The 42,803-nt window shown below is 71.7% G+C and carries 40 protein-coding genes and 1 pseudogene; 20 read left to right on the top strand and 21 right to left on the bottom strand.

Going from position 1 to position 42,803, the window contains the following annotated elements; translation table 11 throughout:
- Window positions 1–112: 112 nt before the first annotated feature.
- Together LNK82_RS28925 and LNK82_RS28930 are read right to left on the bottom strand one after the other, a co-directional pair.
- The gene (locus tag LNK82_RS28925; RefSeq protein ID WP_230567926.1) at window positions 113–1,723 is read right to left on the bottom strand and encodes an outer membrane protein assembly factor BamB family protein; all 1,611 of its coding nucleotides are present in this window, start codon (window positions 1,721–1,723) and stop codon (window positions 113–115) included.
- A gap of 580 nt (window positions 1,724–2,303) precedes the next feature.
- Window positions 2,304–2,873 carry a hypothetical protein gene (locus LNK82_RS28930; protein WP_230567925.1) on the bottom strand — a complete coding sequence of 190 codons (570 nt, stop codon included), beginning with the start codon at window positions 2,871–2,873 and terminating at the stop codon, window positions 2,304–2,306.
- Window positions 2,874–2,985: 112 nt separating this feature from the next.
- Between LNK82_RS28930 and LNK82_RS28935 the strand changes: the two genes are divergently transcribed.
- The 7 genes from LNK82_RS28935 (at window position 2,986) to LNK82_RS28965 (ending at window position 9,197) form a co-directional block, all read left to right on the top strand.
- On the top strand, window positions 2,986–3,420 hold the full coding sequence (locus LNK82_RS28935; RefSeq protein WP_230567924.1) for an Hsp20/alpha crystallin family protein: 435 nt from the start codon (window positions 2,986–2,988) through the stop codon (window positions 3,418–3,420).
- 213 nt (window positions 3,421–3,633) lie between these two features.
- Window positions 3,634–4,158, top strand: coding sequence for a DUF6886 family protein (locus LNK82_RS28940; RefSeq protein WP_230567923.1), 525 nt, complete (start codon window positions 3,634–3,636; stop codon window positions 4,156–4,158).
- A gap of 333 nt (window positions 4,159–4,491) precedes the next feature.
- Window positions 4,492–5,133 (top strand): HAD family hydrolase, encoded by a 642-nt coding sequence (locus LNK82_RS28945; protein WP_230567922.1) that lies wholly within the window; start codon window positions 4,492–4,494, stop codon window positions 5,131–5,133.
- The gene (locus tag LNK82_RS28950) at window positions 5,130–6,137 is read left to right on the top strand and encodes a phosphotransferase family protein (protein WP_230567921.1); all 1,008 of its coding nucleotides are present in this window, start codon (window positions 5,130–5,132) and stop codon (window positions 6,135–6,137) included. Before LNK82_RS28945 ends, LNK82_RS28950 begins: the two co-directional genes overlap by 4 nt.
- Window positions 6,137–7,348 (top strand): acyl-CoA dehydrogenase family protein, encoded by a 1,212-nt coding sequence (locus tag LNK82_RS28955; RefSeq protein WP_230567920.1) that lies wholly within the window; start codon window positions 6,137–6,139, stop codon window positions 7,346–7,348. Before LNK82_RS28950 ends, LNK82_RS28955 begins: the two co-directional genes overlap by 1 nt.
- A 3-nt stretch (window positions 7,349–7,351) precedes the next feature.
- On the top strand, window positions 7,352–7,762 hold the full coding sequence (locus tag LNK82_RS28960) for a winged helix-turn-helix transcriptional regulator (RefSeq protein WP_230567919.1): 411 nt from the start codon (window positions 7,352–7,354) through the stop codon (window positions 7,760–7,762).
- 613 nt (window positions 7,763–8,375) lie between these two features.
- A complete protein-coding gene (locus LNK82_RS28965; protein WP_230567918.1) occupies window positions 8,376–9,197 on the top strand; it encodes an SDR family NAD(P)-dependent oxidoreductase in 822 nt (273 codons plus the stop codon).
- On the opposite strand, the gene nikE is transcribed toward LNK82_RS28965, so the two are convergent.
- The 4 genes and pseudogenes from nikE to LNK82_RS28985 all read right to left on the bottom strand — a co-directional run bounded on the left by nikE (window position 9,152) and on the right by LNK82_RS28985 (window position 14,316).
- Window positions 9,152–10,741, bottom strand: coding sequence for a nickel ABC transporter ATP-binding protein NikE (gene nikE / locus LNK82_RS28970; RefSeq protein ID WP_230567917.1), 1,590 nt, complete (start codon window positions 10,739–10,741; stop codon window positions 9,152–9,154). The two genes, LNK82_RS28965 and nikE, sit on opposite strands and share 46 nt — an antisense overlap.
- The gene (locus LNK82_RS28975; RefSeq protein ID WP_230567916.1) at window positions 10,738–11,622 is read right to left on the bottom strand and encodes an ABC transporter permease; all 885 of its coding nucleotides are present in this window, start codon (window positions 11,620–11,622) and stop codon (window positions 10,738–10,740) included. Before LNK82_RS28975 ends, nikE begins: the two co-directional genes overlap by 4 nt.
- Window positions 11,619–12,619 (bottom strand): annotated as a pseudogene (locus LNK82_RS28980) (ABC transporter permease). Before LNK82_RS28980 ends, LNK82_RS28975 begins: the two are co-directional and overlap by 4 nt.
- Window positions 12,571–14,316 (bottom strand): ABC transporter substrate-binding protein, encoded by a 1,746-nt coding sequence (locus LNK82_RS28985; protein ID WP_230567915.1) that lies wholly within the window; start codon window positions 14,314–14,316, stop codon window positions 12,571–12,573. The pseudogene LNK82_RS28980 and the gene LNK82_RS28985 overlap by 49 nt, the downstream one beginning before the upstream one ends.
- 131 nt (window positions 14,317–14,447) lie before the next feature.
- Here LNK82_RS28985 and LNK82_RS28990 point away from each other — a divergent pair, with 131 nt between their 5' ends.
- The 3 genes from LNK82_RS28990 (at window position 14,448) to LNK82_RS29000 (ending at window position 17,118) form a co-directional block, all read left to right on the top strand.
- Complete coding sequence (locus LNK82_RS28990) at window positions 14,448–15,275, top strand: M55 family metallopeptidase (protein WP_230567914.1); 828 nt, start codon at window positions 14,448–14,450, stop codon at window positions 15,273–15,275.
- Entirely contained in the window at window positions 15,268–16,554 is a 1,287-nt protein-coding gene (locus LNK82_RS28995) for a M20/M25/M40 family metallo-hydrolase (RefSeq protein WP_230567913.1), read from the top strand. Before LNK82_RS28990 ends, LNK82_RS28995 begins: the two co-directional genes overlap by 8 nt.
- A gap of 237 nt (window positions 16,555–16,791) precedes the next feature.
- A complete protein-coding gene (locus LNK82_RS29000) occupies window positions 16,792–17,118 on the top strand; it encodes a hypothetical protein (RefSeq protein WP_230567912.1) in 327 nt (108 codons plus the stop codon).
- Window positions 17,119–17,849: 731 nt separating this feature from the next.
- Here LNK82_RS29000 and LNK82_RS29005 read toward each other — a convergent pair.
- The 4 genes from LNK82_RS29005 to LNK82_RS29020 form a co-directional block, all read right to left on the bottom strand.
- A complete protein-coding gene (locus LNK82_RS29005; protein ID WP_230567911.1) occupies window positions 17,850–18,290 on the bottom strand; it encodes a MarR family winged helix-turn-helix transcriptional regulator in 441 nt (146 codons plus the stop codon).
- 45 nt (window positions 18,291–18,335) lie between these two features.
- Window positions 18,336–19,328, bottom strand: coding sequence for a trypsin-like serine peptidase (locus LNK82_RS29010; RefSeq protein WP_230567910.1), 993 nt, complete (start codon window positions 19,326–19,328; stop codon window positions 18,336–18,338).
- Between the two features lie 153 nt (window positions 19,329–19,481).
- Complete coding sequence (locus LNK82_RS29015) at window positions 19,482–20,114, bottom strand: AAA family ATPase (RefSeq protein WP_230567909.1); 633 nt, start codon at window positions 20,112–20,114, stop codon at window positions 19,482–19,484.
- A gap of 10 nt (window positions 20,115–20,124) precedes the next feature.
- On the bottom strand, window positions 20,125–20,967 hold the full coding sequence (locus LNK82_RS29020) for a helix-turn-helix domain-containing protein (RefSeq protein ID WP_230567908.1): 843 nt from the start codon (window positions 20,965–20,967) through the stop codon (window positions 20,125–20,127).
- 75 nt (window positions 20,968–21,042) lie between these two features.
- Between LNK82_RS29020 and glyA the strand changes: the two genes are divergently transcribed.
- From glyA to LNK82_RS29045, 5 genes are read left to right on the top strand one after another with little or no spacing between them, the layout of a single operon-like run.
- On the top strand, window positions 21,043–22,359 hold the full coding sequence (glyA, locus tag LNK82_RS29025; protein WP_230567907.1) for a serine hydroxymethyltransferase: 1,317 nt from the start codon (window positions 21,043–21,045) through the stop codon (window positions 22,357–22,359).
- Window positions 22,356–22,601, top strand: coding sequence for a P-loop nucleotide/nucleoside kinase family protein (locus tag LNK82_RS29030; protein WP_230567906.1), 246 nt, complete (start codon window positions 22,356–22,358; stop codon window positions 22,599–22,601). Before glyA ends, LNK82_RS29030 begins: the two co-directional genes overlap by 4 nt.
- A gap of 29 nt (window positions 22,602–22,630) precedes the next feature.
- A complete protein-coding gene (locus tag LNK82_RS29035) occupies window positions 22,631–23,686 on the top strand; it encodes a winged helix DNA-binding domain-containing protein (protein WP_230567905.1) in 1,056 nt (351 codons plus the stop codon).
- Window positions 23,687–23,729: 43 nt separating this feature from the next.
- Window positions 23,730–24,251, top strand: coding sequence for a TetR/AcrR family transcriptional regulator (locus LNK82_RS29040; protein ID WP_230567904.1), 522 nt, complete (start codon window positions 23,730–23,732; stop codon window positions 24,249–24,251).
- Window positions 24,248–25,375: an FAD-dependent monooxygenase gene (locus tag LNK82_RS29045; protein ID WP_230567903.1), complete on the top strand. Its 1,128-nt coding sequence runs from the start codon at window positions 24,248–24,250 to the stop codon at window positions 25,373–25,375. The genes LNK82_RS29040 and LNK82_RS29045 overlap by 4 nt, the downstream gene beginning before the upstream one ends.
- A gap of 310 nt (window positions 25,376–25,685) precedes the next feature.
- Here the strand turns inward: LNK82_RS29045 and LNK82_RS29050 are convergent, their stop codons facing one another.
- The 4 genes from LNK82_RS29050 to LNK82_RS29065 all read right to left on the bottom strand — a co-directional run bounded on the left by LNK82_RS29050 (window position 25,686) and on the right by LNK82_RS29065 (window position 31,493).
- The gene (locus LNK82_RS29050) at window positions 25,686–26,864 is read right to left on the bottom strand and encodes a coiled-coil domain-containing protein (RefSeq protein ID WP_230567902.1); all 1,179 of its coding nucleotides are present in this window, start codon (window positions 26,862–26,864) and stop codon (window positions 25,686–25,688) included.
- Between the two features lie 139 nt (window positions 26,865–27,003).
- The gene (locus LNK82_RS29055) at window positions 27,004–28,383 is read right to left on the bottom strand and encodes an aminotransferase family protein (protein WP_230567901.1); all 1,380 of its coding nucleotides are present in this window, start codon (window positions 28,381–28,383) and stop codon (window positions 27,004–27,006) included.
- Between the two features lie 34 nt (window positions 28,384–28,417).
- Complete coding sequence (locus tag LNK82_RS29060) at window positions 28,418–29,995, bottom strand: GMC family oxidoreductase (RefSeq protein WP_230567900.1); 1,578 nt, start codon at window positions 29,993–29,995, stop codon at window positions 28,418–28,420.
- A 133-nt stretch (window positions 29,996–30,128) separates the two neighbouring features.
- A complete protein-coding gene (locus LNK82_RS29065) occupies window positions 30,129–31,493 on the bottom strand; it encodes an FAD-dependent oxidoreductase (RefSeq protein ID WP_230567899.1) in 1,365 nt (454 codons plus the stop codon).
- A gap of 219 nt (window positions 31,494–31,712) precedes the next feature.
- Here LNK82_RS29065 and LNK82_RS29070 point away from each other — a divergent pair, with 219 nt between their 5' ends.
- Window positions 31,713–32,894: an acyl-CoA dehydrogenase family protein gene (locus tag LNK82_RS29070; protein WP_372470505.1), complete on the top strand. Its 1,182-nt coding sequence runs from the start codon at window positions 31,713–31,715 to the stop codon at window positions 32,892–32,894.
- A 94-nt stretch (window positions 32,895–32,988) separates the two neighbouring features.
- On the top strand, window positions 32,989–33,444 hold the full coding sequence (locus tag LNK82_RS29075; RefSeq protein WP_230567898.1) for an SgcJ/EcaC family oxidoreductase: 456 nt from the start codon (window positions 32,989–32,991) through the stop codon (window positions 33,442–33,444).
- A gap of 295 nt (window positions 33,445–33,739) precedes the next feature.
- Here LNK82_RS29075 and LNK82_RS29080 read toward each other — a convergent pair whose 3' ends face one another.
- The 6 genes from LNK82_RS29080 to LNK82_RS29105 all read right to left on the bottom strand — a co-directional run bounded on the left by LNK82_RS29080 (window position 33,740) and on the right by LNK82_RS29105 (window position 38,545).
- Window positions 33,740–34,204, bottom strand: coding sequence for a peroxiredoxin (locus tag LNK82_RS29080; RefSeq protein ID WP_230567897.1), 465 nt, complete (start codon window positions 34,202–34,204; stop codon window positions 33,740–33,742).
- A gap of 25 nt (window positions 34,205–34,229) precedes the next feature.
- Window positions 34,230–34,712: an SgcJ/EcaC family oxidoreductase gene (locus tag LNK82_RS29085; RefSeq protein ID WP_230567896.1), complete on the bottom strand. Its 483-nt coding sequence runs from the start codon at window positions 34,710–34,712 to the stop codon at window positions 34,230–34,232.
- Between the two features lie 38 nt (window positions 34,713–34,750).
- The gene (locus LNK82_RS29090; RefSeq protein WP_230567895.1) at window positions 34,751–35,227 is read right to left on the bottom strand and encodes an SgcJ/EcaC family oxidoreductase; all 477 of its coding nucleotides are present in this window, start codon (window positions 35,225–35,227) and stop codon (window positions 34,751–34,753) included.
- A 186-nt stretch (window positions 35,228–35,413) separates the two neighbouring features.
- The gene (locus tag LNK82_RS29095; protein WP_230567894.1) at window positions 35,414–36,571 is read right to left on the bottom strand and encodes an epoxide hydrolase family protein; all 1,158 of its coding nucleotides are present in this window, start codon (window positions 36,569–36,571) and stop codon (window positions 35,414–35,416) included.
- A gap of 35 nt (window positions 36,572–36,606) precedes the next feature.
- Complete coding sequence (locus LNK82_RS29100; RefSeq protein ID WP_230567893.1) at window positions 36,607–37,785, bottom strand: acyl-CoA dehydrogenase family protein; 1,179 nt, start codon at window positions 37,783–37,785, stop codon at window positions 36,607–36,609.
- Between the two features lie 97 nt (window positions 37,786–37,882).
- Window positions 37,883–38,545: a winged helix-turn-helix transcriptional regulator gene (locus tag LNK82_RS29105; protein ID WP_230567892.1), complete on the bottom strand. Its 663-nt coding sequence runs from the start codon at window positions 38,543–38,545 to the stop codon at window positions 37,883–37,885.
- Window positions 38,546–38,678: 133 nt separating this feature from the next.
- Between LNK82_RS29105 and LNK82_RS29110 the strand changes: the two genes are divergently transcribed.
- From LNK82_RS29110 to LNK82_RS29120, 3 genes are all read left to right on the top strand, one after another.
- On the top strand, window positions 38,679–39,338 hold the full coding sequence (locus LNK82_RS29110) for a DUF899 domain-containing protein (protein ID WP_230567891.1): 660 nt from the start codon (window positions 38,679–38,681) through the stop codon (window positions 39,336–39,338).
- Between the two features lie 67 nt (window positions 39,339–39,405).
- Window positions 39,406–40,848: a DHA2 family efflux MFS transporter permease subunit gene (locus tag LNK82_RS29115; RefSeq protein WP_230567890.1), complete on the top strand. Its 1,443-nt coding sequence runs from the start codon at window positions 39,406–39,408 to the stop codon at window positions 40,846–40,848.
- A 219-nt stretch (window positions 40,849–41,067) separates the two neighbouring features.
- A complete protein-coding gene (locus LNK82_RS29120) occupies window positions 41,068–42,504 on the top strand; it encodes an aldehyde dehydrogenase family protein (RefSeq protein ID WP_230567889.1) in 1,437 nt (478 codons plus the stop codon).
- 58 nt (window positions 42,505–42,562) lie between these two features.
- On the opposite strand, the gene LNK82_RS29125 is transcribed toward LNK82_RS29120, so the two are convergent.
- A partial coding sequence (locus LNK82_RS29125; RefSeq protein ID WP_230570136.1) for a hypothetical protein occupies window positions 42,563–42,803 on the bottom strand: 241 nt, incomplete at its 5' end.

The raw sequence follows: 42,803 nt of genomic DNA on the forward strand, positions 1-42,803 counted from the left end.
CCGCGTAGCCGGCGCGCGGGGGGGGGGGGGGGGGGGCCGCGGCGCCCGCGCCCCCCCCCCCCCCCCCCCCCCCCCCCCCGGCCGGCACCAGGTTTGTCGCAGGCTCCGACGGTCACAGGCCGAACGCGAGCAGCACGTCACCGCCGTCCGGGTTCGGGTACTCCGGCGAGTAGCCCGCCTGCACGTACACCATCCCGTCGGCCACGACCGCGCCACCGCCGCCGCCGGAGATCGTGCCGCCGCGACCCGGCAGGCCGTTCACCCCGGTGAAGTCCCGGATCGTGTCGTAGGTCCACAGCACCCGGCCGTCACGCGCCGAGTACGCCCGCAGCTTGCCGTCGTTGCCGCCCTCCCACACCAGACCTGGGCTGCTCGTCACCGCCGGGCCGTGGCCCAGCGAGCAGATCTCCGGGTGGGCCGCCGCGCCGCCGGTCGTGCAGCCGTCCGCCGGGTTGGGCGTCTCCCACAGCACGCGGCCCGTGGCCGGGTCCACCGCGAACACCTTGCCCGGGTCGGCGAAGTAGGTCGCGATGTAGAGCCGGTGCCCGTCGTAGCTCGTGCCCCACTGGATGCCCGAGATGCCGCCGCCGGGCAGCGGCACACCCAGCTGCCGACGCCACACCACCTCGCCGGTCGACGCGTCGAACACGTGGTACACGCCCACCTTCTGCCCCACCCCGACCAGGTGACGCCCGCCGACGGTGAACAGGTTCGGAGTCGCGCCGATGTCGTAGTCCAACGCCGATCCGTCCTTCAGACCGGGGCAGTAGCCCTCCGGGTCGGGGCTGTTGCACAACCCGCGCCACGTGTCGGCCTTCGTGACCTGGTTGCGCCACTTCACCACGCCCGTGCGGTGGTCCAGCGCCAGCAACGTGTCGAAGTCGCCCGCGCTGCCCGTGTAGTTCTGGCCAGTGCCGACGTACACCGTGCCGCTGCGCGGGTCGACCACCGGCGAGCTCCACACCCCGGCGCCCGACGGCTCGTACCTGGTCGCGCCACTGGGCCACGTCCCGACCGCCTGCGGTTCCGGCACGGTGTAGTGCCGCCACACCAGCTCTCCCGTGCGCGCGTCCAAGGCGTCGATGTGGCCGCGGAACGTGCAGCACGGGTAGTTCGGATCGTCGGTCCCGTCCGGGCCGGTGGCCGCGTTCTCACCGCTCGACGTACCGACGTACACCTTCCCGTCGTGCACCATCGGTGAACTGGTCACCGTCGCCGCCGGGTGCGCGTCCACCTGCTCGGCCCACACCACCCGACCCGTGGCCTGGTCCAGCGAGTAGACGAAGCCCCGGATGTCGCCGAAGTACACCCGCCCGCCCGACACCGACGGGCTGTCCCACGGGATCGCCGGACGCGCCCCCGGAGCGATGCCGGAGAGGTCCGTCGTCCACACCTCCGCGCCGGTCTCGGCGTCCCGCGCGTAGAACTTCCCGTCCGGGCCGCCGAAGAACGCCACCCCGCCGACCACGGCGGGCTGGCTCCGCACCGGAGCCGTCGATTTCGGGAACGCGAACGCCCACTTCACCTTCAGCTTCGACACGGTGCGAGGCGTGATCCGCCACTCCGCCGCCGCGTACCGCGACCCGGCCGCGTCCTTCGACCACGTGGCCCAGTCACCCGACCGGTCCGGCCGCCCCGGCGAGGCCGACGTGACCCCCGCCCCGACCAACGCCACCGCCGAAGCCGCCGCCACCAACGCCACTGCCCGTTCAGAGATCGGCATCCCATCCCCCTGCCATTGTGGAAAGCCTTTCCACCGTGACAGCGGAAACCGACGACCACGAGCCACGAAAGGACCGGATCCCATCGGGAGAAGGTCCACCCCGACCGAGCCGATCGGTTGATCCCGACCCACCCCGCGAAGGACTACCCTCCTCCGGCGTCATCACGGCCGACACCGGCACCGTGCGCACCGCGCCCGCCTGCCGAAGCACGGCCCCGCACCCCCACCGCCCCACGACCTGATCCCCGACCGGACCGACAGCTCCGACCGCCGTTGCAGCTGACCTGGCCGCTCACCCCGACGGTCGACCAGGTCGCTCGGCGAGTGCGACCCGCGAGGTTCCCGGTGCACCTGACGGGGTCGTCCGAGCGGCCACTGCAACGGGCCTGTCAGGAGGTCGGCCGCCTGCCGTGGCGTGAGCGGACCCGTCACGTCGTCGAGCGGGCGGCACGGGCGCTACAGGTGGCGGCAGGTCGTCAGCGGACGTCAGGATCGTCCGCCGGCATCAGGTGATGGCCGGTGGTTGCCACGTGGTGGTCAGTTGCGGTGAGGTGGTTGCGACCTGGCGGCCAGGTCGTGGTCAGGGGTTGTCGCGGAGCATCTGGTTGTCCCGCAATGTTTGGGTGTCGCGTCGCACCTCCTCCGCTCGGTCGCCGACGGCCTGGATCTCCTCGGCCAGCTCCGGGTGGCTGGCCCGCATCCTGCCCAGCGCCGCCATCAACGGCTCCAGCAGCGCCACGGCGTCGTCCGCCGCCAGCGCCTCGCGCACCACGACGTCCATCCGGCCGACCTGACCGGCCAGGCTGCGCAGCGACGCGGCGTTGTCGCGCGCCCACTGCGACACCGCGCGGTCGGCCGCCCGTCTGTCCCGTTCGGCACGCACCCGGCCCTCGGCCGTCGCACCCAGGTTCGACGGGCGCAGCCGCAGGTACCGGCGCTCCGCCGCCTGTCTGCTGGCCACCCCCAGCGCGGGCGCGAGCTCGGCCCAGCTCGTGCCCAACCCGCGCGCTGCGGCGATCAGCTGTGGTTCCCATCCGGCCAGCTCGTCGCGCAAGTGCCGCAGGAGGACCAGTGCGGACAGCACCTGCCCCGCACTGAGGTCTTCCCCGGTCGCCGCCGCTCGGACGGTCTCGTAATCCCCGATCGCCATGACGTCAACTTACCGACGACATTCGGTCTTGTCAACCACATGACGACATGGTAGAACTGAATCGCAGCGCAATCACCAGCGCATTGACCACGTAGACCAGGAGGTGTTCCCGATGTTGATGCGCACGGACCCGTTCCGGGAGCTGGACCGGCTGGCGCAGCAGTTCTTCAGCGGACCGGGCACTTGGTCGCGGCCCACACCCATGCCGATGGACGCCTACCGCGCCGGGGACCAGTTCGTCGTGGAGTTCGACCTGCCGGGTGTCACGCCGGACGCCATCGATCTCGATGTCGAGCGCAACGTGCTCACCGTCAAGGCCGAGCGTCGCCCCAACCGCACCGACGACGTCGAGATGCAGCTGTCGGAGCGACCGCTGGGCGTGTTCTCGCGCCAGTTGTTCCTCGGTGACTCGCTCGACGTCGAGCGGATCAAGGCCGACTACGACTCCGGCGTGCTGACGCTGCGCATCCCGATCGCGGAGAAGGCGAAGCCGCGCAAGATCGCCATCGGCCACACCGACGACGCCCCGAAGGAGATCAACGCCTGACACATCGACGCCGTCGGATACCGGATGTGCACCGGGTCTACGGCAGGTAGGCCCGGTGCACATCGTCCACCGACCACGACTGCGCCGCCGCAGCTCCGCTACGCCGACCACGGTTCCATCGACGCGGTGCCGTCGCGACGCGGTCGGTCACCGGCGTGGCAGGAGCGGAAATCGGTGGATCGCGCCGGCCGGCATCCGACAGGATCGCCGACCATGCGACCGGCGCAGGGGGAAGTCCTGCACTTCTCCGAAGACCCCACGATCACCCGGTTCGAGCCGCACGTCGCCGCCACCGCCCGGCAACCCGAGGCGTACGTGTGGGCCGTGGACTACGCACGGTCGCCCGACTACTGGTTCCCGCGCCAGTGCCCCCGCGCGCTGACGTGGGTCGAACCCACCACCAGCGCCGAGGACCGGGCGTGGCTGGGTGTCGAACGGGTTCACGCGATCGAGTTCGGCTGGTTGCGCCGGATGCAGACCGCGCGCCTGTACGCCTACCGGTTCGACGCGCGGGCGTTCCGGCCGTTCGGCGAACCGACCAACGCCCACGTGGCCACCGAACCGGTCGAACCCCTCGGCGCACCTGAAGCTGTCGGCGACCTGCTGGCGTTGCACGAGGACGCGGGCATCGAGCTGCGGCTGATGGCCAACCTGTGGCCGTTCTGGCGACGGGTGGTCGCGAGCACGCTCGGGTTCAGCGGGATCCGGCTGCGCAACGCCCTGCCCGACCCGGCCTGACAAACCCACAGCCGTCCACTCCCGCGTGTTGGCCGTGAACTCGCCCGGGAACAGGTACGTCCACTCCATCCCGGACGACCCGATCGCCCAGTGGTACACCCGCAGCCGCGACTCCAGTGGATCGTCGTCGGACCGGCTCGGGCGTTGCGCCCGGGATGCGTCACCCGCCGCACCCCGGCGCCCACCTCGGTCCGACGGCGCCGGTCGCACCGGTGACCGGAATCGGCATCGCTTCCTCCAAGGCGGACAAGAAAGCACGACTCATCGACCCTGGTGAGGAAGGGGCGAACGACCGGGGTTGCCGACATACCGACCGGTCGGTACCCTCGCGACGTGGACGAACGGCGCATCGACGCGGTGGTGTTGGACTGGGGCGGCGTGCTCACGGTCTCCGTGCCCGCCTTCATCGAGGACTGGCTGACTTCGGAGAACATCGACCGGGACCACTACGGCCGGACCATGCGGACCTGGATGGGCCGTGACGCGGTCCCCGGCAACCCGGTGGCCCGCCTGGAGACCGGCGAACTCGGAACCGCCGAGTTCGAAGCGCTTCTGGCCGCCGAACTGGTCACCCTCGACGGACGCGAGGTGGCGTCGAAGGGCCTGCTGCGCCGCATGTTCGGCAGCGCCCATCCCGACCCGAGGATGGTCGACCTGGTCCGCGAACTGCGCGCCGACGGCCTGCGGACCGCGCTGCTGTCCAACAGCTGGGGCGAGGGCTACCCCGAAGAGCTGCTGCTCGAGCTGTTCGACACGATCGTGATCAGCGGACGGATCGGACTGCGCAAGCCCGACCCGCGCATCTTCCAGCACACCCTCGACCAGATCGGCCTGCCCGCCCACCGGTGCGTGTTCTTCGACGACGCGCCGGTCAACGTCGAAGCGGCGCAGGCTGTCGGCCTGCACGCCCACCGGCACACCGACGCCGACACGACCCGCGCGGTGATCGCCCAGCTCAGGGGAGTCGCCGCATGACCGAACTACCCGGCCTGGACCTCGACCGGCTCGCCGCGCACCTCGGCGCCGGCCCGTTGACCGGCGAACTGATCCCCGGCGGACGGTCCAACCTGACCTACCGCGTCACCGACGGCGAACACCGCTGGGTGCTGCGCCGACCGCCGCTGGGCCACGTGCTGGCCACCGCGCACGACATGTCCCGCGAGCACCGCGTGATCAAGGCCCTGGCGGACACCGCCGTGCCGGTGCCGCGGGTCGAGCTGCTGTGCGAGGACACCGACGTCATCGGCGCGCCGTTCTACCTGATGGAAGAGGTGCCGGGCGTGGCGCTGCGGCACCGCGACCAGTGCCCGTGGCTCACCCCGGACAAGGCACGCGCCCTGTCCGAACGGCTGGTCGACGTGCTCGCCGACCTGCACGCCGTCGACCCGGAGGAGGTCGGCCTGACCGACTTCGGCCGACCGGACGGCTTCCTCAAGCGCCAGGTCGCCCGCTGGGGCAAGCAGCTCGACGCCTCCCGCAGCCGTGAGCTGCCCGGTATCGACGAGCTGCGCGACCGGCTCGCCGACAGCGTCCCCGACTCCGCCCGTGCCACGATCGTGCACGGCGACTACCGGCTGGACAACGTCCTGGTCACCGAGGACCCGCTGGACATCAGCGCGGTGCTGGACTGGGAGATGGCCACGCTGGGCGATCCGCTCGCCGACGTCGGCCTGCTGTGCGTGTACTGGAACGGCATCGGCGCGCGCGACGACGATCCGATCACCGGCACCGTGCCGACACTGCCCGGGTTCGCGGGCACCGACGAGCTGGTGCGCCGCTACGCCGAGCGCAGCGGCGCCGACACCGGCGGCCTGGCCTGGTACACGGCGTTCGCCTACTTCAAGCTCGCCGTGATCCTCGAAGGCATCCACTTCCGCTTCACCCGCGGCCAGACCGTGGGAGCGGGGTTCGACCAGATCGGCCAACTCACCCTGCCGCTGGTGCGACAGGGACTCGCCGCGAGCTCAGGGGAGCACTGATGGACTTCGCCTACGACGCCAAGACCGAGGACCTGCGCGACCGGCTGCTGCGGTTCATGGACGAGTTCGTCTACCCGGCCGAGTCGGTCGCCGAACAGCAGCTGGCCGACGCCGAGGACCCGTGGGCGCGCCCGGCGGTGCTGCAGGAGCTGAAGGCCGAGGCGCGCCGGCAGGGTCTGTGGAACCTGTTCCTGCCCGACCCCGAGCACGGCGGTGGCCTGACGAACCTGCAGTACGCGCCGCTGGCCGAGATCACCGGCCGCAGCCCGCACCTGGCGCCCGAGGCGCTCAACTGCGCCGCGCCGGACACCGGGAACATGGAGGTGCTGGCGATGTTCGGCACCGAGCAGCAGAAGAAGCAGTGGCTGCGGCCCCTGCTGGACGGCGAGATCCGGTCGGCGTTCTGCATGACCGAGCCGGACGTGGCGTCCTCCGACGCCACCAACATCGCCACCAGCATCACCCGCGACGGCGACGAGTACGTCGTCAACGGCCGCAAGTGGTGGTCGTCGGGCGCGATGAACCCCGACTGCGCGATCTTCATCGTGATGGGCAAGACCGACCCCGACGCCGAACGGCACCGCCAGCAGGCGATGATCCTGGTGCCGCGCGACACGCCGGGCGTGCACGTCAAGCGCGGCATGCACGTGTTCGGCTACACGGACGCCTCCCACGGCGGGCACGCCGAGATCGTCTTCGACAACGTCCGCGTGCCCGCCGACAACCTGATCGCCGGCGAGGGCGAGGGCTTCGCGATCGCCCAGGCCCGCCTCGGCCCCGGCCGCATCCACCACTGCATGCGGCTGATCGGCATCGCCGAACGCGCGCTGGAGCTGATGTGCCGCCGCGCGATCTCGCGCGTCGCGTTCGGGCAGCCGATCGCGCGCCAGGGTGTCGTGCAGGAGTGGATCGCCGAGTCGCGGGTGCGGATCGAGCAGGCCAGGCTGCTGGTGCTCAAGACGGCGTGGCTGATGGACACCGTCGGCAACAAGGGCGCGCACACCGAGATCCAGGCCATCAAGATCGGCACGCCGCTCATGGCCGAGTGGGTGCTGGACAAGGCGATCCAGGCGCACGGCGCGGGCGGCGTGAGCCAGGACTTCCCGCTGGCCGAGCTGTGGGCGGCGGCGCGGACCCTGCGCCTGGCCGACGGCCCCGACGAGGTGCACCGGATGTCGTTGGCGAAGCGGGAGCTCAAGCGGTATTTGTGACTGGTGAGCGACTTCGACGTGTTCCTCGCCGACTGCCCCGCCCGCACGACCCTGGAGGTCGTCGGGCACACCTGGTCGGTGGTGGTCGTCGTCGCCCTCGGCGACGGGCCGCTGCGGTACGGGGAGCTGCTGGACCGGATCGGCGGCATCAGCAACAAGATGCTCACCCAGACCCTGGCCCGGCTGCGGGGCAACGGCCTGCTGACGAGCGTGGACGGGTGGCACGAGTTGACCGACCTCGGCCGGTCGCTGCTCACGCCCGTCCGCGCGCTCGCCGCGTGGGCCGAGGAGCACACCGGCGAGCTGCTCGACGCCCGGCGGGACGCCGACGTGGACACCGACGTGCTCCACGCGGGACGTCAGGTCGAGCCTCGGGACGAACCGCTCGACATCCGGCGGCACGCGGTGGGATAGGCCGCGGGCGACGCGGCAGCACGTGACGACATGGCACGTGGGCGCGCTCGAGCGCTGCCGGTTAGGTCGGCCGCGGGCGGGCGGCGCGCGAAGCGGATCGATGGGCACGACGCGATCCGCGGCCACGTGCTGGACGGCGGGCGGCAGGATCGGCGGGGGCACGGTCGGCCGGGGTCGGCGGGTAGGGCGGCGGACGGCCCGACCGCCCGACGTCCCGGGCGGCGATCCGCGGGCAACCGCTCTGGTGCAACCGTCCCGGGGCGGAGGTGCTGAGGGTAGGTCCTGGCGCGGGGGTAGGTCCTGGCGCGGAGATCCTCGGGCGAGATCCCGGAGCGAGGTCGGGAGCCGAGATCCGGGGTCGGGATCTCGGGGTGGCGGTCCTCAGGGGATGTTCGCGGGGTGACTGTCCGGGGGCCTCCGGTGGGGTTCAGGGGCCACGGGTTGGTTGCCGGCCTCGTTGTTTCAACCGACGTTCGAGTTCAATGATAACGCCGTATTCTTTGAAAGCCGCCGGCAGGATCACCCGTTCGTGGACGCGCCCGGCGAGAAACCGCTGGTCAGGGCGTCGCCGGAGGAACCGATCGGTTCCTGGACCTGCGCGATCATGGCCGACATGACCCGCATCTCCGTCGTCACCGGCGCCAACCAGGGCCTGGGTTTCGCCCTCGCCGAAGGCCTCGCGCACCGCGCCGCACCGTCCGACGTCGTCTACCTCACCGGCCGCGACGCCGGTCGGGTCGCCGACGCCGCGGCCCGCATCGACCACGACGCCATCCGCACCCACGTGCTCGACGTCAGCGACGCGCACTCCGTCGCCTCCTTCGCCGACGACCTGCGCGAACGGCACGGCGGGGTGGACGTGGTGCTCTCCAACGCCGCCGCACGGCTCACCCCGGGCGCGCCGTGGAGCGACCAGGTCGGCCCCTTCGTCGCCACCAACAACCTCGGCACCACCCACGTGCTGCGCGCGTTCACCCCACTGCTGCGCCCCGGCGGCGCGCTGCTGGTCGTGGCCAGCTCCTTCGGCACCGTGCGCCAACTGCCCCACCACCTGCACGAGCGCTTCGCCGCACGATCGCTGGACGACGTCGACGCCACGATGCTCGCCTGGCGCGACGCCGTGCTCGACGGCACCGCGACCGACCAGGGCTGGCCGGACTGGATCAACATCCCCTCCAAGGTCGGCCAGGTCGCCGCCGTGCGCGCGGTCGCCGCCGAACGCCGTGACGCCGACGCCGCCACCGGCACGCTGATCGCCGCCGTCTGCCCCGGCCTGGTCGACACCGACGCCTCCCGCCCGTGGTTCTCCGACATGAGCGGCGCGGCCAGTCCGGCCGAGGCGGCGAAGCCGGTGCTCGACCTGGCGCTCGGGGCGCGCCGCCCGGAGCACTACGGCGAGCTGGTCCAGTTCGGCCGGGTGTTGCGCTGGTCGTGAGGCACGGCCGCGAGCAGGGTGCGCGTGTAGTCGTGCCGCGGTGACAGCAGCACCTGCTCCACCGTGCCCTGCTCCACCAGCTCCCCCTGGTACATCACCGCGACCCGGTCGGCGATCGTCCACGCCAGACCGAGGTCGTGGGTGATCACCAGCGCCGCCAGGCCCAGCTCACGGCGCAGCCGCAGCAGCAGCGCCAGGATCTCCCCTCGCACGGAGGCGTCCAGCGACGCGACCGGCTCGTCGGCGACCAGCAGCCGCGGACCCAGTGCCAACGCGCCCGCGATCACCACGCGTTGGCGCTGGCCGCCGGACAGCTCGTGCGGCAACGACGGGAAGAACAGCTCCGGCGGACGCAGCTCTGCCTGCGACAACGCCTCGGCGACCCGCGCGGACTCGTCGCCGGGCACCCGGTGGATCCGCAGACCCTCCGCGACCGCCTCGTACACCGAGTGCCGCGGGTTGAGCGCGCTCGTCGGGTCCTGCAGCACCAGTTGCACCTGCCGCCGGTACGCGCGCAGGCCCGCCGCCGACCGGGGGAGTTCGACGTCCTCGAACAGCACCCGGCCCGCGGTCGGCTTCTGCAGTCCCAGCACCGTGCGGGCCAACGTGGTCTTGCCCGAGCCGGACTGGCCGACCAGCGCGACGATCTCCCCGGCCCGCACCTCCAGGTCCACCCCGGCGACGGCCTCCGTCGCGCCGAACGACACCCGCACGCCCTCCGCCCGCAGCAGCACCGGCCCGCCCGGCGCGACCTCGGACGGCGTCACGTGCCGCGACGCCGGATCGCCCACGGTCGGGAACGCCGCCGCCAACGCCTGCGTGTGCGGGTGGGTCGGCGACGCGATCACCTCCCGCGCCGGCCCTTCCTCCACCACCTGCCCGTGCCGCATCACGGCCAGCCGGTCGCACGTGGAGGCCAGCACGGACAGGTCGTGGCTGATCATCACCAGCCCGATCCCGCGCTCGGCCACCAGCCGCTTGAGCACGTCGAGCACCTGCGCCTGCACCACCACGTCCAGCGCCGTGGTCGGCTCGTCCGCGATCACCAGGCGCGGCTCGCACGCCAACGCCATCGCGATCATCACCCGCTGCTTCTGCCCACCCGACAGCTCGTGCGGATAGGCCCGCGCCGCCCGCGCCGGCAGCTCCACCTGGTCCAGCAGCGCCGACACCGACCCGGTCACGCCGTGCAGCCGCATCGGCTCGGCGATCTGCTCGCCGACCCGGTGCACCGGGTTCAACGCGTGCATCGCGCCCTGGAACACCACCGACGCCGCCGCCCACCGCACCGCCCGCAGCCGGCCCCACGACATGCCCTGCACGTCCTCGCCGTCGAGCAGCACCTGGCCCTCGACGCGGGCGTTGCGCGGCAGCAACCGCAGCACCGACATCGCCACGGTCGACTTCCCGCACCCCGACTCCCCCGCCAACCCCAGCGTCCGCCCCGCCTCCAACGCCAGCGACACCGACCGCACCGCGGTCGCCTCGCCACGCGCGGTCCGGTAGTGCACGCTCAGGTCGCGCAACTCCAGCAGGCTGCTCACCGCTCCCCCTTCAGCCGCGGGTTGAGCACCGTCTCCAGGGCCCGCCCGCACAGCGTGAACGCCAGCACCACGCACACCACGCCCAGCCCCGGCGGCACCAGGAACCACCACGCCCGCTGCGACACGGCGCCGTGCATGTTCGCCGCGTGCAGCAGCGACCCCCACGACACCCGCGTCGGGTCGCCCAACCCCAGGAACGACAGGGTCGACTCCGCCACGATCGCGCTCGCCACCGTCAACGTCGTGTTCACGAACACCAGCGGCAGCACGGCGGGCAGCACGTGCCGCCCGATCACGTGCCCGTGCCCGCCGCCCAACGCGCGCGACCGCTCGATGAACGGACGCGCCTCCACCGCCAGCGTCTGCGCCCGCACCAGCCGCGCCGTCGCCGGCCACGACGTCACCCCGATCGCCAGCACGATCGTGCCCAGCCCGCGCGGCAGCACGGTCGACAGCGCGATCGCCAGCACCAGCGACGGCAGCACCAGGAAGAAGTCGGTGAACCGCATCAGCACCGCCGACACCCACCCGCCGAAGTGCGCCGCCGCGATCCCGACCACGGTACCGATCAGCACCGACAACACCGTGGCCGCGAGGCCCACGACCAGCGAGATCCGGGTGCCCCACCACGTCAGCAGCAGCACCGACCGCCCGTTGTGGTCCGTGCCGAGCCAGTGCGAAGCCGACGGCGGCTCCCACGGCCGCGCGGTCACCCGCGTCACGTCCAACCCCGACGCGTCGGTCACCACCGGCGCCAGCACCGCCAGCACCGCGATCACCGCCAACCCGATCAGCCCGACCAGGCCGCCGCGCTGGGAGGCGAACTCCCGCCACGTCGCCCGCGCCGCGGCCCGCCGCCGCTGCCACGCGATCGCCGTCACGACGCACGCACCCGCGGGTCCAGGACCCGGTACAGCAGGTCCGCGAACACGTTCATGGTGATCACCGCTCCCGCCAGCACCACGAACGTGCCCTGCAGCAGCGGCAGGTCCGGCCCGGTCAGCGCCTCGTAGGTCAACAGGCCCAGCCCGGGCCAGGAGAACACCGTCTCCACCGTGATCGCGCCCGACACCACCAGCCCCAGGTGCAGGAACACCAGCGTCACGGTGGGCAGCAGCGCGTTGGGCACCGCGTGCCGCCGGCGCACCAGGTCGTCGCGCAACCCCTTCGCCCGCGCCGTGGTCAGGTAGTCGGCGTGCATCTCCTCCAGCAACGACGACCGCATCACCAGCAGGTACTGCGCGTAGACCACGGCGATCATGGTCAGGCACGGCAGCACCATGTGGTGCGCCACGTCCACCGCCTGCGACAGGAAGTCCGGCGGCGTGTCCGGGTAGCGCATGCCGCCGCTGGGGAACAGGTCGCCGGTCGCCAGCGACAGCAGCATGCCCAGCCAGAACGTCGGCATCGCCCACTGCGCCAGCGCCAGCCCGGTGGAGATCCGGTCCGACCGCGACCCGCGCCGCCACGCGCCCCGGATCCCCAGCCACAGCCCGATCACCACGGCCAGCACCGTCGACGTGCCGGTCAGCAGCACGGTCGGCCACAGCCGTTCGCCGATCAGCTCCAGCACCGGCCTGCTGTAGACGTAGGACGTGCCGAAGTCACCGCGCAGCGCCGCGGTCAGGTAGTCGACGAACTGCTCGTCCAACGGCTTGTCCACGCCCAGCCGCGCGCGCAGCTCGGCGAGCTGGTCCCGGTCACCGGCCGGCCGCGGGTCATCGCGACCACCGGGTCGCCGGGGATCACCCGGAACAGCAGGAACCCCAGCGCCACCACGAACAGCAGGCTGACCAGCGCGCCGCCGACCTTGCCCGCCAGGTGCCGGATCACTCGCGGTCCTCCGCGCGCAGCCCGCGCCGCCGGCCGATCAGCCACGCGCCGCCGACCAGCACGATCAGCGCGCCGCCGACCACGCCGAGCACCAGACCGGTGTTCGAGCCCGTGTCCGCGCCCGCCGACGCGACCGGTGTCGCGCCGTAGTAGCCCCACACGCCGTTCTGGGCCATGATCACGCCGCCCGGGTCGGGCTGCACGGGGAACGAGGCGAACTTGTCGCTGCGGTAGGCCTCCAGCGCGTTGTCGTAGCCCAGGACCACGGCCGGCACCTGGTCGTAGAACCGCTGCTGCATCTTCAGCACCAGCTCGCGCCGCTTCGCCGGGTCGAACTCGGCGCGCTGCCGGGCGTAGAGGGCGTCGTACTCCGGGTCGCAGAAGAACGTGTCGGTGGTGCCGCCCTTGCCGTCGGCGTTGGGCCGCTGGCCGCACGTGTGCAGCGACAGGATGAAGTCCGGGTCCGGGTTGGTGCCCCACCCGGAGAACACCAGGTCGAACGTCCCGGCCGTGCTGGACTCGTTGAGCTGGTTGTCCGAGACGATCTGCACGTCGACCACGATGCCCAGGTCGGCCAGCGACCGCTTGACGAACTCGCCGGTCTGCTCGTCGTAGGCGCGGCTCGCGTGCCCCAGCAGCCGCAGCTCCAGCCGCCTGCCCTCCGGCGAGACGCGGATGCCGTCCGCGCCACGCGCGTAGCCCGCCCGGTCCAGGTCGGCGTTGGCCGCCGCCGGGTCGTAGGGGTGCGCCTGTTGCGGCGTGAAGTGGTAGTCGCCGAACACCGGCGGGATCGGGCCCGTGCCGCGCTGCGCGTAACCGCCGTTGACCTTGGCGATGATCCCGTCCAGATCCAGCGACTTGGCGATCGCCCGGCGCACCACGACGTCCTTCAGCGCCGGGTGGCCGTCGCCGATCGGCTCGCCGGTGCGCGTCGCCGCACCCGAGTTGATCACGATCTCGTTGAAGCGACGGCCCTGCGCCTGGTTGCGCGTGATCCCGTCCTTGTCCTTGAGCGAGTCGAACTGCGCCGGACCCATCCGGTTGACCAGGTCGACCTCGCCCTTGCCCAACGCCTGAACCGCGGCGTCCGAGGTCTTGTAGTAGGTGAACGTCAGCTCGTCGTACTTGGGCGCGCCGCGCCAGTAGTCCTTGTTCGCCTTGAACTTGATGAACTCGTTGGCCCGGTACTCGGTCAGGATGAACGGCCCGCTGCCCACCACCGGGGTCTGGTCGTTGCGGTACTCGCCGATGTCGGTGACCTTCGACCACACGTGCTCGGGCACGATCGGCACGTCCAGCGCCAGCATCGTCGCCTGCGGCTGCCTGGTCTTGATCACCAGCGTGCGGTCGTCGGTCGCGGTGACGGACTCGAAGTCGGCGGTGAAGCTGCCGTTGGCCGTGGCGGCGGTCTCGTCGCGCATCATCAGGTCGTAGGTGAACGCCGCGTCCCGCGCGGTGATCGGCTGCCCGTCGGACCACTTCTTGCCCTCGGGCACGTGGAACGTCCACGTCAGCCGGTCCTCCGAGGACTCCCACCGGTCGGCCAGGCCCTCCACCGGGCGCTGGTCCTTCACGTCGTAGGCGGTCAGGTAGTCGTACATCAGCCTGCCGACCTCGGTGCCCGCCTGGAAGACCGACAGGAACGGGTTGAGCGAATCCACCTGCTGGGTGATCGCCACCCTCAACGTCACCGCCTGTTGCGCCTGCGCCGGTGTCGGCGCCAGCACCGCCACCATCGTCATCGCCGCCGTGATCGCACCGAACCGTCGGATACCCACAGTGACCGCCTCCCGCCCGTGAGTGGAAGTCAAGAAGTAACCACTCCGTCGTGGCATGCGTCAAGAACCGACATCGGCTCGGTACGGTGAACGGCATGCGGATCTTGATCTCGGCCGACATGGAAGGGGCGACGGGGGTCACCTGGACCGCCGACGTCGTCCCGCAGACCGAGCAGTGGCAGCGGTTCCGCCGGCTGTTCACCGGCGACGTCAACGCCTGCGTCGCGGGCGTGCACGCGGGCGGCGCGACCGACGTGCTCGTCAACGAGGCCCACTCCTCTCAGCGCAACCTGCTGCTGGAGGACCTCGACACCCGGGCGCGGCTGCTCACCGGGCGGCACAAGCCGCTGTCGATGATGCAGGGCGTCGACTCCGGCGTGGACGGCGTGGTGTTCCTCGGCTACCACGCGGGCGCGGGCCAGGAGGGCGTCCTCGCGCACACCTACCTGGAGAACTCCATCACCGGCGTGTGGCTGGACGGCGTGCCCGCGAGCGAGGGCAGGCTCAACGCCGCGCTGGCCGCCGAGCACGGCGTCCCCGTGCTGCTCGTGACCGGTGACGACAAGGCGTGCGACGACGCCCGTGACTACGCGCCCGACGCCGAACTCGTCGCCGTCAAGGAGTGCGTCAGCCGCTACGCCGCCGTCTGCTCACCCCCGCAGGTGACCTCCGAGCTGATCACCGCGGCCGCCCGCACGGCCATGGGCCGCGCCGGGCGGGGGCCGGGCGCGGTCGCGCCGCACCGGGTCGAAGTGGAGTTCGACGCCACCCACCTGGCCGCCGCCGCGGCGGTGATCCCTACGGTGGAGCAGGTCGGAGCACGCCGGGTCGGGTTCGACGCGGCGTCCATGACCCTGGCGATGCAGGCGTTCAAGGTCGTCACCGCGATCGCCGCGGGGGCGGTGGAGGGAATCTATGGCTGAGGACGTCGTCGACCTGTGCGCCGCGCTGCTGCGCTTCGACACCACCAACCGCGGCGGCGGCGAGTCCGCCGGCGAACGGGAGGCCGCCGAGTTCGTCGCCGCCCACCTGGACGCCGTCGGCGTGCGGGCCACCGTGCTCGAACCCGCGCCACGCCGCGCCAACGTGCTGGCCCGCGTCCCCGGCGCCGAACCCGACCTGCCCGCGCTGCTCGTGCAGGCGCACCTGGACGTGGTGCCCGCCGACCCGGCCGAGTGGAGCGTGCCGCCGTTCGCCGGGATCCAGCGCGACGGCTACCTGTGGGGCCGCGGCGCGGTCGACATGAAGGACATGATCGCCATGGTGCTGGCCGTGCTGGGCGCCTGGTCCCGCGAAGGGCGACGGCCGCGTCGCGACATCGTGCTCGCGTTCGTCGCCGACGAGGAGGACCGCGGCGAGTTCGGCGCGCACTGGCTGGTCGACCACCACGCCGACTTCTTCGCCGGCTGCGCCACGGCGATCGGAGAGTCCGGCGGCTACGCCCACCCCGTCGGGCACCGGCGCGTCTACCCCATCGGGACGGCCGAGCGCGGCACCTCCCACCTGCGGCTCACCGCCACCGGGCGCGCCGGGCACGGCTCACGCCGCAACGACGACAACGCCGTGGCCACGCTCCTCGCCGCGCTCGCCCGCGTCGCCGCCATCCGGCACCCCGTGCGGCTCACACCCACCGTGCGGGCGTTCGTCGAACGGGTCGGCGCCGCGCTCGACGTGCCGGTGGACCTGTCCGACGTCGACGCCACCATCGCCCGGTTCGGCACCGCCGCGAAACTGGTCGAGAACACCGTCCGCAACAGCGTCACGCCCACCGTGCTGCGAGCCGGGTACAAGGTGAACGTCATCCCCGGCAGCGCCACCGCCGAACTGGACGTGCGCACCCTGCCCGGCGCCGTCGACGAGCTGCTGGCCTCGATCGACGTCGCCCTCGGCCCGGACGTGCGGCGCGAGTTCATCGCCGACGAACCGCCCGTGCAGGCGCCGATCGACTCCCCGTGGTTCGACGCGATGGCCGCGGCGCTGCGCGCGGAGGACCCCGAGGCCGTGGTCGTGCCCTACTGCATGGGCGGCGGCACGGACGCCAAGGCGTTCAGCCGGCTGGGCATCGACTGCTACGGCTTCGCCCCGCTGTCGCTGCCGGCCGGCTACGACTACCGCGCCATGCCGCACGGCGTGGACGAGCGCGTGCCCGTGGACGGGCTCCGCTTCGGCGCCCGCGTCCTCGACCGGTTCCTGTCCTCGTAACACCCCTTCACACGATCGGGTGCACAGGCCCGCGTATCCCCACCCTTCCCGTCAGCCTCCCAGCTCGCGGAGTGATGGTGGAGGAGGCCGGAACGTGTGGGCGCGAATCACCAGAGGAGCGGTGGCGGTGGCGGTCGTCGTGGGCGTCACCTCGTGCCAGAGCGGGGTGTTGTACCGGCCGCTGAAGTCCCAGCCTGCGCGGAGGCCCAGTCCACCCTGGACGGGCAGTGGAGCTCGATGACGAGCCCGCGCAACGTGCTGCTCTACCAAGCCGGGGTCCACCTGTGCCGCGGCGAGGGATCGGCCGGCCGCGGGATGTACGACCGCGCCTCCCGGTACGGCTGGGCGACGAACACCGGCGCCGACGGCAGCGGCGAGGTCGACTGCGCGACCTACCGGGCCGTGCGCAGCGTCCTGGAGCAGCAGGCGTCCGAGACCTTCGCGTGCGCCGAGGGCAGGCCGCCGACGTGGCCGACCGACACCGACCGCGACGACCCTCGCACCAACACCACCACCACCGCGATCACACGGACGGGCACCACCACCCTCACGACCACGTCATGACTTCGCCGGCCGACCGGGACGCGCCCGGCAAGGGCTCCGACCAGCCGGACGCGGTGCAACGCGTCGGCGAGGCGCTGGCCAACGTCACCGTCCTCACCGGCCTGCTGGTGTACTTCGGCTGGCGACGCAGCGACGTGCAAGCCCGGGAACTGGGCATCGACAGCTCCGTGCTGGGCATGACCACCACCGACTACGTGCTGCGCAGCGTCGGACCGGTGTTCCTGCTGCTGGCGGTCGTCGTGGGGATCGCCCTGCTCTGCCGGTGGCTGGAACCCCGCGTCCGCGCGGCGGGCGACCGACCGGGCAACCGCGCACGGGCGCTGTCGGCACTGCTGTCGCTGGCCTGGCTGATCCTGCCCGCCCTCACCGTGGCGCTCGGGCTGCTGTTCCCGGTCACCAGCTTCTACGCGTTCCCGCTCGCGGTCGGCGGCGGGATCCTGCTGTCGCTGTACGCGAGCCGCCTGCGCCGCCCCGACGCGCACCCCACGTGGACCAGGGTGCTGGTCTTCGCCGTCGTGTCGCTCTCGCTGTTCTGGTCGGCGGGCAACTACGCCGAGGTCCGGGGCGTCGACCTCGCCCGCGCCTACGCCGCCGACCTGCACGGGCAGACCGCCGTCGTCGTCTACGCCAGGGAACGCCTGCACATCACCGCGCCAGGCGCCTGCGAGGAACCCCTGCCCGTGTCGAACTGGGCCACGGCGAGCAGGCGCGCCCACCGGGCTGCCCGGCCGCTACAGGTCCGGGTCGGTGATCTCCCGCAACCTGGCCAGCGCGTCGAGCAGCGCCACCATCCGCGGCCGGCCCAGGTGCGCGGTCCACTCCCGCTGCACCTCGGCGATCGCGGCCAGGCAGACCGGGATCGCGGCGCGCCCGCGTTCGGCCACCCGGATCAGCCTGGCCCGCGCGTCGGTCGGATCCGGGCCGCGCTCCACGTAACCGGCGCGTTCGAGCTGGTCGACCAGGAAACCGGCGGTCTGCTTGGTGATCCGGGCAGCCTCCGCGAGCTCCGTCAGCCGCGACCCGTCCGGGGCGATCCGGTGGAACACCCGCGCCTGCGCGGGCGTCACGTCGTCGAACCCAGCCTCCGCCAGGGCGGCGAACACCCGGTTCTCGAGCTCGCGGTGCGGTAAGTACAGCAACAAGCCGAGGTCGGGCACGTCACTCCTTGACATCGGTCAGAGAAGTTGATCACCCTATCGTGTCGCGCCCCTCGGCGGTCACGGGAAGTCGGTGCGCGCCTTGCGGACGAGCCGGTTCAGGTCGGAGCCGCCCGAGCACCAGTTCTCGGTGCCGGACAGGAAGACCTGGCCCGTCGCGGAGATGACGGCGACGACCTGCGTCTGGTCTCCCCACGTGCCGAACATCGGCGAGCCCGACTGCCGCGGCATGGCATCGGCGGTGGTGGTCATCGCCCGTCCGGAGCCGAGGTCGAACTCGTCCTCGTCCAGCGCCACCCGCTGCTGGAACGTGGGGATCAGCCCCTGACCGGAGCCCTGCGGGAAGTCGCCCGCGTAGCCCATCGTGTTCCACAGGTGATCGTCGTCCCAGCCGCTGTCGTACTCCCTCGTGCCCAGGAAGCCGAACGCGTCGCCGATGCGCTGCTCGGTCACCAGCACCGCGTAGTCCTCGTCGAGCGTGGTCGCCCCCACGTCACCGATCTGGGTGAACGCCATCGCGAACGTCGCGTGGGTGCGGGCGCGGAAGCCGTTCCCGTGGCGGTGGACCTCGATGGTCTCGGCCTGGTCGGTGGACCACTCGACGACGTGGCTGGCGGTGAGGACGTGACGGGGACCGATGATCACGCCCGAACCCCGGGAACCGAACGCGGTCGTGATGAGGCAGACGCAGCCCCACGGGAAGGCGTGGTCGTTGTAGGTCTTGCGGTCGTCGGGGTGCCAGATGACGAGCGGCTCCAGCTCGGCCCCGCCCCGGTGGCGCACCCGCGGAGGCGGCGGCACCTTGGCCCGTCGCGGCTTGCCCGCCGCCTCGACCCAGTCCGGGCGGTAGGACTCCACCGGGTCCGTGCCGAGCCGGGCCCACGACTCCTGCGCCCGGTCGACGCGGCGGACCTCGCGGGTGTGCCGCGGCGAACCCTCGAACAGTTCGCGGAACTCATCCGGTGGCCGGGCGGTCGCCTGCCGGCGCGGTCGGCGGACCAGGTCCTCCCAGCGTTCCGGGTACTCGGGCGATCCTCGTTGCGGCTCGTTCATCACGGTGCTCCCCTCTCGTGTCATCGCGGATGTAGATGACGTCGTCGCCGTGACGGGAGGCGTGTCGGTGACGAGGGAAAATGACACGAACGAGTGACGCTGTCCTCGACTGAGCGAGCGGCGCGGCCACCGACCGCGACGTTCCGCACACCCCTAGTCGAAGCGGATGTGCTTCACCGAAGTCCACGTCCGCCGCACCCGGCCGCGCAGCCTGCCGTCGGTGTTCGGCGCCAACGTGAGCCCGGCCGACGCCGCGACGCGGTCCGCCACCTGCGCCACCGTGAGGTGATCGGTCCACACGTGCTCGGCGAACTCCGGCTCGCGGAGCCGTTCCAGGCAGCGGTCCAGCACCCGCATCGCGAAGCTCTCCCGCCGCAGCGGCGCGTCCTTGCCGAGCACCACCCGCGCCGCGTGCCCGAACCCGCGTTCCCACAGCCGCCGCACCACCGTCTCCCGCTCGGCCAGCAACGCGAAGTGCCGCACGTCGTGCCCCCGGTCGCGCAGCCCGCCGACGATCTCCCGGAAGTACGCGGGCTCCACCACCGTCATCGGCACCACGATCACCCCGTCGTGCCCGGTCGCCACCCGGTCCAGCACCTCGACCACGCCCCGCCGCCACGACACCAGGTCCTGGAAGTCGCCGCGCAGCGCCCGCGGCGTCATCCGGTGCAGGGCGAACCCGACGTGCTCGGGATCGCTGAGGAAGCTGCCCGGCAGCCGCCGCCGGATCTCGTGCGCGGTCTGGGTCTTGCCGCCGCCGAACGGGCCGTTGATCCACAGGAGCACGAGACCGACCCTACTGACGCCGCGCCAACCGGACGAGCTTGAGCGCCAGGTGCAGCTCCAGCCGGGCGCCGCCGTCGGCCAGGTCGCGGCCGGTCAGCTCGGCGATCCGACCCAGCCGGTAGTACAGGCTGGTGCGGTGCAGGTGCAGGCGTTCCGCCGCGGCACGCACCTCGCAACCGCAGTCCAGGTACACCTCCAACGTCCGCAGCAGCACGTCCGACAACCCCGCCACCACCTCGTCCGGCGACGCGCCCAGCAGCAGCCGGTACGCGCCGAGTTCGGACCACCGCACCCGATCCGGCAACGCGGGGTCCAGCCGCGCCAGCTCCGCCGCCGCCAACGCCTGCTGGTAGGCCGCGGCGGTCCGGTCGGGCGGGTGCGGGTCGCTCACCCCGACGTGCCCCGGCAGGTCCGGCAGCGCCTCGGCGGCCGGCACCGTGCGCACCACCCGCGGCTCCAACGCCACCACCACCCGCACCGGCGTCCGATCACCGACCGGCACCTGCGCCGCCAACGCCGCCAACCGCTCACCCAGGTCCAGCTCCGGCACGTCGCCGAGCACCCACAGGTAGCCGACCAGCACCCCGTTGTGCCGCAACGGGAAACCCACCCGCTGCCCGAACCCCAACGCCGCGTTCCCCGGCACCCGCACCGGCCCGGTCGCGGTCGCCAGGCCGTGCTGCTCCTGCCACGCCGCGACGTCCGCCGGCACCCGCCGGGCCAGGATCGCCCGCACCCGCGCCTGGTCCACGTCGTCGGTCTGGGCGCTGTGCGCGACCACCCGGCCCGCCACGTCGTCCACCGACACCCCGCGTCCCAGCACCCGGGACAGCTCGTCCAGCAGCTCCTGCATTCCGACAACTGTAGGAACAACTCCAGTCCCCGGACGGTCGCCCCACCCGACGCCCACGCCCTAGCGTGATCGACCGTGACGAACAGCAGGATCGCACCCTGGGCCTCCCCGCAGGCGCAACGCAGGCTCGCCGAGGTCGAGGCCGCCGTCTCCGCCGACCTGACCGCCGCCGGCGTCGCGGCCACCGTCCGCAAGGCCCTCGAAGCGCACGCCACCCAGGTCGACGACGACGGGATCGTGCTCTACGCGGGCACCAACGTGCTCAGCCCCACCGCCGCGGCGGCCGTGCGGGCCACCGTGTCCAGCAGGCCGAGCATGGGCTGGCCCGGCGAGAAGTACCAGGTCGGCCTCGACCACCTGGACACCCTCGAAGTCCTCGCGCCGATGCTCGTCGCGTCCCTCATGGAAGGCCGGTTCGCCGAGGTCCGGCTGCAGAGCGCCACCCTGGCCAACCTCGCCGTCTACACTGCGTTCGCCCGCGCCGGCGACAAGATCGCCGTGCTGCCCGAGTTCGCCGGCGGCCACGCCAGCCACCACGCGCAGGGCGTGCCGGCGATCCGCGGCCTCACCGTCGTCGACCTGCCCTACCTGCCCGACGAACTCGACCTCGACTACGGGACGCTGCCCGGGTTCCTCCGGGTGCACCGGCCGCGGATCGTGGTGATCGGCGCGAGCCTGATGCTGTTCCCGCACGACGTCGCCGCGGTCCGGGCGGCGGCCGACGAGGTCGGCGCGATCCTCGTCTACGACGCCTCCCACATGGCCGGGCTCGTCGCGGGCAAGGAGTTCCAGCGGCCACTGCACGAGGGCGCGCACCTGATGACGTTCTCCACCTACAAGTCGTTCGGCGGACCGTCCGGCGGCTGCGTCGTCACCCGCGACCCCGAGCTCGCCGAACGCGTCTCGAACGTCGCCTACCCCGGCATGCTCGCCAACTACGACGCCGGACGCCTCGGCGCCCTCGCCGTCACCGCCGCCGAACTGGCCGAACACGGCCCCGACTACGCGCGCGCGTGCATCGCCAACGCCCAGGCGCTCGGCGCGGCACTGGCCGACAACGGCTTCGACGTGGCCCGCCACGACGGCGTCCACACCCGCTCCCACCACCTCGCGATCGACGCCCTCACCCTCGGCGGCGGCGACGCGGCGGCCGTGCTGCTCGGCGAGGCCGGCGTCTACCTCAGCGGCATCAGCCTGCCGTGGCAGCGCATCGACGAAGGGCTGCGCGGCCTGCGCATCGGCACCCAGGAGATCACCCGCCGCGGCTTCACCCCCGAACACCAGCCCGGCATCGCCGCCCTGATGCGCCGCGCCCTGATCGACCGCGAGGCACCCGACCGGATCCGGGCGGACGCCATCGCGCTGCGCCGTGAGGTCAACGGGTCCCCATGACCGGCCGGCCCGGCTGCCTCGTCATCGTCTGCGGGCTTCCCGGCAGCGGCAAGACCACCCACGCGCGGCGACTGGCCGCGGAACGGCACGGCGTCCGGCTCTCACCCGACGAGTGGACGGCCGCGTTGGGCGTCGACAGCTGGGCGCGTCGGTGGAACTGGTGCACCTCGAGCCGCCGCCCGACGGGCTGTCCGGACGACGCGGAGATGCGCCTCTACGACCGCAGCTATCGAGGACCGTAATCGTCCGCGATAGCGCCTAGCCTGGTGTCGTGATCGAGAAGCTGACGACCCGGGCGTTGAACCGGGCGACCCTGCAGCGGCAGCTGCTGCTGGACCGGGTGGACCGGACCGCGTGCGACGTGGTGGAGCACCTGGTCGGCATGCAGGCGCAGGAGCCGTTCTCGCCCTACTACGGCCTGTGGTCGCGGATCCGGTCGTTCCAGGCCGACGAGCTGGGGTCGTTGCTGCTGGACCGGCGGGTCGTCCGGGCGTCGCTACAGCGTGGCACGATCCACCTGGTCACCGCCGCCGACCACGGCCGGTTCGAACCGCTGCTGCGGCCGTTCCTGCACCGACGGTTCGCGTCCTCGCCGTTCGGGTTCGTTATGGACGGGCTCGACGTCGAGGAGTTCGCCGAGGCCGTCACCCCGCTGCTCGAAGAGCCGCGCACCCGGCGCGAGATCGGCGACCTGCTCGCCCCGCGGTGGCCCGACCGCGACGCCAACGCGCTCGGTTACGCGGGCAGCTTCCTGGTGCCGACCGTGCAGGCGACGCCACGCGCGGTCTGGGGCAGGTCCGGGGCGGCGAAGTGGACGACCGCCGCCCGGTGGCTCGGCCCCGCCGGGCCGGCCGCGCCGATCGAGGAGTTCGTGCGCCGCTACCTCGCCGCGTTCGGCCCGGCCTCGGTCAAGGACGTGCAGACCTGGGCCGGCATGAGCCGCCTCAAGCCCGTGGTCGAGGCGATGGACCTGCGGGTCTTCACCGACGAACGCGGCCGGACGCTCTACGACGTGCCGGACGCGCCCCTGCCCGACCCCGACACGCCCGCGCCGGCGCGGTTCCTGCCCGAGTTCGACAACGTGCTGCTCGGCCACGACGACCGCACCCGCGTCATCTCCGACGAGGACTACCGGCGCGGGATCGTCATCGGCGGCAAGCCGACCCTGCTGGTGGACGGCTTCGTGCACGGCACCTGGAAGCAGGCCGCCGACGGGCTCGACATCGAGGTGTTCCGGCCGCTGACCCGTGCGCAGAAGGCCGACGTGCAGGCCGAAGGCGCCCGGCTGCTGGCGTTCGCGGGCGTGAGCGGCGACGTCCGACTCTAGATTTGGACGATCGTCCAGTACGATCGTCCAGTACGATCGTCCAATGACGGTTCGGGAACGGCTGCTGCGCGCGGCCGCGGAACTCATCGCCGAGAAGGGCTGGGGTGCGGTGAGCACCCGGGTGCTCGCCGAACGCGCCGGCGTCGGATCCGGCGTCGTGCACTACCACTTCGACTCCACGCAGGCCGTGCTGGTGCAGGCCGCCGTCGGCGCCCTGCGGTCCGCCGTGGACGGTCTCGCGTCGGTGCTGGAACGCGCTTCGACACCGTCGGACGCCTTGGCGCTGCTGCTGGGCGCGTTGGACGGACACGGCGGGCAGGAACTGTTCACCGAGACGTTCCTCGCCGCGACCCGCAACGACGAACTCCGCCACGCCGTCGGCGAGGTGCTGGTGGACTTCCGCCGCACGCTCGCCGCGTGGCTGGAATCGCGCGACGTGCCGACACCGGAGGCCACCGCCGCGGTGCTGGCGGCGGCCGTGGACGGCGTGCTGCTGCACCGCGCCCTGTCACCCGACCTGTCGGCGGACGTCGTCGTGCCCGTGCTGGGGAGGGTGCTGCGATGAAGGTCCTGATCAGCGGGGCCGGGATCGCCGGACTGGCGCTCGCGCACCGGTTGGGGACGCTCGGGCACGAGGTCGTCGTGCTGGAGCAGGCCGCCGGGCCCCGCACGTCCGGGTACATGATCGACTTCTTCGGGCCGGGCTACGACGCGGCCGAGCGGATGGGCGTGCTGCCGCGCCTGCTCGACCTCGGCTACCGGGTGCAGGAGGCCGCGTACGTCGACGCGCGGGGACGGCGGGTGGCGGGGCTGCGGTTCGACCGCATGGCACGGGCGGTGAACGGACGGCTGGTGAGCATCATGCGACCGGACGTCGAGCGCGCGTTCCGCGAAGACCTGCCCGCCGGCGTGACGCTGCGGTTCGGCGCCCGCGTCGTCGGCGTCGAGGACGGCCCGACCGGGGTGCACGTGCGGCTGGCCGACGGGTCCACGGCGTCCGGTGACCTGCTGGTCGGCGCGGACGGCGTGCACTCGGCGGTGCGGCGGCTCGTGTTCGGCGACGGGCACGTGCGGTACCTGGGGTTCCACACGGCGGCGTTCACGTTCGACGACCCGTCGGTGCACGAACTGGTCGCCGGGCGGTTCTGCGTCACCGACACCACGAGCCGCCAGGTCGGGTTCTACGGGTTGCGCGACGGACGGGTGGCGGCGTTCACCGTGCACCGCACGCCTGCACCCGACCTGCCCGCCGACCCGCGCGCCGAGGTCGTCCGGGTGTACGGGTCGCTGGGGTGGGTCGTGCCGCGGGCGTTGGACCGGTGCCCGGAGGACGTCTACTACGACCAGGTCGCCCAGGTGGAGCTGCCGAAGTGGTCGTCCGGGCGCGTGGTGCTGGTGGGTGACGCGTGCGGCGCGGTGTCGTTGCTGGCCGGGCAGGGCGCGTCGCTCGGGATCGGCGGGGCGTACGTACTGGCCGAGCACCTGCACGACCTCGCCGCGTACGAACGCGCGTGGCGGCCGGTCGTGGCGGCGAAGCAGCAGGTGGCACGGTCGGGCGCCCGCTGGTTCCTGCCCGCGTCGCCGTGGCGGCTGCGGGCCCGTCGGGTGGCGATGAGGCTGTCCGGCCTACCCGGCGTCGACCGGGTGGTGGCGACGACCCTGGTGGGCAAACCGGTCACCCTCGGCTGAGCCGAAAGGCCGGGACAACACCGCGACACCGCGCCTACGATCGCGACACGACGGACACCCCGGACCAGTCGCCGGTCGGGGACGGCCGCGAAGGTCGTCGGCGTGCTGTCCGCCCTGGCCATGGCCGGGCTCGTCGTCTACGGGGTCGTGGTGAGCGGCTCCTGGCGGCTGTCCGTGATCATCGCCGTGTGCGGCGCGGTGGCGGTTCTCGTCGTCGTGGGCATGGCCGTCTCGTCACGCCGAACGGGTCGAGCGGTCGGACGACGTGGACCCGGCCACCCGCGCCTGGGCCGTCGTCCACTGACCCGCCTCAGGGTCGTTGCGCTCGCAGCGCGTCCAGTTCGGCTTGCAGGCGGTCGAGTTGGGTTTCCGCGCGTTCGGCCCGGACGAGCGTCTGGGTGCGGGCTTCCTCCAGGGCGGCGAGGCGTTCGCGGGCGGCGCGTTCGGCCTGGTCGAGTTGGGCGCGGTGGGTTTCGCGCTGGTCGGTCAGCTCGGCTCGGGCGCGGTCCAGTTCGGCGCGGGCGTCGTGGGCGGACTGCTCGGCGCGTTCGGCCTTGATCCGCGCCTCGTTCGCGGCGTCGGCTTCGGCGCGTGCGGCGGCTCGGGCCTGCTCGACGCTCGTCCTGGCCTCGGCGACGGCTTGGTCGACGCGGCTCTGCGCGTCCGCTCGTGCTTGCTCGACCTGGGTCCGGGCTTCGGCGTGGACGCGGTCGACCTGGGCTTGCGCGTCGTGCCGGGCTTGGTCGACCTGGGCTTGGGCGTCCGCGCGGACCTGCTCGACTTCCCGCACCGCTTGCCGCCGTGCCTGTTCGGCGTGGGTGACCGCGTCGGCCTTCGCCTGGTCGACCTGGGTCTGGGCGTCGCGTCGGATCTCGTCCACGGCTGCCGCGGCTTCCACGCGGATGGTGGCGATCTCGTCCTCGGCCCGTTGCACGGCGGCGTCGGCTTCGGCGCGTGCGGCGTCACGTTGGGCGTAGGCGGCTTCGGCGTCCTGTTCGGCTTGTTCGGCGGCGCGCACCGCGTCCTCGGTGGTGGCTTCGGCGGCCTGTCGGGCCTGTTCGGCGTCGCGCCGCCGCCGTTCCGCCTTCGCGACGGCGGCCTCCGCCTCGGCGACCCGCCGTGCGGCCTCGGCCTCGACCGCCTGCACCTGGCTTTCGGCCACGCTCGGGTCGGCGATCGCGGACAGCTCCGCCACGGCCCCGGTCAACGTCGTCGACAGCTGCTCGGTCAACACCCGGAACCGCTCCAGCAGTTCCTCGGCCCTGATCTTGCCCGCGGTGATCCCCTGCGGGCCTTTCGTCACGGTGACGACCTCCTGCTCGCCCTGCGCCGCCTGCGCGAGCCGCTGCCGTTCCCGCCACGCCCGCCACCGGGTGTGTTCCGGCAGGTCGCAGTACTCGGCAGGCCGCCCCGGCCCGGTACCCCGGAACACCGGTCGCGTGCAGCCGGGGTAGTTGCAGGTCAGCGCGGAGGTCTCCGTCGTCGTCACCGCAATAGCGTAGCACTATTCCGTTTGAGCAAACGTTATAGGTCGCAACGCAACGCTACTAACGGAGAAATCCTGGCTTCCGATAAGTGAACCTTATCGGAAGCCAGGATTTCGGACCGTTGTCACCGTCCACCCCGGCTCAGCCGGCGATGGTGCCGTCCGGACGGAGGTGGGTCACCACGTCGACCACCGCGGCGGTGGCGCGGGCCATCTCGGCCTCGCTGATCACCAACGGCGGCGCCATGACCAGCATCGAGCCGTAGGGGCGGGCGATGACGCCGTGCCGCTTGCGGATCTCGAAGGCCACCTGCTCGACCGGTCCCCACGCCATCGGCTCGCGGGTGGTGCGGTCGGCCACGAGCTCCAGACCCGCCAGCGACCCCACGATCCGCAGGTCGCCGACCGCGGGCAGGTCGACCACGGGCGCCAGGCCGGTGCGGGCCCAGTCGGCGATCATGCCCGCCTTGGACAGCAGGTTCTCGCGCTCGATGATGTCGATCGTCGCCAAGCCGACCGCGCAGGCCACCGGGTGGCCCTGGTAGGTGTAGCCGTGGAAGAAGCCGCCGGTGCTCAGCAGCGTCTCCGACACCTCGTCCGACATGACCGTCGCACCCAGCGGCACGTACCCGCCGGCGATGCCCTTGGCCAACGTGATCATGTCGGCCTGCATGCCCCGCCCCGGCGAGTCGAACCACGAGCCGATGCGGCCGTACCCGGTGACCACCTCGTCGGCGATCAGCAGGATGCCGTGCCGCGTCAGCAGCTCCCGCACCCGCGGCCAGTAGTCCGCGGGCGGTTCGAGCACGCCGCCGGCCGCCATCACCGGCTCCCCGATCATCGCGGCCACGTTGGTCGGGCCGAGGCGCTGGATCGTCTGCTCCAGCTCGTCGATCAGGAAGTCGGTGGTGTCCCGGCCGCCGTAGAGCTCCGCTGCCCGGTAGGGGTGGGGCGGCGACACGTGTTCGACGTGCGGCAGGTTCGGCCCCACCCCGATGTGCACGGGCGGGAAGCCGGTGGCCGAGCCGCTGCCGTAGGCGGTCCCGTGGAACGAGTAGTGGCGCGAGATGATCCACGTGCGGTCCGTGTCGCCCCGCCGGTGGTGGTAGAGCCGTGCGGCCTTGATCGCCGTCTCCACCGCCTCCGAGCCGCCGCTGGTGAAGAACACCCGGTTGAGGCCCTCGGGTGCCAGGTTCGCGATGCGGGACGCGAGCCTGATCGCCTTGTCGTTGGTGAACTCCAGCAGGCTGGTGAAGTACTCGATCTCGCCCATCTGCTGGGCGGCGACCTCACCGAGCTCGCGGCGCCCGTGGCCGAGGTGCGAGTGCCACACGCCGCCGCCCGCGGCGTCCAGCATCTCGTTGCCCTTGGCGTCCCAGACGGTGCAGCCCTGGCCGCGGACGATCACCACCCGGTCGGTGATGTCGCCTCGCTGCATGGAGCGGAACAGGTGCCTGCGGTCGAGATCTTCCAGTTCGGTCGCCACGTCGGTCAACGTCGGGACCTCGGGGGTAATGGTCAACACTCCTCCTCAACTCCGGTCGGCGGATGCCGAGTCACGCCGTGGCGAATGCCTGGCCCTCGGTCAGCGGCGCCTTGCCCAGCACGAGGTCCGCGGCCTTCTCGCCGATCGCGATGGCCGACGCGTTGGGGGCGCCGCGGCCGACGGTCGGCATGACCGACACGTCGGCCACGCGAAGGCCCTCGACGCCGATCACCTTCAGCTCGGCGTCGACGACCTTGCCGATGGCGCAGGTGCCGGAGCCGTGGAAGATGGAGTGGGTGTAGCCGCGGACGTACGCGCGCACGTCGGCTTCGGAGTCGGACTCCGGGGCGTGGTACCAGTCCTTGGTGAACCGGGCCAGGGCCTTCTGCCGCGCGATCTCCATGCCGATCCGCGTCGCCGCCACGGCCGTGACGAGGTCGTCCTCGGTCTGGTAGTAGTTGTGCTGGATCTTGGGTTTCGTGGTGGGGTTGCTGGAGTCCAGCGTCACCGCGCCCCTGGCCTGTTGCGTCAGCAGCACGGGCCCGTAGGTGATGGCGTGCCCGGTGGGCAGGCCGAGACCGCTGTCGGCGAACATCATGGGACCGGAGAAGAACACCGCGTCCGGGGCGGCGAGGCCGGAGCGGGTGCGGACGTAGCCGCCCGCTTCGGGGCCGTTGGAGGTCATCGGCCCGGTGCCCTCCTCCTCGAACTGCTTGACGTACTGCGGCTGCTCGGCGATCAGGGTGCTGACCGGCTCGTCGTGGGCGAAGATCAGCGGGACCAGCGGGTGGTCCTGGAGGTTGGCCCCGACCTGGTCGTTGGCGTGCACGACCGGGATGCCGAGCAGCCCGAGGTGGTCGGCGGGCCCGATGCCGGAGTGCATCAGCAGGAACGGCGAGTTGTACGTGCCGGCCGAGAGGATCACCTCGCGGTTGGCGTGGACGGTGAGGTTCTCGTCGTACCGGCGGCCGGCGACACCCACCGCGCGGCCGTTCTCGATGACGATGCGGTGCACCTGGAAGTTCGTCTGCACGGTCAGGTTCGGCCGGTCCATGGCCGGGTGCAGGTAGGCGACCGCGGTCGAGCACCGGCGGCCGTTGCGCTGGGTGAGCTGGAAGTAGCCGAAGCCGTCCTGCGACTCGCCGTTGAAGTCGTCGTTCGACGCGAACCCGGCTTGGGCCGCGGACTCGAGGAACGCCTCGGACTGGGTGTTCTTGCTGCGCCCGTCCGACACGCTCATCGGGCCGCCGGCGCCGTGGTAGTACGAGGCGCCGCGCTCGTTGTCCTCGGAGCGCTTGAAGTACGGCAGCAGTTCGTCGTAGCTCCAGCCGGGCTGGCCCCAGCCGTCGTAGTCGAGCTTGTTGCCGCGCAGGTACAGCATGGCGTTGATCGAGCTGGTGCCGCCCAGGACCTTGCCGCGGGGCAGGAAGATGCGCCGCCGGTTGAGCTGGGGCTCCTCGTGCGAGTCGTAGTCCCAGTCCACTGAGGTCCGGAACAGGTCGCCGAAGGCTACGGGGACGTGGATGGTCTCCAGGTCGTCCGTGGGACCGGCCTCGATCAGGCAGACGGTGACATCGGGGTCTTCGGACAGCCGGGCGGCGAGCACGCAGCCCGCCGACCCCGCTCCGACAATCACGTAATCGTACATCCGGTCCTCCTGATATCCGCCTTGCGGCGGCTTGGGTGTGCGAGGGTCGTCCAGGCGCGGTGATCCTCGGAGAGTTCGGCCCGGCTCACGTCCGAACGGCCGATGTGGACGTACCTGCTTGCGCGGTCACGCCCTAGCGCAACCGCTCCAGGGAAGAAGGAGCGGAGTCGAGCGCGGGGGTGCGCGGTGTGCGCAGCACCCGCAGCACCATCGCGGGTTTCATCAACGCCTGCGGTGGGTCAACCAGGCCCGCCACGCGCAGGAACGCCTCCGAGAGCCCGGGGTCGTGCGTCGCGGCCACTTGGAGGCGGGCCATGAAGGCGTTGCTCATGCGGACTTTCAGCGTGCGCTTGCCCGCCACTCCGGGGAACGCGAGGTCGCCGCCGGCCGCGATCTCCCACGGCACGTCGACGACGGACTTGATGTCGCCGAAGTACTTCAGCGGGTTCGGCGCCCGGCCCGCCGACAGGTGCTCGGCGAGCACCAGCGCCTGGAGCGCGGCCACCGCCATGCCCTGCCCGTAGACGGGGTTGAACGAGCACACCGCGTCGCCGAGGACGAGGAAGCCCTCGGGGAAGCGCTCCATCCGCTCGTAGCGGCGGCGCTGGCTCGCCGGGAACTGGAACATCACGGGGTCGCTGAGGGGTTCGGCGTCCCGGATCGCGTCGTAGATGTCGGGCACAGGCAGGGACTTCGCGAAGGCGAGCATCCCGGCCGGGTCGGTCGGCGGGTGGTCGCCGAGGGTGCCGGTCAGGGACAGCAGGCCGAGGTCCCCGCCGAGGGTGTGCAGGAACGCGCCGCGCGGGTGCTTCGGGGTGGCGACCGGGTTGATGGACATATCGCCGCGCAGCGGGTCGGTGTGCCAGCGGTACTTCCGGCTGGTGTAGGCCAGTCCGACCTTCACGCGGTCCTCGGGCACGCGCGGGTAGCCCATCGATTCCAGCCACGCCGGCGCGCGTGAGCCGCGGCCGGTCGCATCGACGACGAGGTCGGCGTCGATCTGCTCGGCCTCGGCGCCGGGTTGGCGGCGCTGCACGCGTGCCGCGCGGACGACGCCGCCTTCGGCGACCAGGCCGACGACGTCGTGGCCTTCGCGGAAGGAGACGTTCGGGATCGCCTCGACGCGTTGCCGCACGTGGTGTTCGAGGACCGGGCGGGCGATGCCGACGAGTCGCAGGCCGGTCGGCGCGGCCTTGATGCGGTAGCCGTTGAAGGACCACCGGACGTCGCCGCAGAGGTCGCCGACGGGGATGCCGTCGTCGACGAGGCCGGCGAGGAAGCCGGGGAACAGCTCTTCCAGGATTTCCTGGCCCCTGGCGAGGAGGCCGTGGGCGTGGCGTCCCTGCGGCACACCGCGCCGAGGGTCTCGCACGTCGGACAGCTCGTCGCGGTCGACGATGACGACGTTCTCGTACGCGTCGGACAAGACTCTCGCGGCGAGCATGCCCGCGATGCTTCCGCCCAGCACGACCGCGCGACCACCGATGTAGTTGCCCATGTGGACATCGCTCCTCGTCAGGGGGCGGGACGACAACATGCTCACAGTGGGGGCGTGACCTGCGCATCTTCGACGTTGCGGAGGCCGGACCCGGAGAAGAGGGCAATTCGAGAGATGCGTCCGGTTCGTCCCCGAGGCCAGGATGGTCGTCGACCGTCGCCTGTCCGTCGATGGCGGACTCACGATGCGCCTATGCGGGGTCTTATCGAGGAGGACAGGGTGACCATCGTGCAAACACCTACTCACACCGAACTGGTCCAACGCGCCACCGACCTGGTTCCGTTGCTGCGCAAGCATTCCCGGTGGTCCGAGGAGAACCGCAGGCTGCACGACGACGTCATCGCGGGGCTCGAGGAGGCGGAGTTCTTCAAGCTGCGCAGGCCGGTCCGCCTCGGCGGGTTCGAGTCGCCGGCGCGGACCTTGGTCGCCGTCTCCACCGAGCTCGCCCGCGGTGACGCCGCGGTGGCCTGGAATGCCCAGGTGTGGTGGATTCCTCTCTGGATGGTCGGTTTGTTCCCCGACCACGTCCAGGACGAGGTGTTCGCCACCGAGAACGTGCGGGTGTGCGGGACGCTCAGCCCGAGCGGCATGCTGACGCCCGTCGACGGCGGCTACCGGGTCAACGGCCAGTGGAGCTTCATCAGCGGCGCGCTGCACAGCCACTGGCAGGAGCTGATCGCGCTGGCGCCGACGCCGGACGGCGGTATGCAGCCGATGCTGGCGCTGGTCCCGATGCGGGACGTGCGGATCATCGACGACTGGAAGACTTCGGGACTTCGCGGTACCGGCAGCGTGTCGACCGCGGTCGAGGACGTCTTCGTGCCCGCGGACCGGGTGCTCCCGCTGTCGGCGGCCGTGACGCTCGAGCACGCCTCCGTGGCGAACGCCTCGTCGCCGGTGTGGAAGGCCCCGTTGAACGCGGTGGCCGCCGCGTCGACGGTGGGTGTCCTGATCGGTCTGGCGCGTGCGGCGATCGAGGTGTTCCTGGACCGCTTGCCCGGCCGCCGCATCACCTATTCCGACTACGAGAGCATGCGAGAGGCCCCGATCACCCACCTGCAGCTGGCGAAGGCCGTGCTGAAGGCCGACCAGGCGGAGTTCCACGCCCGGCGGGTGGCGGACCTCGTCGATTCCAAGGGCGCCGGCGGCGAGCCGTGGACGATGGAGGAGCGCGCGCAGTGCCGTGTGGACGTCAGCGCGGCGTGCGACCTCGCCACCGAAGCGGTCGACGTGCTGTCCCGCGCGGGTGGCGGCTCGTCGATCTACGACGAGGTCCCGGTGCAGAAGATCGCGCGCGACATCCACGCGGTGGGCCTGCACGCCCTGGTCTACCCGCCGACCGCCTACGAGCTGTACGGCCGGATCCTCAGCGGCCTCGAGCCCAACACCCTGTACGTCTGATCCGCCGGGGTGAGCCGATGTTCGGCCGGGTGTCCCCGCCTCGCGTCCGTCAGGTCGCCTGACCAGTCCCACCTCTACGCAGAAAGGCACAGCTATGACGGAGAAGGCATCGTTACTGGTCGCCCAGGCCAAGCAGTGGGCGACCAACTACGGCGACTACACGCTCGGTGAGGAGGGGACGGCGCTCACGGTGGCGCTGCGCTTCCGCGGCGCGTGGGACTCGAACGACCCCGCGGCCGTGGCCGAGGTCTTCGCCGAGGACGGCGTGATGGTCATCGGCGACCTGGCGCTGGCCGGCCCGAAGGACATCGCCGCGTACCTGGAGGAGGTGTTCGCCGGCGGTTACAAGGGCAGCACGCTGGTCGAGCAGCCGGTCGAGGTGCGCATCATCGCGCCCGGTGTCGGGTTGGCGGTGCTGGAGGGCGGCGTGCTGCTGCCCGGTGAGACGGAGGTCGCGCCGGAGCGGGTGATGCGCTCCACGTACGTGGCGGTGCGCCGGAACGACGAGTGGAAGCTGCTCAACCAGCAGACGAGCCCGATGCGGGGCTGATGCCGGACCGCGACCGCGCTGTCCCCCTCGGTGGGGGCGGCGCGGTTTCGCTTGTGTGGGGACGGTGCGTCTCCGCCGGCACTGGCGCGGTGTCGCTCGTGCAGCGGGCCACGCGGTTTCGCTTGTGCGGTTTTCGTTGGTGCGGGACGGTTCGCCGACCACCTCGGGGGTCCGGGTGGTCCCGCGGCACGCAAAACGCGTCGCCGACCACCTTCCGGTGGCCGGGCGACCGACGGGGAACACGTCGGGGGTTAAGGCGGGCACTTACCGACGCGTCGGGAAGCAGGACGTGGGATCAGGCGGTCAGTTCCGCCACCGCCTTCTTCCACTTGGCCTGGTCGCGCACCTCGCGGGGACCGTTGATCTCCGCGAAGCGCACGACACCCGATGTGTCCACCAGGAACGTGCCGCGCATCGCGATCCCGGCTTCCTCGATGAGGACGCCGTACTTCCTGGCGACCTCGCCGTGTGGCCAGAAGTCCGACAGCAGGGGGAAGTCGTACCCCTGCTGCTCGGCCCACGCCTTCAGCGCGAACGGTGTGTCGGTGGAGACACCGATCACCTGCACGTCGTTGTTGGCGTACTCGCCGATGTCATCCCTGACCCGGCACATCTCGTCCTGGCAGATCGTGCTGAACGCGAACGGGTAGAAGACCAGGAGCACGTTCTTCTCCCGCCACAGCGACGACGCCGTCACCACTTCGCGGTTGTGGTCGCTCAGGGTGAAATCGGGCGCCGGCGAACCGACCTCGACCGCCATGGCTCACCTCTCGTCGTGCGGGTCGTCAGCCCTTGAGGGGGCTGCTCTGGTGGGAGAACAGCTTCAGGCCGCCGTCGGCCTGCTTGACGATCACCCAGGTGACGCGCACGGCGCGCTCCGGTGCGGTCGTCGACTCGCCGGCGAGCTGGATGCCGCCCTCGCTGATCACCATCGCGGTGGTGTCACTGAGGAACTTGATCTCCAGTGGGCCACCGCGGACCCGGGCTCCCTTGAGACCACCGCGGAAGCCCTCCGCCATGTACTGGCGGATCTCCTCACGACTGGTGAGCTGGGTGTCCTGCATCAGCAGGCTCCCGTTCTCGGCGAACGTGTCCGCGAACATGTCGGCGTCGTTGCGCTCCCAGGCCTCCTGGATGCGCATCGGCACGGTCAGCACCGCCTTCTCGTCCTCGGCGGTGAAGCCCCGGTAGTAGGACGTGTCCTCGTTGATCCCCGCCTCGGCGAGGAGCTGTGAGGCGTTGCCCCACCCCTTGGTCGCTGTGGGCATTTCTGGCACTCCTTGGTTCGCTCCGAACTACCGGCTGGTTACCAGCGCAGGGTCGCGCCGTCGCCCCGAGGGCTGTTCTGGTAGCCCGCGAGCCGCCACTCGCCATCCTGCTTCACGCACACCCACGTCGACCGCACCGCGAGCTCGGGCGCGATCTCGGTCTCGCCGGGGGCGAGGATGCCGCCGTGCGTGCGCAGCAGCGCGACGTCGTCGGAGACGAAGCGGACGTCGACCGGGTTGCCGGTGACGCCGGTGCCCTTGAACGGGCCCGAGTAGGCCGCCTGCATGAAGGCGCGGATTTCCTCGCGCCCCTTCTTCAACACGTCGCCCGGCAGGATGAGGATGCCGTCCTCGGTGAAGGTGTCCGCCACGCCGGCGGCGTCGTTCTTCGCCCACGCGCCGACGAGGCGCAGCGGAACACCGAGGACTTCCTTCTCCTTCTCGCTGGTGAACGGACCGTAGTACGAGTTCAGCATCGCCTCGCGATCGACGACACTCGATGCCGTGCTGGTCATCGGTGACTCCTTGTTGCTAGGTGGACGGCGGAAGGAACAGGTCCCGAACTGGGGCGGGACCTGCCGCCCACGAGGGTGGAAAGAGCGACACGCCGCTGGTTCACGACCGTCCGTGCCAGTTCGGCAGCCGCCCTGTCAATCATCTCCGCATCCTTGTGGACTGCCATCTCCACGCTTGCGCAGACCTCAACCTTGCTTCAGCTTGCGGCGGAATTCCCGCAGGTCCCCGATGAACAGGTCGGGTTCCTCCATCGCGGCGAAGTTGCCGCCGCGGTCATATTCGTTCCAGTGCACGATGGTGGCGAACTCGCGCTCGGCGAACCGGCGCACCGGGACGAACGGGGGCTCCGGGAACACCGCCACGCCGACGGGCACCGACAGCGGGAAGTACCGGCCCGCGTTGGGCCCGATGGGCAGGAAGTCGAAGCTCTCGTAGTAGAACTGGGCGGACGAGCCGCCGGTCCCGGTGAGCCAGTAGATCGTGACGATGTCGAGGATGCGGTCGCGGTCGACGGCGTCCTCGGGTGCGGTGGTGGTGTCCGCCCAGTCCATGTACTTCTCGACGATCCACGCGAGCTGCCCGACGGCGGAGTCGGTGATGCTGTAGGCGACCGTGTGGGGTCGCGTCGCCTGCAGCTTCATCGACCCGGACAGGATGTCGACGAACCGCTGGGAGCGCGCCATCCGGCGGCGGTCCTCGTCGGTCAGCCCCTCCAGGTCGGCGGGGTCGTCGCTCGGTGCGGTCACGAGGGTGTTCACGTGCACTCCGAGCACGTGCTCGGAGTCCTGCAGGCCCTGCACCAGGGCGACGCCGGAACCGAAGTCCGCGCCCTGCGCGATGTACTGCTCGTAGCCCAGCTCGCTCATCAGCTGCGCCCACGCGGCGCCGACGCGCTGCGTGTTCCAGCCCGCCTCGGCGGGGCCGGAGAAGCCGAAGCCCGGCATCGAGGGGATGACGAGGTGGAAGGCGTCGGCGGGGTCGCCGCCGTGCGCGCGCGGGTCGGTGAGGGGGCCGAGGACGTCGACGAACTCCACGACCGAGCCGGGCCAGCCGTGCGTGATGATCATCGGCACGGCGTCGGGCTCGGGCGAGCGGACGTGCAGGAAGTGGATGTTCGCCCCGTCGATCGTGGTGGTGAACATCGGGGTGGAGTTCAAGCGCTCCTCGATGCGCCGCCAGTCGTACTGGGTGCGCCAGTACTCGGCGAGGTCTTTGAGGTAGTCCACGGGGACACCGCGGTCCCAGCCCGCCTCGGGCAGCCCGACCGGCCACCGGGTGTTGGCGATCCTGGCTTTCAGGTCGTCGAGGGCACTCTGCGGTACATCGATCCGAAACGGCTTCATACCTGCTCCACAGCGGTTCGTTGTCGACGGGTCGATCACAGGTAGGGAGTGTTGGGTTCCAAACCGCACAGGACGCGGCCGTACAGCTCGATGTTGGTCCCGGGGTGGGTCAGCGCGTGGATGGAGACCGCGTGCACGTCGCGCTGGACGCGCGTGATCGGCACCTCGCGGAAGATCGACGAGCCGCCGCTCGCCATCGCGATGATGTCGACGGCCTGCTTGCAGAGCTGGGCCACCCGGCCGAGCTGCACGCGAGAGCGCACGCGCTCCTGCTGCGTCCACTCCTCGTTGGTGCGCATCTTCTCGGTGATGAGGTCGGCGAACAGGTGCGCGCGGGTCTCGGCTTCCTCGATCAGCAACGCCGCCTCGCCGACCTGGAGGTGGGTGACCGGGGCCTCGCGCTGGCTGGTGTAGTCCGTGTAGGTGATCGAGCGGCCGTCGAGGCGGTCGAGGAAGGTCTCGAGGACGTACTTCGCGGAGCCGATCAGCTGGCCGGCGGTGGCGGCCGTGGAGGTGACGAGCATGGGCACCTGGTAGCCGGGCTTCACCTTGTTCGTCTCGGACTTGCACTGGTCGGTGAAGAAGTCCATGGTCGCGATGACCCGCTCGGCGGGCACGAACACGTTCTCGGCGACGGTGGTGACGCTGCCCGAGCCCGGCAGGCCGTTGGTGTGCCAGTCGTCGACGATGCGGAAGTCCGGCACCGGGATGAGGGCGGTGACCGGGCCGCTGCCGTCGTCGGCCATGGCGGCGGTGATCTTCCAGTGGCTGTGCAGGACGGCGCTGTTGAAGCGCCAGCTGCCGTTGAACAGCCAGCCGCCGTCGACCCGGGCCGCCGTGCCGCCCAGGGCGAGGGTGCCGCACACGCGGGCGTTGGGGTTGGCGCCGAAGACCTCTTCCTGGACCGAGTCGGGCCACAGGCCGGCCATCCAGTTCAGCAGGGCCCACACCGAGACGCAGAACGCGGCGGAGTTGTCGCCCTTGGCCAGTTCGGCGTGGACGTCGACCAGGCTGCGGGCGTCGCTCTCGTAGCCGCCGTACTGGGTGGGGAGCTGCATCTTCAGCAGGCCCGAGTCCTCCAGGGCGGCGATGACGTCGTCGGGGAGCCGACGGTTCTCGTCGATCCACAGCGATCGCTCTCGCAGCAGTGGCACGACGTCGGCCGCCCGCTTGACGAGTTCGACGCGCGACGGCGTCTTGGTCTGCAACACCATGTCCTCCCGAGTGCCTCGGCCCGACCAGCCGGTGACGCATAGGAGCATGTGCCGCAAGGGGTCTATAATGCATCTCCCAAATTGCGGGGATCGTTGGTCACGCCACGGAGACGTCGATCCCGGAGACGGCGGCCAGCAGTGCGCGTCCGGCGGCCTCGTCACCGCTCAGGACGACCTGTCCCGCGGTGATCGCCGAGGCCACGTCCACTTCGCCGGCCATCAGCGCGCCCAGGGTGTTGCTGTCGGTGTGGACGGTGGCGTCCAGCGGACCGGTCGCCTGGCCGCGGGTGACGCGTACGGCGTCACGAACCGTGACGGTGAAGGCGTCCTGGCCGAGGTGGACCTCGAAGACGCCGCCGGCGGGCCCTGCGGAGGCGGGGTCGAGCGCGCCGAGCACCGACAGCATGAGCGAGTCCGCGCGCAGCTCGCCCTCGGGCCGCAGCACGGGCGACCGCGCGCCCCACATGCCCAGCGCTATGACGATGGGCTCCAGCTCGGCGCCCCACTCGGTCAGCTCGTAGACCCGCGAGCCCGCCGGCGGGGGCAGCGTCCGCTTGCGGACCACGCCCGCCGCCAGGAGGGCGTTGAGGCGGGTCGTCAGGACGTTGGGTCCCGCGCCGGTGAGGCCGGTCTGGATGTCGGTGAACCGCTTCGGACCCAGCAGCAGGTCACGGACGATCAGCAGCGCCCACCGCTCACCCAGCACGTCCAACGCGTGCGCGACACCACACCGGTCACCGTACCTGCGCCTGGTTGCCACACGGCCGAGTGTACCCCGTTCACTCCTGAGTGGGAGTGTAGCTACTCCTTATTTAGGAGTAGCTGCTACTGTGTCCCCGTCCACGCCTCGCCGGCGTGCGCCAGTCGAAGAAAGCCGAACCACAGGAGTGCTCATGAAGCTGCCGCCGATCGTCTCCGCGCGGGAGTGGGAAGCAGCTCGGGAGGAGCTGCTCGTCGAAGAGAAGAAGATGACCCGCGCGCTGGACGCCCTCGCCGCGCGCAGGCGTCGGATGCCGATGGTGGAGTTCGACACGGACTACGTCTTCGAAGGCGTCGACGGGAAGAAGAACCTCGTCGAGCTGTTCGACGGGCGCCGCCAGCTCATCGTCTACCACTTCATGATGGAGCCGGGTTCGGACCACCGCTGCCCCGGCTGCTCGGCCACCGCCGACAGCACTCCCCACCTGGCCCACCTGCACGCCCGCGACACCACGTACGTGCAGACCTCGCCGGCGCCGGTGTCGCAGTTCGAGCCCTACCGCGTGCGCATGGGCTGGGACATCCCCTGGTACTCGACCATGGGCAGCGGCTTCGACGCCGCCTGCGGCGTGCACGGCGGCGCGGGCCTGAGCGTCTTCCTGCGCACCGACGACGACCGCGTGTTCCGCACCTACTTCACTGCGGCCCGGGGTATCGACAACCTCCGCAACGACCTCGTCCTGCTGGACCTGACGCCCTACGGGCGGCAGGAGACCTGGGAGGACTCGCCCGAGGGCTGGCCGCAGACGCCCCCCTACCAGTGGTGGCGGCTCCACGACCAGTACGACGCCTGACCGCAGTACCTGAGAAACGGAGTTCCGATGACGCGGACCGCGTCTTACCACAGCCGGGAGTTACGCCATGAGGTCTGATTCAGCCGCAACGCAGCGCCCGGCCCGCCCGGGCTGGACGCTGGCGCTCGTCGCGGTGGCCGCCTTCCTCACGTCGCTGGACGTGATGGTGGTGGTGACGGCCATCCCGACGATCCGGCAGGACCTGAACGCCAGCCTCGCCGATCTCGAGTGGACCATCAACGCCTACAACCTGGCGTTCGGCTGTCTGATGCTGACCGGTGCGGCCCTGGGCGACCGGTACGGCCGGATGAGGGTCTACGTGATCGGCCTGGCGGTGTTCACCATCGCCTCGGCGATGGCCGCCGTGGCGCCGACGGTCGGCATCCTGATCGTCGCCCGCGTCCTGCAGGGCGTGGCGGCGGGCATCGCGATCCCGGTGAGCCTGACGCTGCTGTCCGACGCCTACCCGCCGGAGAAGCGGGGCATGGCGATGGGCATCTGGGGCAGTGTCTCGGGTCTGGCCGTCGCGGCCGGTCCCGTGGTCGGCGGTCTCATCACCGAGGGCCTGTCCTGGCACTGGATCTTCTGGCTGAATGTGCCGTTCGGCATCGCCGCCACCGTGCTGTCCGCGGTGCTGCTGCGGGAGAGCTACGGCCCGCGTCCCAAGCTGGACCTCGTCGGCCTGGCGCTGGCGTCGGTCGGTTTGTTCGGGCTGGTGTGGGCCGCGGTCCGGCAGCCCGCCCTGGGCTGGGGCAACGCCGAGGTGCTCCTGTCGATCATCATCGGCCTGGCGCTGCTCGTCGCGTTCGTGTTCTGGGAGAAGCGCGTCGAGCACCCGCTGCTGCCGATGGAGTACTTCCGCATCCGCGGTTTCACCATCGCCAACGTCTCGGCGTTCTTCCAGCACTTCGCCCTGATCGGCGCGCTGTTCATGCTGGGGCAGATGTTCCAGGAGGGCCTGGGCAACGGCCCGATGGGCACCGGTCTGCGGCTGCTCGCGTGGACGGCCATGCCGCTGCTGGTCGCCCCGATCGCGGGTGGGTTCGCCGACAAGCTGGGCAACCGGCCGTTCATGGTCGGCGGCTTGCTGCTGCAGGGTGTCGGCCTCGCGTGGATCGCCGCGGTGGCGGCGCCGGACACCGGGTACGGCGCGTTCATCGTGCCGCTGATCCTCGGCGGTATCGGCATCGCGATGTGCCTGCCGACGACGATCAACCTGGTGTTCGCGTCCGTGCCGCAGAACGACGTCGGTGTCGCGTCGGGCGTGAACAGCTCGGTGCGCGAGATCGGCGGCGTGTTCGGTGTCGTGGTCCTCGGCGCGGCCTTCGCCACCTACGGCGGCTACGGTGATCCGTCCACGGCCATGGACGGCTTCCAGGCCGCCTTCGTGGTCGGCGCGATCGCCTCGGTGGTCGGCATGATCGCCGCGGTGTTCGCCCCGGGCAAGAACCCCGCCGGCCAGTCCGCCACGCCGGCGGCCGAGCCCGTCGGCGTGGAGACCGCCAAGTAAGAACGACGGTGCGTGCGGTGGGTGCGCGGGGGCGCGGGACCACCGCACTCCCGAAGAAGCGTCCCCGCGGCGTCCGGGGGGGGGGCCCCCCCCCCTTACCCCGGGGGGGGGGGGGGGGGGTGCCGGGGGCGCGCGCACCCACCGCATTCCCGAAGAAGCTTCCGCTCGGAGTCCTGGGGAGACTGTGCTTCCGATCGCGACGGACTGCGGAGGCGCGGCATGGCGACGAGGGATTCCCTGTACATCGGAGGGGAATGGGTCCGGTCCGGCGGGGGCACGGCGGCGGTGGTCTCCCCCGCCACCGGTGAACCGGTCGGCGCCGCACCCGTGTCAACGGCGTCCGATGTGGACGCCGCGGTCGCCGCGGCGCGGCGCGCGCTGCGCTCCCCGGAGTGGGGTGGCATCACCCCCGAGGAGCGGGCCGAACTTCTCTTGCGCTTCGCGGACGAGCTGGAGAAGAACGCCCACGACCGCGCGGCGTTGACCAGCGCGCAGAACGGTCTCCCGATCACCGTGGCCACGATGGCCGAGGGTTTCGCCCCGGTCGCCATCGTGCGCTACCACGCCGGTCTGGCCGCGACGACGCCCGTGGAGGACCGCCGACCCCGGGTCGACGGCGAGGGCGAGACCGTGGTGCGGCGCGAGCCGATCGGCGTCGTGGCCGTCGTCGTCCCGTGGAACTTCCCCCAGCCCCTGGCCATGTTCAAGGTCGCCGCCGCGTTGGCGGCGGGCTGCGCCGTGGTCCTCAAACCCGCCGAGCAGACACCGCTGGGCGCCTTGGAACTGGCGGCCGCCGCGGAGCGCGCCGGCCTGGCGGGCGCGCTGAACGTCGTCACCGGCGGCGCCGACATCGGCCGCCACCTCGTCGCACACCCCGGGGTGGACCGCGTGGCGTTCACCGGTTCGACACCCGTGGGCCGCGAGGTGGGCGAGGTGTGCGGGCGGCTGCTGCGCCGGGTGTCCCTCGCGCTGAGCAGCCGTTCGGCGGCCCTCGTCCTGGACGACGCCGACATCGCGTCGGTCGGCCGGTCGCTGGGCGGCTCGATCTTCATGACCAACGGCTACACCTGCTACGCCGGCACCCGCGTGCTGGTCCCGGCGCGTCACCACGACGAGCTGGTGGAGGCCCTGGCGGGGGTGGCGTCGTCGTTGAAGATCGGCGACCCCGCGGACCCGACGACCCAGATGGGCCCGATGGTGTCGCAGGCCCACCGCGCCCGCGTGGAGTCCTTCGTGTCCGCGGGCCGGGCGTCCGGCGCGACCCTGGCGGCCGGCGGCGACCGCCCCGACCTGGACGGCGGCTGGTACGTCAGCCCCGCGGTGTTCGGTGACGTGGAGGGCTCGTCGCCGATCGCCCGCGAGGAGATCCTGGGCCCGGTCCTGACCGTGACCCCGTACCGCTCGTTGGAGGAGGCGGTGGCGATCGCGGAGGACTCGGAGTACGGGCTCAGCGGCACCGTCTGGACCTCCGACGTGGACCGGGGCCTGGAGGTGGCGCGGACCGTCCGAACGGGAGCGATGGGCGTCAACTTCGTCGACCTGGACCTGGGCGCGCCGTTCGGCGGGCTGTCCGCCAGCGGCCTCGGCTACGACCTGGGCCCGGAGGGCTTCGCGTCCTACTCGACCTTCAAGTCGATCTTCCTGCCCCGCCGCTGAGCCGGTCCGATCGGGACGGTCCCGTCGTGCGCGCCGCGCACGGCGGGACACCCGGTGATCAGGCCGTGTCGGGGAAGTCGCCCAGCAGGCCGTCGGGGACCTCCAGCAGCCGGGTCAGGGCGTCGGTGTGCCCGGCCAGGCGGCGGCAGATGCCGTTGGCCCGTTCGGGCAGGTCGAGCACCTGCTCGGCCGTGAGCAGCCCCTTGGCGAGGTACCAGCCGGCGTGGGGGGCGCCCCCCGCCCCCCCCCCCCGCTCGGGGCGGGGGGGCGGCCCCGGGCGCGGCACCGACCGCCCCGCC

Source organism: Saccharothrix luteola, assembly GCF_020859565.1.
Lineage (GTDB): Bacteria > Actinomycetota > Actinomycetes > Mycobacteriales > Pseudonocardiaceae > Actinosynnema > Actinosynnema luteola.

Coding starts and splice junctions, on each gene's coding strand:
- LNK82_RS29000 (WP_230567912.1), top strand. CDS start 16,792: ATGACGAGCCCGCGCAACGTGCTGCTCTACCAAGCCGGGGTCCACCTG.
- LNK82_RS28955 (WP_230567920.1), top strand. CDS start 6,137: ATGGACTTCGCCTACGACGCCAAGACCGAGGACCTGCGCGACCGGCTG.
- LNK82_RS29090 (WP_230567895.1), bottom strand. CDS start 35,227: ATGACCAGCACGGCATCGAGTGTCGTCGATCGCGAGGCGATGCTGAAC.
- LNK82_RS28995 (WP_230567913.1), top strand. CDS start 15,268: ATGGCTGAGGACGTCGTCGACCTGTGCGCCGCGCTGCTGCGCTTCGAC.
- LNK82_RS29075 (WP_230567898.1), top strand. CDS start 32,989: ATGACGGAGAAGGCATCGTTACTGGTCGCCCAGGCCAAGCAGTGGGCG.
- LNK82_RS29100 (WP_230567893.1), bottom strand. CDS start 37,785: ATGGTGTTGCAGACCAAGACGCCGTCGCGCGTCGAACTCGTCAAGCGG.
- LNK82_RS29120 (WP_230567889.1), top strand. CDS start 41,068: ATGGCGACGAGGGATTCCCTGTACATCGGAGGGGAATGGGTCCGGTCC.
- LNK82_RS28990 (WP_230567914.1), top strand. CDS start 14,448: ATGCGGATCTTGATCTCGGCCGACATGGAAGGGGCGACGGGGGTCACC.
- LNK82_RS29005 (WP_230567911.1), bottom strand. CDS start 18,290: ATGTCAAGGAGTGACGTGCCCGACCTCGGCTTGTTGCTGTACTTACCG.
- LNK82_RS29030 (WP_230567906.1), top strand. CDS start 22,356: ATGACCGGCCGGCCCGGCTGCCTCGTCATCGTCTGCGGGCTTCCCGGC.
- LNK82_RS28950 (WP_230567921.1), top strand. CDS start 5,130: ATGACCGAACTACCCGGCCTGGACCTCGACCGGCTCGCCGCGCACCTC.
- LNK82_RS28965 (WP_230567918.1), top strand. CDS start 8,376: ATGACCCGCATCTCCGTCGTCACCGGCGCCAACCAGGGCCTGGGTTTC.
- LNK82_RS29060 (WP_230567900.1), bottom strand. CDS start 29,995: ATGTACGATTACGTGATTGTCGGAGCGGGGTCGGCGGGCTGCGTGCTC.
- LNK82_RS28935 (WP_230567924.1), top strand. CDS start 2,986: ATGTTGATGCGCACGGACCCGTTCCGGGAGCTGGACCGGCTGGCGCAG.
- LNK82_RS29020 (WP_230567908.1), bottom strand. CDS start 20,967: ATGCAGGAGCTGCTGGACGAGCTGTCCCGGGTGCTGGGACGCGGGGTG.
- LNK82_RS28925 (WP_230567926.1), bottom strand. CDS start 1,723: ATGCCGATCTCTGAACGGGCAGTGGCGTTGGTGGCGGCGGCTTCGGCG.
- LNK82_RS28985 (WP_230567915.1), bottom strand. CDS start 14,316: ATGACGATGGTGGCGGTGCTGGCGCCGACACCGGCGCAGGCGCAACAG.
- LNK82_RS29040 (WP_230567904.1), top strand. CDS start 23,730: ATGACGGTTCGGGAACGGCTGCTGCGCGCGGCCGCGGAACTCATCGCC.
- LNK82_RS29095 (WP_230567894.1), bottom strand. CDS start 36,571: ATGAAGCCGTTTCGGATCGATGTACCGCAGAGTGCCCTCGACGACCTG.
- LNK82_RS29010 (WP_230567910.1), bottom strand. CDS start 19,328: ATGAACGAGCCGCAACGAGGATCGCCCGAGTACCCGGAACGCTGGGAG.
- LNK82_RS29115 (WP_230567890.1), top strand. CDS start 39,406: ATGAGGTCTGATTCAGCCGCAACGCAGCGCCCGGCCCGCCCGGGCTGG.
- LNK82_RS29045 (WP_230567903.1), top strand. CDS start 24,248: ATGAAGGTCCTGATCAGCGGGGCCGGGATCGCCGGACTGGCGCTCGCG.
- LNK82_RS29065 (WP_230567899.1), bottom strand. CDS start 31,493: ATGGGCAACTACATCGGTGGTCGCGCGGTCGTGCTGGGCGGAAGCATC.
- LNK82_RS28940 (WP_230567923.1), top strand. CDS start 3,634: ATGCGACCGGCGCAGGGGGAAGTCCTGCACTTCTCCGAAGACCCCACG.
- LNK82_RS29085 (WP_230567896.1), bottom strand. CDS start 34,712: ATGCCCACAGCGACCAAGGGGTGGGGCAACGCCTCACAGCTCCTCGCC.
- LNK82_RS29080 (WP_230567897.1), bottom strand. CDS start 34,204: ATGGCGGTCGAGGTCGGTTCGCCGGCGCCCGATTTCACCCTGAGCGAC.
- LNK82_RS29110 (WP_230567891.1), top strand. CDS start 38,679: ATGAAGCTGCCGCCGATCGTCTCCGCGCGGGAGTGGGAAGCAGCTCGG.
- LNK82_RS28930 (WP_230567925.1), bottom strand. CDS start 2,873: ATGGCGATCGGGGATTACGAGACCGTCCGAGCGGCGGCGACCGGGGAA.